Source organism: Streptomyces chromofuscus, assembly GCF_015160875.1.
In the GTDB taxonomy this organism is placed as follows: domain Bacteria; phylum Actinomycetota; class Actinomycetes; order Streptomycetales; family Streptomycetaceae; genus Streptomyces; species Streptomyces chromofuscus.
In genome coordinates this window covers 4,245,386-4,303,056 of sequence record NZ_CP063374.1, presented here as the reverse complement: position 1 = coordinate 4,303,056, position 57,671 = coordinate 4,245,386, and the positions used below count along the sequence as shown (strand labels likewise).

The window sequence follows — 57,671 nt, the reverse complement described above, 5'->3', positions numbered from 1 at the left end:
CCCGTCGGCGATCGCGTGGGCGTCCACGGCGTCCAGCAGGATGACGTCGACCTGCTCGTCGATCATCTGCTGCAGCTGGGCGGCCTGCTTGGCGGCGTCCGCGTCGGCGTTGGCGTACTGGACCTTGCCCTGGTTCTTGGTGAGCGAGGCCACCCGCTCCTTGATGATCGGGTAGTCGAACTTGTCGTACCGCGTGTTCGCCGTCTCCGGGAGCAGCAGACCGACGGTGATGTCGTTGCCCTTGGTGGGGCTCGCGTCACTGCTGTCGCCCGTCGCTCCCAGCACGCCACAGCCTGCCAGTGACAGGGTCAACGACGAAGCGACCACGGATATGGCGATACGACGACGCATGGAGGAGCCCACTTCTGCTGCTTTCCGGAGGTGGCCGCGACGCTGCGGCCCGCATGACTGAAAAGCCAACGCGTCGACGCCCCTCAGCGTCAAGGGAAATCACTTAACGAGATGGCAACATCACGTTCCGCTTAGTCCGTGAACACGCCGCGAAACCCTTCCCGAGACCCTTTACGCCCCCTCCACACAACGGAGTTGGGGTACACGCACGGAACCGCGCAACCATTCCCTTTCGCCACGAGTCGTATGACGAGCGCCCACCGCGGCGCGCTCCGCGCTCCCGCGCTCCCGACAGAGGACCGAATGAACCCAGCCACCTCCCCTGAAGCGGCAGTTCTACGCGAACACCACCTTCTCGGGGAGAGGCGGTCACCACGCCGGCCGTCCGACGGTGCGAAGCGAGGCGCCGGGAGGCGGCGCGCCGCCCGGCACGGCAAAGGGCCCGGAGATCCAGGCGGATCTCCGGGCCCCTCGTGCCATGTGGTGCCGTCAGTCCGAGGACTGCTGCCGCTTCGGCCGCCACACCACCAGCGCGCTGGTCTGGTGGGCCTCCTGATACGGCACCAGGTCACGCCGGTAGGACGCGTGCACGGCGGCCTCGCGCTGCTGCATCGCCGCCGCGGCGCCGTCCAGCGCGCTCTGCAGCTCCGCGACGCGGGACTGGAGCGCCGCGACCTGGTTCTCCAGTTCGATGATGCGCTTGATGCCGGCCAGGTTGATGCCCTCGTCCTGCGACAGCTGCTGCACCTGGCGGAGCAGTTCGATGTCGCGGGCCGAGTAGCGGCGGCCGCGGCCGGCCGTGCGGTCCGGAGACACCAGCCCCAGGCGGTCGTACTGGCGCAGCGTCTGCGGGTGCAGGCCGGACAGCTGGGCCGCCACCGAGATGACGTAGACCGGAGTCTCCTCGGTCAGCTCATACGGGTTGCGTCGACGGCCGTTGGTGTCCATGGCTTGACTCATGCTCCCTTCGCGGCCTGGAACAGCTCCGCCCGCGGGTCCTCGTCCGCGGTCGCCTCGCGATACGCCTCGAGTGCGTCACGAGCCTTCCCCGTCAGGTCCTTCGGGACACTCACCTCGACGGTGACCAGCAGATCGCCGTGGGTGCCGTCCTTGCGGACCGCGCCCTTGCCCCGCGCTCGCATCGTGCGGCCGTTCGGTGTGCCCGGCGGCAGCTTGAGCGTGACCGAGGGGCCGCCCAGGGTCGGGACCCTGACCTCGCCGCCGAGGGCCGCCTCGGCGAACGTCACCGGGACGGTGACGGTGAGGTTGTCGCCCTTGCGCCCGAAGACGGGGTGCTCCTTGACGTGGACGACCACGTAGAGATCGCCCGCCGGACCGCCCCGCTCACCCGGCGCGCCCTTGCCGCGCAGGCGGATGCGCTGCCCGTCCGACACCCCGGCCGGGATGCGCACCTGCATGGTGCGGGAGGACTTGGCGCGTCCGCTGCCCTTGCAGACCTCGCAGGGGTTCTCCGCGATCAGACCGCGGCCCTTGCAGTCCGGGCACGGGTCGGTGAGGGAGAAGCCGCCGCCGGAGCCGCGCGCCACCTGGCCGGTGCCGACGCACGTCGGGCACACGCGCGGTGTGCCGTTGGCGTCGCCGGTGCCGGAGCAGGCCTTGCACGGCGCCTGCGAGGACATCCGCAGCGGGACCGTCGCGCCCTCGATCGCCTCGGTGAAGCTGAGGGTGACCTCGGACTCGATGTCCTGGCCGCGCCGCGGCTGGGTCCGGGTGCCGGTCGCCCCGCCCCGGTTGAACAGGCCCCCGAAGACGTCACCGAGTCCGCCGCCGAAGCCGCCGCCCGCTCCCCCGCCCTGGGCGCCCCCGAAGAGGTCGCCCAGGTCGAAGTTGAACGAGCCGCCGCCGGCGCCGGGGCCCGGGCGGAAGCCGCCGTTGCCGAACAGCGCGCGGGCCTCGTCGTACTCCTTGCGCTTCTTGGGGTCGCCGAGGACGTCGTTCGCCTCGGAGATCTCCTTGAAGCGTTCCTCGGCCTTGGCGTTGCCCTTGTTGGCGTCCGGGTGGTACTCGCGGGCGAGCTTGCGGTACGCCTTCTTGATCTCGGCCTCGGTGGCGTCCTTGGGGACGCCGAGGACCTTGTAGTAGTCCTTCTCGATGAAGTCCTTGGTGCTCATCCTCGACGTCCCTCCTTCCTCATCCGTTCAACGTCAGCCCTCGTCCGGGCCACCGTTCTCCTTGTCGTCGGCCTGCGTGTCGCTCTCCTCGGCGGGCTTCACGGTCTGCGCGCCCGGCTGGGGCTCGGCGACGGCCACCCGCGCGGGGCGGATGGTGCGCTCGCCGATGCGATACCCCGGCTGGAGGATCGCGACGCAGGTCGTCTCCGTGACGTCCGGCGCGTACGAGTGCATCAGGGCCTCGTGGATCGTCGGGTCGAAGGGCTCGCCCTCCTTGCCGAACTGCTGCAGGCCCATCTTGGCCGCCACGGTCTCCAGCGACTCGGCGACGGACTTGAAGCCGCCGACCAGCTCGCCGTGCTCCCGGGCCCGCCCGATGTCGTCGAGCACCGGCAGCAGCTCGGTCAGGAGGTTCGCGACCGCGATCTCCTTGACCGTGATCCTGTCCCGCTCCACTCGCCGGCGGTAGTTCTGGTACTCGGCCTGCAGGCGCTGGAGGTCCGCCGTGCGCTCACCGAGCGCCGTACGCACCTGGTCCAGCTGTGCCAGCAGACCGGCATCTGCGCTTGCGTCCCCGGCCGGGGCCGCTCCTTCTTCGCGAGCGGCCTTCGGCTCGGCGTCGTCAGGGGTGGCGCCGGAGGGGACGTCGGGCTTCTCCTCGAAGCCCGGGGTCTCCTCCGTCACGCGGCACCGTCCTTGCGCTCGTCGTCCACGATCTCGGCGTCGACCACGTCGTCGTCGGCCTTGGGCTGCTCGGAGGCGCCGCCCGCGGCCGCCTGGGACGCCTGGGCGTCGGCGTACATGGCCTGGCCCAGCTTCTGGGACACGGCCGCGACCTTCTCCGTGGCGGAGCGGATCTCGGCGGTGTCCTCGCCCTTGAGCTTCTCCTTCAGCTCGGCTACGGCGGCCTCGACCTCGGTCTTGATCTCGCCGGGCACCTTGTCCTCGTTGTCCTTGAGGAACTTCTCGGTCTGGTAGACCAGCTGCTCGCCCTGGTTGCGGGTCTCGGCGGCCTCGCGGCGGCGGTGGTCCTCCTCCGCGTACTGCTCGGCCTCCTGGCGCATCCGGTCGACCTCGTCCTTCGGCAGCGAGGAGCCGCCGGTGACGGTCATCTTCTGCTCCTTGCCCGTGCCCAGGTCCTTGGCGGTCACGTGCATGATGCCGTTGGCGTCGATGTCGAAGGACACCTCGATCTGCGGGACGCCGCGCGGCGCCGGGGGCAGACCGGTCAGCTCGAACATGCCGAGCTTCTTGTTGTACGCCGCGATCTCGCGCTCGCCCTGGTAGACCTGGATCTGCACCGACGGCTGGTTGTCCTCGGCCGTCGTGAAGATCTCGGAGCGCTTCGTCGGGATCGTGGTGTTGCGTTCGATCAGCTTGGTCATGATGCCGCCCTTGGTCTCGATGCCGAGGGACAGCGGGGTGACGTCGAGCAGCAGGACGTCCTTGACCTCACCCTTGAGGACACCGGCCTGGAGCGAGGCGCCGATGGCGACGACCTCGTCCGGGTTGACGCCCTTGTTGGCCTCCTTGCCGCCGGTCAGCTCCTTGACGAGCTCGGCGACGGCGGGCATGCGGGTGGAGCCGCCGACGAGGACGACGTGGTCGATCTCGTTGATGGAGACGCCGGCGTCCTTCATGACGTTGAAGAACGGGGTCTTGCAGCGCTCGAGCAGGTCGGCCGTCAGCTGCTGGAACTGCGCCCGGGTGAGCTTCTCGTCCAGGTGCAGCGGGCCCTCGGCGGAGGCGGTGATGTAGGGCAGGTTGATCGAGGTCTCCGTGGAGGAGGACAGCTCGATCTTCGCCTTCTCCGCGGCCTCGCGCAGGCGCTGCAGCGCCATCTTGTCCTTGCTCAGGTCCACGCCGTGGCCGGACTGGAACTGCTTGACCAGGTAGTCGACGACGCGCTGGTCCCAGTCGTCACCACCGAGGTGGTTGTCACCGTTGGTGGCCTTCACCTCGACCACGCCGTCGCCGATCTCCAGCAGCGAGACGTCGAAGGTACCGCCACCGAGGTCGAAGACGAGGATGGTCTGGTCGTCCTTGTCGAGGCCGTACGCCAGGGCGGCGGCGGTCGGCTCGTTGACGATGCGGAGCACGTTCAGACCGGCGATCTCGCCGGCCTCCTTGGTGGCCTGGCGCTCGGCGTCGTTGAAGTAGGCCGGGACGGTGATGACCGCGTCGGTCACCTTCTCGCCCAGGTAGGCCTCGGCGTCCCGCTTCAGCTTCTGCAGCACGAAGGCGCTGATCTGCTGCGGGTTGAAGGGCTTGCCGTCGAGCTCGATCTTCCAGTCGGTGCCCATGTGGCGCTTGACCGACCGGATCGTCCTGTCGACGTTGGTCACGGCCTGGCGCTTGGCCACCTCACCGACCAGCACCTCGCCGTTCTTGGCGAAGGCGACGACGGACGGCGTGGTCCTGGCGCCCTCGGCGTTGGTGATGACGGTGGGCTCGCCGCCCTCCAGAACGCTGACGACGGAGTTAGTCGTGCCCAGGTCGATGCCGACCGCACGTGCCATGGTTGATTCCTCCAGCTGACTTGAGTGGAACAGGCTCAAGTGTGCATGACGGCCAGGCCGGGGTCAACAGACCTGAGCCAACGAGACTCAAGTCTTATCCGTTCCTTACACGCAAGGGCCCTGTGACCTGCAAGGACGCGGCGGTATGCGGGGAAGTCGGCGTCAGCCGACCGCGCGTCTTCACCCGCAGCAGCCCGAGAACGAGGACCAGCGCGGCACCCGCCACCCCGAGCACGGCACCGTCGCCGGCCCACCCGGCGTGCACCAGGACCCCGACCAGCACGCCGCCGAAGGCGAGGGCGCCCAGCACGACGGTCACGCCCTGCGGGGTGAGGCCCAGCCGGCGCAGCCGGTGCGCGAGGTGGTCGGGCCCGGGCGGGCCGGTCAGCCGCCGCGCCAGCAGCACGATCACCACATCGGCGCTGGCCACCGCGGTGAACGCGAACAGCACGCCCGCGGAACTCCCGGGTGCGTACCCCGCACGGGTCAGCACAACCGCGGCGGCGAGCAGGAACCCGGTGAACAGCGACCCGCAGGCGCCGAGCGCGATCCGCGCGGGGTGCAGGTTGTGCATCAGGAACCCGGTCAGGGCGGCCGCCAGCACGCTCAGCAGCACCGCCAGCCCGTCCATCACCTCGACCGCCGCGCACACCCCCACCCCGAAGGCGGTCACCACCCCGACGGTCCCCGCCAGCGCGTCCGCGTGATCGAGCGCCCGGAAGGCCACGGCGACCGCGGCGATCCATCCGACGGCCACCACCCCGCCGACCACGCCCACCTCCTCGTACGGCACGACGCAGGCCGCCGCCACCGCCGTGCCGCACAGCAGCAGCCGCGCCCGCAGCCGGCACGCGTCCGCCACCAGCCCCAGGAGCGCGACGGCGGCGGCGGCGACCAGGAGCCCGCCGACGCCGGCGCCGAGCGGGGCGACGCCGGTCCACTCGCCCACGCCCGCGACGGCGAGGGTGGCGAGCACCACGGCCACTCCGCCGAGCAGCGGCACGCGGCGGTCGCGGCGGCGGCGGTCGACGAGGCCGAGGCGCAGGCCGGGAGCGCGGAGCAGGGCCGCGAGCGTCGAGGCGAGGAAGAGGGCCGCGACAGCGGCGGCGATGCCATAGAGCACCGTCTTAAATTAGGCGCCAATCTATCAATTTGGTACGAATAACACGTTCGGTTGGCGAGGTAACACGTTCAGTCCGTGAGGCCACCCTCAGCGATCCAGATCACCCCATGCCTGGCTACAGTGCGACGAGGGATGCGGGTAGTCTCAGACGGACTGGGTAAGTTACCGCTTAGTAATCTCCCTCGCAGGCCCGAGGAGCCCCAAATGCAACTCGCCGCGATCATCGTGTCGCTGGTCCTGACCGTGGTCGGTGTCGCGCTGCTCGCACGCGCCGTCGGCCAGTTCGTCAGGCACTTCAGGCTCGGCCAGCCCGTGCCCGCCGGCAGCCGGACCGACAACCCCTACCAGCGCAGTGTGACGCTGGTGCGGGAGTTCCTCGGTCACACGCGGATGAACCGCTGGGGCGTCGTCGGCGTGGCCCACTGGTTCGTGGCCATCGGCTTTCTGACCCTGCCGCCGACCCTGGCACAGGCGTTCGGCCAGCTGTTCCAGGCCGACTGGGTACTGCCCGTCGTCGGCACCTTCCTGCCGTTCGAGATGTACATCGAGTTCATCGGCGCGATGACGATCCTGGGCATCGCCGTGCTGATCGTGATCCGCCTGCTGAGCCTGCCCTCCCGGGCCGGCCGCAAGTCGCGGTTCGCGGGTTCCAAGGCGGGCCAGGCGTACTTCGTCGAGTACGTCATCCTCACCATCGGTCTGGCGATCTACGTGCTGCGCGGCCTGGAGGGTGCGCTGCACCACGTGGAGCACTACGAGGCCGCGTACTTCGCCTCGTACCCGCTGGTCCTGGCCTTCGAGGGCCTGAGCGTGGGCGTGCTGCAGAACCTGGTCTACCTGGTCGCGATGATCAAGATCGGGACGTCGTTCGTCTGGATGATCGTGGTCTCGCTGAACACGAACATGGGCGTGGCCTGGCACCGCTTCCTGGCCTTCCCCAACATCTGGTTCAAGCGCAACGCCGACGGCTCCACGGCCCTCGGCGCCCTCCAGCCGATGACCTCGGGCGGCAAGCCGATCAACTTCGAGGACCCGGGCGAGGACGACGTCTTCGGCGTCTCCCAGGTCGAGCACTTCTCCTGGAAGGGCCTGCTCGACTTCTCCACCTGCACCGAGTGCGGCCGCTGCCAGTCGCAGTGCCCCGCCTGGAACACCGGCAAGCCCCTCTCCCCCAAGCTCCTGATCATGTCCCTGAGGGACCACGCCCACGCCAAGGCCCCGTACCTGCTGGCCGGCGGCGGCAAGACGGCGGAGGGCGAGGAGAAGGCGTCCGAGGAGCAGCTGGCCGGTGTGCCCGCCGCCGCCCTGGCGGAGGCGGAGCGTCCGCTGGTCGGCACGCTGGAGGAGAACGGCGTCATCGACCCGGACGTGCTGTGGTCCTGCACCACCTGCGGCGCCTGCGTCGAGCAGTGCCCGGTGGACATCGAGCACGTCGACCACATCGTCGACATGCGCCGCTACCAGGTCATGATCGAGTCGGCCTTCCCCTCGGAGGCGGGCACGATGCTCAAGAACCTGGAGAAGAAGGGCAACCCCTGGGGCCTGGCCAAGAAGCAGCGCCTGGAGTGGCTCAAGGAGGTCGACTTCGAGGTCCCGGTCGTCGGCAAGGACATCGAGGACCTCACCGAGGTCGAGTACCTGTACTGGGTCGGCTGCGCGGGCGCCCTGGAGGACCGGGCGAAGAAGACCACCAAGGCCTTCGCCGAGCTGCTGCACATGGCGGGCGTGAAGTTCGCGATCATGGGCGGCGACGAGAAGTGCACCGGTGACTCCGCCCGCCGCCTGGGCAACGAGCCCCTGTTCCAGGAGCTCGGCATGGAGAACGTCATGTCCCTCAACGCCGCCTTCGGCGAGGAGATGGACGACGACGGCAAGGTCACCGAGGAGTCCCGCAAGCCGAAGTCGGCGAAGAAGATCGTCGCCACCTGCCCGCACTGCCTCAACACGCTCGGCAACGAGTACCCGCAGCTCGGCGGCGACTACGAGGTCATCCACCACACCCAGCTGCTGCAGCACCTGGTGGACGAGGGCAAGCTGATCCCGGTGACCCCGGTCGAGGGCATCATCACCTACCACGACCCCTGCTACCTGGGCCGTCACAACAAGATCTACACGCCCCCGCGCGAGATCATCGGCAAGGTGCCGGGCATCCGCAACGAGGAGATGCACCGCCACAAGGAGCGCGGCTTCTGCTGCGGCGCCGGCGGCGCGCGGATGTGGATGGAGGAGCGGATCGGCAAGCGCATCAACAACGAGCGCGTCGACGAGGCCCTCTCCCTCAACCCGGACATCGTCTCCACGGCCTGCCCGTTCTGCCTGGTCATGCTGACCGACTCAGTCAACGGGCGGAAGAACGAGGGGACGGCGAAGGAGTCCATCCAGGTCGTCGACGTCGCCCAGTTGCTGCTGGAGTCCGTCAAGACGCCGGTGACGCCGGAGGGTTCGGCGGACGCGGAGAGCGAGCCGGAGCCGGAGCCGGTGAAGTAACCGGCCCCAGCCGCGGCTTTCGGCGCCCCCGTCCCCCACGGACGGGGCGCCGGTGTTTCCGCCCGGTTCGCCGGGGTCGAGATCGTTTTGCGAGGGTGTCGAGCCGGCGGGACGCTGGTGGTGTCAGGGGCGATCTCGTCCGCCTTCCTCCGGGAGGTTCGCATGGAGACTCCGACCTTGGAAGCCATGAGGACCGCTTTGCGCGGGCCGGTCACCGGGCCCCGGGACCCCGGCTACGACGAGGCCCGCAAGATCTACAACGCGATGATCGACAAGCGTCCCGCCGCTCTCGCCCACTGCGTCGACGCCGGAGACGTCATCGCCGCCATCCGGTTCGTCCGCGAGCAGGGGCTGGAACTGGCCGTCCGCGGCGGCGGGCACAGCGGCCCCGGTCTGTGCCTGGTGGACGGCGGCGTCACCCTCGACCTGTCCCCGATGCGCTGGGTGCGCGTCGATCCCGCCGCCAGGACCGCCCAGGTCGGCGGTGGCACCCTGCTCGGCGACCTCGACCACGCCACCCACGCCTTCGGGCTCGCGACGCCCACGGGCATCATCTCCATGACGGGCGTCGGAGGGCTGACGCTGGGCGGCGGCCACGGCTACCTGACGCGCAAGTACGGCCTGACGGTGGACAACCTGCTGGCGGCGGACGTCGTGCTGGCGGACGGCAGTTTCGTCACCGCCAGTGAGACGGAACACCCGGACCTGTTCTGGGCCCTGCGCGGTGGCGGCGGCAACTTCGGCGTCGTGACCTCGTTCACCTACCGCCTCCACGCCGTGGACACGGTCGGGTTCGGGGTCACCGTGTGGCCGGTCGAGCGCACCCGCGAGGTGCTGACGTGGTACCGCGACTTCCTGCCGCAGGCGCCGGAGGACGTCTACGGCTTCTTCACGCTGTTCACCGTCCCGCCGGGCCCGCCGTTCCCCGAGGAGATCCACGGCCGGAAGGTGTGCGGCGTGGTGTGGTGTCACACCGGTGAGCCCGGCCGTTTCGAGCAGGACCTCACGGCGGTGCGCGACCCGGGGCCGCCGGCCTTCCACTTCACGTCGCCGGTGCCGTATCCCGCGCTGCAGGGCGCCTTCGACGAACTGATCCCCACCGGGTACCAGTGGTACTGGCGCGGCGACTTCTTCGACAGCATCCCGGACGCCGCCATCGGCGTGCACCTCAAGTACGGCGAGAGGCTCCCGACCCCGCTGTCGCTGATGCACCTGTACCCGGTGAACGGCGCCGCCCACCGGGTGGCTCCCGAGGACACCGCCTGGGGCTACCGGGACGCCGTCTGGTCCGGCGTCTTCGCCGGTGTCGATCCCGATCCCGCCCAGGCCGGGACCATCCGGCGCTGGTGCGTGGACTACTGGGAGGAGATGCACCCGTACTCCATGGGCGGCTCCTACGTGAACTTCCTCGGCGAGGACGAGGCCCCGGGCCGGGTCCGGGCCACGTACCGCGACCACTACGACCGTCTCGCCCTCGTCAAGCGGACGTACGACCCGGACAACGTCTTCCACGCCAACCAGAACATCAGGCCGGCGTCGACGGCCGGGGCCGCCTGAGCCGACGGGTGGCGGCGCGGCGCCGGGTGCCCGGACGGGGATCGGCGTGCGCGTCACCGGCCCCGGGCCCGTGGGAAGGGCGTGGCGGACGCCGTCACCTTCCGACTGCCGCCCGGTTCACCGGAGTCGAGCCCGTGACGGCGGTCGGTGCGAGCGCGGGGCGGGGACCGGCCCCGGAGCCGGGACGCCTGCGGTCGCCGGTGCGCACGGCCCGTCGGCGGGGCGTGCCAGGAGCCGCGTCATGGTCTCGGCGGCGCGTACGGCGGCGTCCGCGCAGCAGTTGTTGAACAGGACGTGCAGCCGCTCCACCCGCTCGGCGAGGGTACGCAAGCGCGGCACCCACTCGGCGAGTTCGTCCTCGCCGTACGCGTACCGGAACCGGTCCTCCTTGCTCCCCGTCCCCCAGGCGGCACTGCGCCCGTGGAACCGTACGACGGACAGCCGCGGCGAGGTGACGGGCGTGACCGGCGGGATGGACGACGGCAGCGTCCGGTTCATGTCGACGGCGACGGCGGCCATGCCGTGCCGGGCGAGCAGTGCGCACGTGTCCTCGGCCCGCTCCGGACGCCACCACGCGGGGTGCCGGAACTCGACGGCGACGGACCATCCCTGCGTCCGCCGGGCGGACTCCGCCAGGAACGCCTCGGCCCGCGCCCCGGGCCGGAACCACGGCGGGAACTGGAACAGCACACTGCCCAGCCGCCCGGCCTGCCGCAACGGCGCGATCCCGGCCGAGAACCGCGCCCACACCTGGTCGAGGACCCCTGGGTCCCGGGCGTCGGCGGGCAGTCCGTCCGGCATCACCGCGCCGCGGGTGGGATGCCCGGTCAGCAGGGAGAAGGCCTTCACGTCGACCATGAATCCGTCCGGCGTCCGCTCCACCCACAGGCGGCTGTTCCGTTCGGCGGGCAGGGCGTAGTACGCGGCGTCGACCTCCACGACCGGGAACCGTTCGGCGTAGTGCCGTAACCGCCCCTCGGCGTCCCGCCGTCCCACCGGGTACCAGCCGCTGCCGACCAGTGCCCGGTCGGTCCACGAGCACGTGCCCACGAGGATCTCGCCCATGGGGTGCGGTTACCCACGTCCCCCGCGGGCAGACCGACGCGGAACCGCCCATGGGTCGAGGTCACTTCTCGGGGCCGTGGGCCGCGGAGGCTAGGATCCGGGCCATGGCGCTGACGGTGAACGACGTGGACCGGTTCGAGGCCTCCAGGCCGCGCCTGGAAGCCATCGCCTACCGCCTGCTCGGCTCCGCGAGCGAGGCCGAGGACGCCGTGCAGGAGACGTTCCTGCGCTGGCAGGCCGCCGACGTCGGCCGCGTCGACGTCCCCGAGGCCTGGCTGACGAAGGTCCTCACCAACCTGTGCCTGAACCAGCTCACCTCGGCGCGCGCCCGGCGCGAGACGTACGTGGGCCAGTGGCTTCCCGAGCCGCTGCTCGCCGGGGACCCGATGCTGGGCCCGGCCGACACCGCCGAGCAGCGCGAGTCGGTCTCGTACGCCGTCCTCGTGCTGCTGGAACGCCTCTCCCCGGGCGAGCGGGCGGTGTACGTGCTGCGGGAGGCCTTCGCCTACCCGCACCGGGAGATCGCCGAGATCCTCGACATCACCGAGACCGCCAGCCAGCAGATCTACCACCGCGCCAAGAAGCACGTCGCCGACGGCAGGGCCCGCACCGAGGTCGACGAGGCCGCCGCCCGGCGGATCGTGGAGGAGTTCCTGGCGGCCGCCACGAGCGGCCGGACGGAACCGCTGGTACGGCTGCTCACCCAGGACGCCGTCTCCATCGGCGACGGCGGCGGGAAGGTCCCGGCCCGCGCCAGGGCGTTCGAGGGCGCCCTCGCGGTCGCGAAGTTCCTGCGGGGCCTGTTCACCCCCGGCAAGGCCAAGCGCGACCTGGTCGGCGGCACGGCCGAGATGTACGCCACGACCGCCAACGGCGAGCCCGCCGTCGTCGCGGTCGTCGGCGGCCGGGTCGTCGGCGTCATGTGCCTGGAGGTCACCGCCGAGGGCATCGCCGCGTTCCGCAACCAGGTCAACCCCGACAAGCTCGAACGCGCGACGCGGCACTGGGCAGCCACCGACCACGGCGACCCGCTGTTCCACGCCTTCTGACGGTCCGGCCGACCGTCCGGCTCCTGTGTGAGCCGCTTCACACCGCATTCCTGTCAGCTATCGGCGGCCTGCCCGGTTCAAGGGGCGAACCCGCCGAAGACAGGAGTACGGACATGCAGCACCGCATCGTCGTCCTCGGAGCCGGATACACCGGAGCCTCCGCCGCCGGGCGTCTCGCCAAGCGGCTGCACCGCGAGGACGTCGCCATCACCCTCGTCAACGCCGAGGACGACTTCGTCGAACGCGTCCGGATGCACCAGCTCGCGGTGGGCCAGGACCTCAGGCCCCGGCCGTTCAGCGAGATGTTCGCGGGCACCGGCGTCACGCTGAGGCTCGCGAGGGTCACCGCCGTGGACGCCGACCGCAGGACCGTCACCGTCGCCGACGCGAGCGGCGCCGCCGAGGAACTGGCGTACGACACCCTGGTGTACGCCCTCGGCAGCGGCTGGAACGACCAGGGCGTCCCCGGCGCCACCGAGCACGCCCACGAGATCGCGAGCCGCGCGGGAGCGCTCCGCCTGCGCGAGCGCCTGGCCCGCCTGGACGCCGGACAGCCCGTGGTCGTGGTCGGCGGCGGCCTCACCGGCCTGGAGGCGGCCACCGAGATCGCCGAGGCCCGCCCGGACCTCGACGTCGCCCTCGCCGCCCGCGACGGCCTCGGGGACTGGCTCGCCCCCAAGGCCCGCCGGCACCTGCGGCAGGTGTTCGCCGGGCTCGGCATCACGGTGCACGAGCACATGGCGGTCACGGCCGTCGGACCGAAGGACGTCACCACCGCCGAGGGCACGTCCGTCCCCGCCGCGGTGACCGTCTGGACCACCGGCTTCGCCGTCCACCCGATCGCGAAGGCCACAACCCTGGAGGTCACGGACACCGGCCAGATCGTGGTCGACGGCACCATGCGTTCGGTCTCGCACCCGGAGGTGTACGCCGTCGGCGACGCGGCGCGGGTGATGGGCCCCGGTGACAAGCCGCTGCGCATGTCCTGCGCCTCGGGCGTCCCCACCGCATGGCAGGCCGCCGACGCCATCGCGGCCCGCCTGACCGGCGGCAAGCTCCCCGACGTGCCGCTGCGCTACTTCAACCAGTGCATCTCGCTGGGCCGCAGGGACGGGCTGATCCAGTACGTCACCGCCGACGACCGGGCGATCGGCGCGGCCCTGACGGGCCGACTGGCCGCCGTCTACAAGGAACTGGTCTGCAAGGGCGCGGCCTGGGGCGTCGCCAACCCGACACTGGGCCTGCCGACCCGCCGCCGCCGTGTCGTCGGGGAACCGCTCCGAGCGGGCACGACGGCGTCCTGACCCACCGAGCGAACCGGGCGCCCGCCGGGGGGCGCCCGCTTCGCTGTCCGGCGGCTGCGGAGGCCGGCCGCGGGATCGGCGGTGTGTCACCGTCCCACGATCGGCATCAACGCGCCGCGCCTACCGCTTCCGCGCTCGGTGACGGCGCATCAGCGCGGTGATGCACGCCGGGTCCGCCGGGCCGTTGAGCTCGGCCAGGAGATCGTCGGGGCACAACTCGTAGAAGTCGCCGCACCATCGGCGTGCGCGGTTGTCCCAGATCCGGTATCCGCCCGGCACGCCACGGGCCACGTGGCGCCTTCTGCTCACCGGGAGGTGTTCACCGGCGGCTCACACGGTTGCGGCCGCCCCGGGTCACGCCGTGCCCATGCCCGCGGCGGCTTCCTGGGCGTCCTCGAACGCGGAGGTCTCGTCCACCCCGAAGTCCGGGGCCTGGAAGGGGTTGGTCGCCGGAGGCGGCGATGCCGCGGCGGGGCTGCGGGGTGCCCCTTCCAGAGCGGAGAACAGCGAGGTCGGATCGATGAGAGGTCTTCCTTTCGTGCCAGGCCCCGCGAAGGGCCCGGGACGCCGTGCCCGGGCAACCGGGTGCGGCGGCTCACAGCTTTGGGTGCGGCGGTCTTACAGCTTGGTCATCTTGGCGTACGGGCTCAGGATCCGCCTCTGCGACGAGCCGAAATCCACGAGCGCCGCGATCCCGTCCTCGATGCTGATGACCCGGCCGAGGCCGTACATGTCGTGTGTGACCTGGTCGCCCACGGCGAAGTGCTTGGGTGCCGGCGCGACCGGGGCCTTGAAGGGGCTGGTGGGCAGATGACGCTTCGGAGCAGCAGGCTTTGTCATTGCCCCCAGTATGCGCCTGCGGGCATCCGGTTCCCAGCGGTCTGCCGCACACCGGCTGTTCGGCACGGACCCGGCCGGCACCGTCCGCTTCGGGCGAGGGCCGGGGCCTCGCACCGGTGACCTGCGGCTTCGGTGCCCGGTGCGAGCGGCGGGACACGACGGCAGGCCCCCTGGCCGACCGTGGCCGATCTTCGCGTTCGGAGCAGTGTGGCACGGGTCTCAGCCGACGACGGTGGGCCAGAGGACGTCCGGCAGGGGACGGGCCCGGACGAACCGTGTCGTCCGGGCCCGCGGTGCCGGCTGCGAGGGCGGGCTCAGAAGAGGCCCTTGTACCCGTGCCAGCCGGTGGCGATCTTCGTACGGCCGCCGAAGGACCCCTTGCCGTTGCCGTTGTTGCGCCACACGTTGCCGTACGTGTCCCGGGAGACGATGTCGGGTTGGTGAACAGCAGGTTCGGGGGCCGAACACTCAACGTCTGCGTCGCCGCGGTGTTCTCCGGGTGCGGTGCGGAGCCCGAGGCCCTGCGAGAGGAGGATCGACGGCAGGCACGCCCCGGCGGGCACCTGCCGGCTGGCCGGACTGCGAGTGCGGACACCGCATGGAGCACCTTCCGACCATCACCGGCGACATCCAGTGGGGCGACTGCGGTGGCGTCCACTTCTCCCATTGCCGCCAGTGCCCCGGCCTGCCGTGGGACTGGCGCCTCGACCGCCGCTGAGAGCCGGCGTCGGTAAAACGGTCTTCGGTGCCTTGAACCCCGTAGTGTGCGCTCGACGCGGGTTCGAGATCGGTTTCGCCTGTCCACGACCTCGTGGGCACATGTCGGAGTCGTACGTGCTCGCCCCGCCCGTGTCCGTGCCCCGTGGTCAGCTCGGACCGGGACGGGAACTGTCGGACGCCTCGTTCGCGGCGCGGCGGTACTCGGCGTTGATGCGCTGAGCTTCCTCCAGCTGGTCCTCGAGGATGACGATGCGGCACGCGGCCTCGATCGGGGTTCCCCTGTCCACGAGCTCGCGGGCGCGCGCGGCGATCCGCAGTTGGTAGCGGGAGTACCGGCGATGTCCGCCCTCCGAGCGCAGCGGAGTGATCAGACGAGCCTCTCCGATGGCTCGGAGGAAGCCCGGGGTGGTGCCGAGCATTTCGGCCGCCCGGCCCATCGTGTACGCGGGGTAGTCGTCGTCGTCCAGACGATCGCTGAGTGGAGTGTCTGCTGCCATGTCACCTCGTTGTGCAACGCGTCGAGGGGCCCTGGTGCCGTACGGCACCAGGGCCCCGAAGGAAATTCAACACCATCCGTCGGCCCTCATGCTGCGCCGACCTTCTGTTTCCGCTACCCGGCCCGGCGACGGGAGGGGTGCGGGGATCGCGGCTGCGTGACCGGGGACCACCATCCATTCCGGGGTCTTGCGGTACCCGGACCGAGAGCTCTCGGGCCGGGCGATCCTGATGGCGTCTGCTCCTCCGTCCTTCCTCTGAACCAACCATGTGGTGAGCGGGTATTGCGGTACTGCTCGGGTACTGCTCGGTGATGCTGTGGCAGCCCCTCGACCTGCGGGCCGCCCAGTGCGACTCTCAGCACCGTCACCCGTCCTGCGAACACCTTGGCTTCGGAACTCCAGAGCCGCACTGACCAGCGAACTTCGCATACTGCTACCCGCCAGTTCGTGTCTGCCGGGCCTCACTGACCGTGTCAACGAGAAAGAGATTAACCCTGCCAGCGACCAATGTCTACTCTGGCAAAGATAGATTTTGGCGCCCACTACCCAAAGGTTTCCTGTGCCCTGCGACAACGGAGGGAGCGGCTTGTGGATGCGGGTGAGGAGCCTTCGCGCGGACGGCGAGGCGGCGATGCGACGGGTGAGGGTCCTGCCGACGCGCGTCGGCAGGACCCTCAGGGTGCTTCGTGGCCGGTGAAGCCGTGGCTGGTCATGGACTGGGCAACTTCGTCGCTGGTGACGTTTCGCGTCAGTCCTGTCGGGTGATGACCTGGCCCACTCGCTCGACCGGGTGGCGGCGGCCGACGGCCACGGACTCGCCCGTGACGAGCTCGGGCCTGACGCCCTTCGCCGAGGCCGGCGCCCTTCTCCTGGTCGGCTCGAACGGCCGAGCGCCGGGCGAGGTGAACGGTCCGTCGAGGCCGTCCCGTGGACGCAACCGGTCCGTGTACGTGGGGCTGTCGCGGAGAACGGCGAGCCGGGCCAGGCTGATCAGGACCGTGCTCAGGTCGTCCCCGTCGCACAGGACGAGGTGATCGACACGGGCACCGGCCATGAGGGACAGAGCCACCTCGACCGTCACGTCGTCACAGACCCGCGGTCCGGACGCATCCCCGCCGTCGACCACGGCCTTGGGGGAGGGAACCACCGCCTGGTGCTGGATCTGATCCGGCGTCATAGGTGTCCCTGCGCGAGAGGGGTGGGTTCGCGATCAGCGGGGCTCCAGGCGGCCGAGCCGAAGCCGGCCCGCCGCTCTGTCCTGCGGCGCGTCACAGGGGGCGGTCGTACGGGGTGGGGCGGGGAGGCCCAACCCCGGCGATCAGGGGGTGCCGCACACCGGGCACACTGTGCCGGACCGGCAGCCGGGCGTCGGCTGCCGGTCCGTCCACGCGCCTACTCGGTGAGGTGCTCCTCCAGGTCGACGAGGACCTCTTCGGCGGCCGTCACGCCGAGGCCGAGGTACCAGGTCTCGTCCGGAACGTCGTACGCGCGCCCGGCCTTGACTGCGTCGAGGTTCTTCCACAGCGGGTTGCCCTGCGCCGTCGACTGGTCCGTGGCCTTCGGGTCGCCGTAGACACCGGTGAAGATGTAGTCGGCGTCGGCCTGGTCGATGTTCTCGGCGCTGATCTCGGTGGCGAGGTCCTCGATGTCCTGGTTCTTCGGACGGGGGACCTCGAGGTCCTTGAGGATCGTGCCGATGAACGAGGCGTTCGCGTAGAGGCGGATCACACCGTCCGGCAGGTAACGCACCATCGAGACGGTCGGCTTGTCGGCGCCGAGCTTCGCCTTCAGCGCCGCCACCTTCTCGTCGTACTCCGCGAGCTGCGCCTTTGCCTCGGCGGTCTTGTCCAGGGCGGCCGCGTTGAGGAGGTAGTTCTCCTTCCACGTGAAGCCCGGGCGCAGGGAGAAGACGGTCGGTGCGATCTGCGACAGCTCGTCGTACTTGTCGGCGGCGCGCAGCTGGCTGCCGAGGATCAGGTCGGGCTTGAGTGCGGCGATGGCCTCGAGGTTGAGGTTGTTGATGGTGCCGACGTTCTTCGGGCTGCCCGCGTCCTTCTTCAGGTACGAAGGCAGCTCGGGAGAGCCCTCGGTGGGGGCGAGACCCACCGGCTTGATGCCGAGCGACACCACGTTGTCGAGCTCGCCGACGTCCAGGACGACGACGCGCTTCGGCTGGGCCTTGATCTCGGTCTCGCCCATGGCGTGCTCGACGGTCCGCGGCCACTCACCCGCCTTGGCGTCGGTGCCCATCGCCGCGGTCTGCTCCGCCGCCTTCGAGAAGTCCTCGCCACCCTGGGCGACCGCCTTCTTGTCTTTGGCTCCGGCGGAGCCACCCGCGGACTTCTCCTCCCCGCTTCCGGAGGAACCGCCACAGGCCGTCAGCGAGAGCGCGGCGGCGAGGGCGAGGGCTGCGGCGGCGGTACCGCGGCGACTGGCAGACATGGGAAGACTCCCGTCGTACGAATAACTTAGGTGAGGCTAACTTTATGAGATGCCTGTGCGTCCGGAGCATCCGGAACATGTGGCTCCGATCACGTCGCCGGAGTGGTCCCAGCGGTCTGCCCGGGTACGGCCCTCTCGGCCGGGGCCGCCCCGCGCGGCGGCCCCGGCACCACGAGCGGATCGCCCGTCACCGGATCCGGTACGACGACCGACGCCAGCCCGAAGACCTCCTCCACCAGCTCCGCGGTGACGACGTCGGCCGGCGCGCCCTGCGCCACGATCCGTCCCGCCTTCATGGCGACGATGTGGTCGGCGTAGCGAGCCGCCTGGTTGAGGTCGTGCAGCACGGCGACCACGGTCCGGCCCCGCTCCCGGTTCAACTGCCGAACCAGGTCCAGGACTTCCACCTGGTGGGCGATGTCGAGATAGGTCGTCGGTTCATCGAGCAGCAGGACGTCGGTTTCCTGGGCGAGGGCCATCGCGATCCATACGCGCTGGCGCTGGCCGCCCGAGAGCTCGTCGACCGGCCGATCGGCGAGTTCGGCGGTCCCGGTGCGCTCCATCGCCCGGGCGACGGCCGTCTCGTCCGCATCCGACCACTGCTGCCACCACTTCTGGTGCGGCTGCCGGCCGCGCGAGACCAGCTCGGCGACCGTGATGCCCTCCGGTGGCACGGGCGTCTGCGGCAGCAGGCCGACGGCCTGGGCGATCCGCCGGGTGGGGATGCGGGACAGCTCGGTGCCGTCGAGCAGCACCGCGCCGCGCTGTGGCTTGAGCAGTCGGCCCAGGGCACGCAACAGGGTTGATTTCCCACAGGCGTTGGGCCCGACGATGACGGTGACGTTCCCGTCCGGGACCTTGAGGTCCAGGCCGTCGACGACCGTGCGGTCCTCGTAGGCGAGGGTGAGCCCCTGGGCGGTGAGGCGGTTGCCGGTCACGCGGTTCCTCCGGAACGGCTGCTACGGGAGCTGACGATCAGCCACATCAGATACGGGGCGCCCACCAGCGCGGTGAACACGCCGACCGGCAGCTCGGTCGGCGAGAAGAGCCGACGGGCCAGCAGGTCGGCGACGGTCACGATCAGCGCGCCCATGAGCGCCGAGCACAGCAGTGGGATGTGCGGGGTGCGGGTGAGCCGACGGGCGATCTGCGGGGCGAGCAGCGCCACGAAGTCCACCGGTCCGGCGGCCGCGGTGGCCATGGACGCCGACACCACGCCGAGCGCACCGAGCCCCAGCCGGTCCCGGTCGAGCCGGGTGCCGAGGGCGGTGGCGGTGTCGTTGTCGAAGGCCACGCCGCGTTGGGCGCGGGCCGCCCACAGCAGGAACGGCACGAGCAGCAGGAGCACGGTCGCGAGCGGTGCGGCCTGGTCGTAGCCCCGGCCGTTGAGGGAGCCGGTGAGCCAGACCTTGGCCTGCTGGGCGACCAGGTAGTCGCCCTTGGTCACGAACAGCCGCGTCAGGGAGCCGAGGGCCACCGAGATGCCGATGCCGACGAGCACGAACCGGGCGGCGTGCAGGCCGCGCCGCCAGGCGAGCAGATAGACGAGCAGCGCCGCCGCGAGCCCGCCGCCGACGGAGACGTAAGGGAGTACGGCGTACGAGGTGATGCCGAACGTCATCGCCGCGACCGTCGCCGCGCCCGCTCCGTGCGTCACGCCGATGACGTCGGGGCTGGCCAGCGGATTGCGGGCGACGGTCTGGATCAGCGCGCCGGAGACCCCGAACGCGGCACCCACCAGCAGCCCGGTCACCAGACGCGGCAACCTGAGCGTGCCGACGACCAGTTCGTCGGGACTGGGCAGACCCAGCAGCACGCGGACGACCTCACCCGGCGCGACGAACGACTCCCCGATGCACAGGGACGCCACGACGGTGGCAGCGAGCAGGGCGGTGAGGACGACGGCGACGAGCAGGCTCCTGCGGTGGAGCAGGAAGCTGCTTCTCCTGGCGCGCAGGACGGTATGCCCCGGCGGACGGAGCATGGTCCGGGTCATGCCGCCACCACCTTCCTCCGCCGCACCAGCACCACCAGGAACGGCACCCCGGCCAACGCGGTCATCACGGCCACGGGCACCTCCGCCGGCCGTACGACGACCCGCCCGAGGACGTCCGCGAGGAGCAGCATCACCGGTCCCAGCACGGCGGCCATGGGCAGCAGCCAGCGGTGCCCGGGGCCGACGAGGGCCCGGGCGATGTGCGGGACGGCGAGGCCGGTGAAGGCGATCGGACCCGCGGCGGCAACCGCGACGCCGGTGAGCACGGTCGCGCCGAGGGCGCCGGTCGCGCGCAGCAGCGCCACGTTGCGGCCCAGCCCCCGCGCGATGTCCTCGCCGAGCGCGAGCGCGTCCAGCCCTCGGGCCATGGCCAGCACCAGCAGCAGCCCCGCGACCAGGAAGGGCCAGGTCTGCCCGACGATCGAGGCGTCCCGGCCGGCGATCGAGCCGACGTCCCAGAACCGGAACTCGTCCAGGGCGCGGGCGTCGGTGGTGAGGATGCCGGCGACGACGGAGGCGAGGAAGGCGTTCATGGCGGCGCCGGCGAGCGCGAGCTTGACCGGCGAGGCGCCCCCGCGTCCGCTGCCGGCGACGACGTAGATGCACACCGCCGCGACGGCCGCGCCCCCGAAGGCGTACCAGACGTATCCGTTCAGCGTGTGCACCCCGAAGAAGGCGATGGCGCAGACGACGCCGAGTGAGGCACCTTGGCTGATGCCGAGGATGCCGGGCTCGGCGATGGGGTTGCGGGTGATGCCCTGAAGAACCGTTCCGGCAACGCCGAGGGCGACCCCGACCAGCACACCGACGACCGTCCGCGGCACCCGCAGCGCCCGTACGACCTGGGCGTCGTCGCTCGTGCCGCCGTGCAGCAGTGCGTCCCAGACCGCCGAGGGGGCCATCGTGCGGCTGCCGACCGCGAGGCTCAGCACCACGGCCAGCAACAAGAGAAGAAGGGTGACGGCCATCCATCCGACCCGTCGGCTCGCGACTCTGGACATTCGCCCTTCCCGTTTCCATTAGCTAAGGCTTCCCTAAGCGTACGTGGTGAGGGGAGCGCGTCCTCGGCCGACTCCGCGGCCGACCGCGTGCGGCGACCGTGTCGCGATCCGGATCAGGTTGTCGCAGGTCTCGGCGAAGACGGCGGTGGTGACGGGGCCCATCGAGTGCGCCGTACACCACGGACGTCACCCCGAGCATCCTGGTCGTCGGGCTGCCGGAGACGGCCTCGCAGACCACCTACAAGGCACAACTCGTCTGTACGTCCTCGCTGTGCGGGACCGAGCAGGTCAGCGTGGGCACGGTCACCCCGACCAGCGGCGTCAGCGGCACCACGGCCACGGTGACCGTGACGGGCACCGCTCTGCACGAGGACGACAAGGTACGGATCAGCCTGTCCGGCAGGACGCTCGAGTCCACCACCACCTCGGTGGCCGCCGACCGGAAGTCCCTGACGGCCGTTCTGGACCTGACGGGACTCGCCCCGGGCGAGTGGTATCTCAGCGTCATCACCCACAACGGCTGGCAACACCTGCGTGGCACCTTCACCGTCACCCCGGCCCCACTGAAGAACACCGCCGCCCCGACCGTCACCGGCACCGCCCTGGTCGGCTCCCGGCTCACCGCCAAGCCCGGATCCTGGACGCCGACCCCGGACTCGTACACCTACCAGTGGAAAGCCGACGGCCAGGTGATCTCGGGGGCCACCGCCTCCACGTACCTGGTGCCCGCCGCGCTGCGCGGCAAGAAGCTGACCGTGGCCGTGACCGCCCGCAAGAGCGGCTGGCAGAGCACGACGGCCGAGTCCTCCGCACGCGTCATCGCGGCGGCGCCCAGAGACCACGCAGGCGCCGGTTCGGTGCCGGACGGCGTCGGGGATCTGCTGACGCTGAACTCCACCGGCACGCTCTCCTTCCAGCACGGTTCCGGTACGGGGGTCTTCTCGGGCAGGACCAGCGGCTCGGGCTGGTCGACGTCCATCAAGGCGGTGCCGTTCGGGGACGTGAACGGCGACCGGTGCAACGACGTGCTGGTGCGGATGGCCGACGGCTCCCTGCGGGCGTACCGGCCGGGCTGCGGGAAGGCGGTCACGCCGTCGACGCCGTACGTGTCTCTGGGCACCGGCTGGAACCAGTACAACGTGCTGACCTCGCCGGGGGACATCACCGGTGACGGACGGGCGGACCTGATCACCCGTAACTCCTCCACCGGCGCGGTGTACCTGCACAAGGGCACCAGCGACGGGAAGCTGGCGGCGCGCGTGAAGCTGTACGACAACTGGAAGGGCTACAAGAAGATCGTCGGGGTCGGCGATCTGAACGGCGACGGCCACGGGGATCTGCTCGCGCAGGACGCCTCGAACGAGCTGTGGCGCTACAACGGCACGGCGACGGGGAAGTTCGTGGCCCGGGTGAAGGTGTACGACAACTGGGGTACGGCGTACAACGTCGTCGTCGGCGTCGGGGACATCACCCGTGACGGGAAGGCGGACCTCGTCTCCCGGGACACCTCCGGCAACCTGTGGCGCAGCAGCGGCAACGGCAGGGGCTCGTTCTCCGCCCGGGTGAAGATCGCCACCGGATGGCAGGGCTACAAGGCGCTCTTCTGATCCGGCGTCGTGAGAGTACGAGGCAGGCCCCGACCGCGAAAGGTTCGGGGCCTGCCTCGTACTCGGAGCTTGCTCTTCGTCGGCGAGAAGGGCGCACCGGACACACGCTCTCAACCCGCTCGGGCGCCGCCCCTCCCCTGCCGATGCCCGCAGCCGGGTCAGCGCCAGGGCCCGCGGCCGGTTCTCCGGCACCTCGCGCAGGGCAGTGTTCACGGTCTGCTGTGAACGCGCCTGCACCCGGGAGCAATTGAGCCACGATCCCGCGTGGTGGCCGAACTGCGGGCCACTCCGCGATCTCCTTCCCCGACGCCCAAATGGGCCTGGGCCTGCTGCTACTCTCGTGCCGCTGTGCGGGGGCAGTTGGGGAGCCGGTCATTTTCGCGGCACCGTCGACGCGTGCCTGATAGGCCGTCGGCCGTCCCGTCGCGCACCGTTCTGCTGAGAAGCCCAGGAGGCGACGATGGCCCGTCGTACCACCGCCCGCGGCGTCGTCGCCGCGCTGGCATTCCTCACCGTGACCGCCGGTCCCGGCCCGCTCGCCGTCACAGCCGACGCGGACAACGGTGTCGCGAGCACCGCCCTCACGGCGGAGAAGGTCTTCCAGGCGGACCGCTACATACCGCGCGGGGACCGGATCCACAGTGCCGGCCCCCGTGGCTACCTGCATGCCCAGGAGGGGCGTTCCGGCTACCTGTGGACGTCGTACGACACCGGTACGACGACCGAACTGGGCGACCTGGCCCGACTCGAGGTCCCCGCCTACCTGGGATCGTCGTCCGATGTCGTGGCCGATGTCATCTCCCCCACCCAGAAGGTCGTCCTCAGAGACCTGTCCGCCGGCACCACCACGGACGTCGCCATCACCCACGGCGCGTACGCGGCCACCTTCGGCACCCATGTGCTGACCCAGGCCCGGGACGCCGACGGCAACCGCGTGCTGTGGCTGTACGGCGACGGCGCGCGCGCCGACGGCACCCTCGTCGACGGCTGGCCGAGCGGAATCACGGCCGACTTCAGGGTTCTGGGCGGCGACAGCGGCACCGCCGTGATCGGCTACGCGCTGGGAAACGGCGAGCGACACCTGGCGCTGGTCGACCTGGCCACCGCGAGGGTCACCGGCGATGTGGCCGTACCTGTCGCCCCGACGGGCGTCGCGCTGAGCACCGACCGGCTGGTCTGGTGGTCCGACCTCAAGACGGCGCACGTCCTGGACCGCGCCGACCTCTCCGCCGCCGGGACGACGGTGACGCTGCCCGGCACGGAGGGCACCCCGTCCGTGGGCATCGCCGGGCGCTGGCTGGTGGTGGCCCGTTCCGTGCCGTCGGACCCGTACAACCTGGCCGACATGTCCGGCCAGCGGCTCATGGCCGTCCCCCTCACGGGCGGTGGCCCGCTCACCCTGCTCCGGCACGCGAACAGTTCCCTCGTCTCGGCACCGGACGGCAGTCTGCTGGCCGTCGGCGGCACCGACGCCGGGCACTGGGCGGTACGCAGGGTCACCGACACCGGGGCGGACACTCCGACGCTGACGGAGCTGACCGCTGTACCGCCGGTGGCAGCGAAGATCGACCGACTGTCGCTGCAGAACGGCACCCTGGCCACCCAAGAGGCCGACAGCAGCTTCATGGCCGCCTACTACACCCGGCGGATCGCCGCCGACGGAACGCCGAGCGCGCCGACCCAGCGGAGGTGGTACTGGGACGGCTTGCGGGTGGGCCCGTACGCCACCGGGGACGGCCGTGCGGTGACGTTCACCGCCACACCCGACCCCGTCGGCTCGTACGTCCAGTCCCTCGACGAGAACGACGAGGCCGGTTTCTTCTACCTGCCCTCGGCCTCCGGAACCGTCCTCGACGTCACCGGCCGCTACGCGATCGTCAACGGTTCCTCCCCTGCCAAGCAGTACGTCGGCGACCTCGGCGTCCACAGAGACCTGCGGCCCGTCGTCACCCGCTCCGTCACGGCCGCCTCCGTCTGGGGGACCAGCCTGTGGACACCGGGTTCCGGCACCGGTGTCGTCACCGCGAAGGACCTGAAGACCGGCAACGTCACCGACACCGTCAGCACCGGCGCCCCGTGCGTCCCCAAGGAGCTTCAGGTGGTGGGTCGCTGGATCTACTGGTCCTGCGGCCCGACCGCGACGGCCGGCGTCTGGGACCGTACGGCCAAGACGAACATCCCCGTTCCGTCCGGCCAGGCGCTGCTCGGTGACGGCTACCTCGTCCGGCACGACACCTCGGCCGGAGCGCTCCTCCTCACCGCCTTCTCCGACGGCACCGCGACCACCCGCACGATCGGCGACCTCGCGGCAGGCAGCTCCAGCCTGCGCGGGGTGACCTGGACCGTGGACAAGTTCGGCGGTCCCGCGGCCTATGTGGACGCGGACGAGCGGATCCACCTCGTCCCGAGCGGGGTCGCCGCCCAGCGGCTCTCCGTCGTCGAGTCCGAGGCGACCGACAACGCGTGGGAGAGCAGCGCGGCCGGCAACCCGTGGTGGCAGTGGCGCGGACTGCTCTCCAAGCCCGCCGCCTCCTGGACGGCCACTCTCACCAGCAAGGCCACCGGCGCCGTCGTCCGTACGTACTCCGGCGGCGAGGTGGACGGCACCCTGACCGCACGGTGGGACACGCGCGACAGCAAGGGCGCACTCGTACCCAACGGCACGTACGCCTTCAAACTGACGGCTCGGCCCGCCGACGGTTCAGGACCGGCGCTGACGGTGTCGCAGACGGTGAGGGTGTCCACCGGAGCCGCCGTACGCCATGACTTCATCAACAGCGCCACCTGGGCGCCCGACGGGATCGGCGACGCGCTGACCCTCACCTCGTCCGGCGTCATCAGCTACCGGCCGGGCAACGGGACGGGCGCTTTCGGCAAGAGCATCTCGGCCTCGGGCTGGCCCTCCTCCGTGACACTCGTCCCGTTCGGCGACGTCAACGGCGACCGCCGCAGCGACATCCTCGTCCGGTTCAGCAGCGGCGAACTGCGGGCGTACCGGACCATGCGCGGGCAGGCCTTCCTCACGAGCACTCCGCGCACCTCGCTGGGCACCGGCTGGAACCAGTACAACGTGCTGACCTCACCCGGGGACATCACGGGTGACGGGCGTCCCGATCTGATCGCACGCAAGGCGTCGACGGGAGAGTTGTTCCTCTACAAGGGCACGAGCACGGGGAAGCTGTCTGCACGGGTCCGGATCGCGGCGAACTGGTCGGGCTACAAGAAGATCGTGGGTGTCGGGGACTTCAACGGTGACGGCCGCGGTGACCTCCTGGCCCAGGACCGCTCCAACGCTCTCTGGCGCTACGACGGCAACGGCTCCGGCAGCTTCAAGTCCCGCGTGAAGCTGGCCTCCGGCTGGGGCTCGTCGTACAACGTCGTCGTGGGCGTCGGCGACATCACCGGCGACGGCAAGGCGGACATCGTCTCCCGCGACACCTCCGGCAACCTGTGGCGCAACAACGGGAACGGCTCGGGGTCGTTCGGACCCCGCACGAAGATCGGCTCGGGGTGGCAGGCGTACAAGGGCGTGTTCTGACGTCCCCGCCCGCGACGGCGGCGGAGCGCCCGCGGGCCCGGCGGGTCTTCGATCCGGCGCGGCCGGGCTGCTGAGGCGCCAGGGACGTCGTCGACCCGGACGATCACACCCTGTCCGCCCGCTCAGGCATCCTCTTGCCGCTCGTCGTCGGAGTGATGGTGAGGAACGTTGCCTGACGCGGCACTAGACTAGGTCGCCGCGAGCCTCGACGCCATGGTCAGGAAGGCTCGCGGCCGACGCCACGAAGCCGAAGCCCGAGGAGCGTTCTGGCACGAATCTGGCACGCGGCGACCGATCACCACGGACAACACCAGGGCCCAGGTCTCTGACCTGGGCCTTCTCCATCGAGCGGGTGACGAGAACCGAACCCGCGCTCTCAGCTCGGGAAGCGCCGCGCTTGCGCGACCACACGGCTATTGACCTGCGTAGATTCGCTGTGCTTCGCTCGGCGTGAGGCCTGGTGGCACCGCTGTCGACTGTGGTTGTCCGCCCTGAAGGGCACACCGAGGGCACGGGTGGCGTGCGGGGGCGGATCAAGGGGGCATGAGGTGTCTCGGGACGTTGGGAGACTGATCGCATGCGCGGGCGAAGCGACCGCATCGCACCTGCGCACACCTCGACCGGTCCTGCCCCGGCAGTGGGCGCCACGAGGCCGATGCTCCTTAGGGGACGGCCTTGTACTCCCTGCCGCTGCCGGCCCATAGCGGTCTTCGTACGTCCGCCGAACGAATCCCTTGACGTCACCGCTGTGGCGGGGCGGATTTCCACGGACGTGGCCCGGAACGACGCCCGATGAATTGACTGACGGCTGCCTCAGTGACCTGTGGGCGACCAACAGGGCGAAGATCAGCATCAGTCGGGCTGTCACCGGCGGAGCGGGCTGTGCGGATACGCCGACGGAACCCGGGCCGTGACCTTTCCGTCTAGCGGTGACGAGCGAACCAGCCCTGCCACGTCCAACATCGAGCAAAGCAGTCAAAAATTGAGATACATACCACCGCAGGACTTTCCACCGATGGACCCGAGAACCGCGTTCTCCGTGTGGCGCCAACCACGGGCGAGATTCTGGGCCGTAGCGGGTGTCGTGGCCCTCGGATTCCTCATTGCGCTGGAATTCGCCGCGCGTCGCTACGGCCTGCCAGGGCCGATCACCAACCAGGCACGGGAGGTGATATTCGCCCCCAAGTCGGGCGGTCTGTTGTACGCCGCTATGGCGTTGATGATGGTGGTACTCACCTGGCGGCAACGATTCATCGCGGCGGCTGCGGCGATCGGCGTCGATGTCGCGTTCCTGGCGGTCCGGTGGGCGATCGACTACAAGGTGACCGACGGCCACCCCTTCGGCAATGGCGCGTTGTGGGTGATGCTCGGCTGTGCGGTCGTCGCTGTCACTCGCCGCACCGGCCGGGAACGTGTCCTGCTGCTGAAGGGCGTCGGGCTGGGCCTGCTGCTGGTGGCCGGCCGCAAGACAGGCGACACCTGGCTGCTCATCACCTCGAAGACCCGCCCAGCGGTGCTCGACCAGTACGTGGCAACCGCCGATCATGCGCTGGGCGACCCGTCGTGGCTGGTGGGCCGGATCGTCACGGCCACCGGCCCCATCGGCTTCAATTTTCTCGACACCGTCTACGGCCAGCTCGCGGTGGCCGCGGTCATAGCCGCGCTCTACCAACTGCGCAACGTGGCGGTCGAGCGCCGCTTCCCGCGCCACCACCTGGTGCGCACCTTTCTGGTGATAGGCCTCCTCGGGCCGGCCTTCTACATGATCTACCCGGTGGTCGGACCGGTCTTCGCCTACGGCACCGGCACCGATCACTGGGCGGCGGTCAGCCTTTGGGCGGAGGACATTCCTTCCAGCGCGCGCTGGGCGGTGGCCGACCTGTGGCCGCATACGCCGCCGCCGATCACTGCGCCGCAGCACATGCCGTTCGACGAGATCACCCCAAGGAACTGCATGCCCAGTCTGCACACGGCGTGGGCAACCGCGATCTTCATCCATTCCCGCAAGGGCCCACGGATTCTGCGCTACGCAGGCACGTTCTGGCTGATCGCCACGCTCACCGCAACGCTGGGGTTCGGCTACCACTACGGCGCGGATCTCATAGCCGGCGTGGTCTTCACGCTCACGATCGAGGCAGCTCTGCGTGCACACGACCGCGGCTGGGACCGTTCCGGCATCCGACTGGTCGCTTACGGCGCGACGGTCTTCGCTGCGCTCTTGGTGTCCTACCGCCATCTACCGCTGGAGATGGCCCAGCATCCCTGGGTGTCCGGACCGCTTCTCGTGCTGGCGATGGCCTCAGTGATCTACGGCTACGTACGGACCACCGCCCTGTGGGAACCGAGCCCCGCCCCAGCCCGGCAACCGGAACCCCAACCGGAACCGATCTGAATCGCTACGGCATCAGGTTGTCGGCCGGGCACTGCCCGAGCGAGACCGGGGCGAGGGGGCGTTGGACTGCTCTGCGTCGGTGAGAAGGGTGCGGCCACGGCCGCGCATCTCCTTCGGCCGGAAGCGGTCGCGCGCGAAACACCCCATGGACGCCCCCACGCACCAGCGCGCCCGGAACCCGCCGGCAGAGACAAGACCCCCGGGCTGTTGGCGGGTTCCGGAGGTCCCGCGTACTTGGCGAGTGCGGTCTGGCCGAAGCCGCCCTGCGGAGCCCGGGTCAATGGCGTGCGCCAGGACCGGGCAGCGTTGGTTTGGCGCCACGCTGGTCCTGCGGCGTTCCATCGTCCCGCCTGGCCCCCGAACTCCCGCGTCGGGCGACGCGGGAATCAGAGGGGGCCGATGCAACCGGCCGTCAGGCCGGGTCCAGGAGCACCGAGGTACGGGGGTCGGGGAGCGGCTGGGGAGGATTCGGAGAGGTCGGGACGAAGACCGGGGCGTCCTGCTGGTAGAAGATGTCGATGTCGGCTTCCTCGCCACCGACGATCAGCGTGTCCCATGCGCCGCTCTCCTGGAGCGTCCGCAGGGTCGCGGGCGCCAATGTGGAGAGGTGGGCTCGGAGTACGTTGTCGTCGGGCAGACCCGGCATTCGGGATGCCAGTCGTTCGCGAATGCTCCGCATGCGGTCCAGAAGGATCTCCAGGTCGGCGCCCGCCGAGGTCGAGACCGAAGCTGGTGCCGCAGCCGGACCGGAAGGCTTCTGCTGTGCGGCACCGCCTGCCTCCGGCTTCGCCGTGACGTCCATGCTGGCGTCGATGATGTCCTTGATCGCCCGAGTCACGCCCCGTTCATCCGTCGTGACCATGGCATTCCAGGCACGGCTCTTGTGCCGGTACTGGAGCATCGACATGGCCGCCTCGTGTCGGATGAAGTCGGCGTCGCGCAGCGGTCGTCCGCGCCAGACCCGGCTGAGGGAGCGGGCGAGGGAGACGGCTGAGGCGAGGCCGCTGTTGAGGCCGCGTCCGGGCCAGAAGTGGATGGCGTTGGCCGCATCCCCCAGGAGGAAACCGTACGTTCCCGGGTGGTCCGCGGTCGGGCGGGTGAGCTGGGCCGTGAACCGCGGTCGCTGCACCATGTCCAGGCGGAACGAGGTGATCGCGCTGAGGTCTTCTTCGGGGACGTCGAACAGCCGCAGCCCTTCCAGGATCCGCTTCCACAGCGGTGAGCTGCGCAGTAGCGCCGGGAGGAACAGCGTGCCGTGGGTCGGGCAGGCGAATTCGTTGTCCTCGTGGCGGCTCATCAGGCACGGCCGGGCCGCGATGCACTCCTCGAAGACCTGCCGTACCGGGTCAATGCCGATGACGTTGCGGGCCTCCTCGCGGGTGAGGCGCATGTTCAAAAAGCCCTCACCGCGCAGCGAGTTGAGCAGGAACCGATTTTGTGCCACGGTCAGCAGCACGCTCATCGGGTCCGACAGGCGGGACTTGACCTTGAGGCCGAGTACGACGTCCTGGAGATGCTCGCCGTCAAGTGAGTAGATGGAGGCGTCGGCCATGCCGAAACGGTCGGCGAAGTGTTCGCGGGTGCGGGAGCGGCCGCCTTCGCTGATGACCAGGACGTGGTCGCGGGCGATGAGTTGTCCCTGCTCCGTGGGGTCGAAGCGCTTGGGTACCAGCCGGATGGCCGGTTTGCGGTTGGCCAGTTCGAGGAGCTGGTCCTCGATGTAAGCGATGCGTATGTTGCGGGGCGGTCGTCCGTCCACGGAGTCGGGTCCCAGCGGCCACATCTCGGCGAAGTGACTGCTGTCGCCGAACATCGCCGTCTGCATCTCTTGTGTCAGTGCCAGGTACTGCCGACTCTGGACGGTGACGACCTGCTGGCGGCGGACGTTGCCCTGGGCGGCGTCCTTCCAGATCACCGAGGTGCCGTCGCGGACCCACCGGCCGTCGTACACGGTGATCGCGACTCGTCCGGTCAGTGCTTCCTCCAGCAGCAGCGCGAAGGCGAGGCCGACGGGGCCACCGCCGGTCACCGTGACACGGAGCACTCCCGGGTCCACGACCGCATTGGCGCGCGGCAGGTCCATCTGGGAGAGGTCCATGACCGTCTCGACGGCTTCCTGAGTTTCGAACAGGAACGTCTCGTCGCCGATGCGTATGGTGTCGCCGGGGGTCAACTCATGTCGCTCGACGCGCTGTTCGTTGACGAAGGTGCCGTTTCTGCTACCGCGGTCGTGCAGCACGTACATGCCGTTCTCGGCGACGATCTCTGCGTGGAAGCGGGAGGCGCTGACGCTGACGATAATGACGTCGTTGTCGCTCTTGCGGCCGAACGTCAGCGGAGCCTCTCCGAGGACCACGCTCTGACCGGTGAATGGACCGGTGCGTCCCACGATGACCGACAGCACGGAAACTCCTTAGGGAGACAGATTGGTCCAATTATGACCGACATGGCGCTGTGTCACTCACCATTTGGTCGGCAAGTGATACTGAACGGCACAGAGTTGGACTTCGTGCCGAACGGCGACTTGATCTCCACGGCCATCGCGCTCTTCAAGGTTCCCTCCTGCGCCCACGTCGACAGCCGCACCGTCTCCGTCTTGCTTGTCGGATCACCCTCACGGAACGACAGAGTCCGCCACTCCCGGTCGACCACCGCACCGTTGTCGGACACCCACCGGTACGAGAACTGCACCGGCGCCCGGTCTGTCGTGAACGTCGCGGTGAACCAGGGCGCCTGACCGTCTCCGCCCGGGCAACTGCCGTCGAACGTGGTGGCCTTTCCGGTGACGGCAACCGACACCGGCTGGGACGCGCTGCCGGCGCTGGTCGTGTCGGCATCCTTGGCGGCCTTGTCGTCATCCCGACTCATGAACGTGTAGCCGAGGCCTGTGCCGGACACGACCAGGACGATCGCCGCCGCCCACACCAGATAAGCCCTACGACGCCTGCGCGAGGCAGAGGCGGACGCGGAATCGGTGTCATGGGCGATGCCGGCCGCGGCGGCCGGTGCGGCCACGCTGGGTCCGAAGGCCGCCCTGTTCGGAGGAGGCCCGAACGTGCCCAGCGGCGCGGGCGCGGCCTCGGGCACCTCTGTCGCGGCGGTCGCCGCCACGGTCTCGTCGGTCGAGGTCTCCGCCGCGGCCGTGACGGCCGCGGTGACCGCGGCCGTGATGCCGCCTGTCGCCGAAGCCGCAGTCACCGCCGAGGCGGCGGCCTGCGCCTCGGGCGCCGCGGCCAACGCCTGCGCAGCTCGGGAGAGTTCCACCATGGCCCCCTCAGGCCCCATCCGCTCCTCGGGATCCTTGCGCATGAGACCCTCGATGACCGCCGTCAGCGGCCCGGCCCGGTGCGGCGGCGGAAGCTCGTCGTCCACGACAGCGCGCAGCGTCGACAGGGCGCTCGTCCGACGGAACGGCGAACGGCCCTGTACGGCCGTGTAGAGGAGCGCCCCGAGCGACCAGAGATCGGAAGCGGTGCCCGGCGTTTGGCCCAACGCCCTCTCGGGGGCGAGGTATTCGGGTGATCCGACGACCTCACCCGTCATCGTGAGCGCGGTGCTGCCCTCCACGCTGGCTATGCCGAAGTCGGTGAGCACGACGCGGCCTTCATCGGCCAGCAGCACGTTGGCCGGCTTCACGTCGCGGTGCAGTACGCCGGCGCTGTGGGCCGCGCGCAGAGCCGCGAGCACCTCGACGCCGATGCGCGCGACCTCCCTGGGCGCCAGGGCGCCCTCGGCGGTGATGGCGTCGGCGAGGGAGCGACCGCGGACGAGTTCCATGACGATCCACGGCCGGTCGTCGAAGTTCACCACGTCGTAGACGGTCACGACTCCACGGGCGTTGACCCGTGCTGCCGCCCACGCCTCCCGCTCCAGCCGGACATGCATCTGCTTGCTGCGTTCGGCGGGCAGCTCGATGGAGGCGCGTACCTCCTTGACCGCGACGTCGCGGTGGAGCACTTGGTCGCGGGCCCGCCACACGGTGCCCATACCGCCCTCGCCGAGCACGGAGAGCAGTCGGTATCTGCCGGCGACCAGCCGTGCGTCGCCGACCTCCGATGAGGCCTCGTCCTGGTTGTGCATCAGGGTCAACTCCCTTACTCCGCCACCTGCCGGGCTCAGTATCCTGAATAGGACGGTGATCACTAAATGTGCAGCGTAAGAGCCGGACAAAAACAAACCGGACAGCACTGTGACATTCGTGAACCGATGACGACCGAGCCGCCCGCACCCGTCGCATCCCGCGCCGGGGCGATCCATGGCCCAGTGGCTACAGCGCGGCCGTGACCGGACTGGCCCCGGGCGCTTCGGGCGTGCCCCTCGGCATGGCCCTGCACGGCAGGGTCGTCCCCGCGATGGGCGACAGCGTGGGGCTCCGCCTCCCCGGTTCCGTCATCGCCGTCTACAACGGGGCCGAACTGCTCAGCTCGCACTCGGCGGCCCGCTGATCGTCACCCCGGGTCCCTCCGACCCCCACCGCAAGGAGCGGCGGGAGTCGGTTGGCGACGCGTCCGCGCTGCGTGCACGCAGGGGCAGTCGGTGGTGATACCGCAAGGGGAGGAGAGAAAAGCCGACGACGCCGAGTCGTCGCTGTGAGAGCAGCGGGTGACTCGGCGTCGCGTTCCCGTGGAAGGGGCACCAGCGGGCTTACGCCACCTCGTGGGCCCGGTCCGGTGTCGTGGCAGCGGTGCTTCCGGGTGTGTCTCGTGCGGTGCGGGGCAGCACGCGGAAGAGGCTCCCCGGCCACCAGAACCAGCGGCCCAGGTCCAGGGCGAGGGCGGGCACCAGGACCGTACGGACGAGGAAGGTGTCCAGGAGGACGCCGATGCCGACGAGGACGCCCATCTGGGCCATTGTCACCAGGGGCAGCCCCGCGAAGATCGCGAAGGTCGCGGCCAGGACGATGCCGGCTGAGGTGATGACGCCCCCGGTGCTGGTCAGACCCTCCAGGACACCGCGCTCGTGACCCAGCCTTCCGGTCTCTTCCCGCACGCGGTGCATGAGGAAGATGTTGTAGTCGATGCCGAGGGCGACCAGGAAGACGAAGCCCATCAGCGGGATCGACCAGTCGACGCCCGCGAAGTCCAGGACGTGCTCGAAGATCAGGTTCGAGGCGCCGAGGGCTGCGAAGTACGACAGCACGACCGTGGCCAGGAGCAGGAACGGGGCGACCAGGGCTCGTAGCAGGAGGATCAGGACGGCCAGGACGACGAGGAGCACGATCGGGACGACCGTCGTCAGGTCGCGGTCGGCGGCCCGCTGGGTGTCGAGGGTTTCGGCGGTGGTGCCGCCGACAAGGGCGTCCATCGGGTGCACGGCCTCGCGGAGGTCGTCGATCGTGTCCTTGGCCGCCTGGCTGTCGGGTGCGTCCTCCAACACCACGGTGAGAGCGGTCAGTTCGCCGTTCGGCGTGCGGTCGGTGTCGTCCTCGACACGGGCCACCCCGTCCACCGCTGACGCGGCTGCCCTCACCACGACGGTCCGGTCGGCAGGGGTGATGATGTCCGCCGGGTCGGCGGCGCCCGACGGGTAGTGCGCCGAGATCCTCTCCTGGGCCACGACCGACTCGGGCTTGTCCTGGAACATCTCCGCCTGCGTCAGGCCCATGTTGATGCCGACCGCACTGAGCGCGAGCACGCCGGTGACGGCGACCGACATCAGCCACGACCAGCGGGGGCGCCGGGCGACGGTGGCCCCGACACGGGACCAGATCGTGCGCGGCTTGCGGGCAGGCGTGCCGTCGTGCGGGACGAACGGCCAGAACACCCAGCGGCCCACGACGACCAGCAGCGCGGGAAGCACCGTGACCATCGCAAGGAAGCCGCAGACCACGCCCACCGCGCCCACCAGGCCCAGCGAGCGGGAGGAGTTGATGTCGGCGAACGCCAGGCAGGACAGGCCGACGGCGATGGTGGCGGCGGAGGCCAGGATCGCCGGGCCGGAGCGGTGCAGCGCGATCCGCATCGCCTCGTGGCGGTCCTCGTGGCGGTGCAGTTCCTCGCGGTAGCGGGCGATGAGGAGCAGGGCGTAGTCGGTTCCGACGCCGAAGACGAGGACCATGAGGACGCCTGCGCTCTGCGGGTCGACGGGCAGTCCGGCGTGCTTGGCCAGCAGGTAGGTGGTGGCTTGGGTGAGGACGGCCGCGAAGCCCACCGAGATCAACGGCAGCAGCCACAGGACCGGGCTGCGGTAGGTGAGCAGCAGCAGGATCGCCACCACCACGCCCGTGGCCAGCAGCAGCGTCGTGTCGAGGCCGTCGAATACCGCCACCGAGTCGGTGAGGGACCCGGCCGGGCCGCCGACCTCGACGTCCACGCCGGGCGGCGCGTTGGCGCCGGCCACGTCACGCAGTTCGTCGACCTTGTCGGTGAGCTCGTCCTCGATGTCCAGCGGGACGATCGTCATCAGGGCCTTGCCGTCCTCGGACGGGATCGGCTGTGAGACCTCCTGGCCTGCGGGGACGTACCGCGTGAAGGCGGCACGGTCGGCGGTGGCCTTCGACTGAGCCTTCGCGCCGTCGCCGGTGTAGACGACGACGGCCGGCATCACCGTGTCCGTACGGAACTCCTCCAGCTCCGTGTTGACCCGCGCGGACTCGGCGCCGCGTGGAAGGAAGGCGTTGGGGCCGCTTTCCTCGACGTCGCCGAGTTTGCCGGCCAACGGGCCGAGGGCGACGGCCAGGATCAGCCAGACGGCCAGGACCAGCCACTTGCCGCGTCGCCCGCCGGGCGCGCGGGCGACGCGCTGGAGCAGCGCACGCATGAGTAGTCTCCTTTACGTAGGGAGCGCGCCGCCGATCCGTATATCGGCCGGCATCAGGGCGCACGGGGCCCGCACCACGGCGCTTGCAGGTGTGACGACCTGCCGTGATGTACGGGTGGGTGTGTCCGGGGTGTGTTCTTCCTCGGTACGGCCGGGAGTTGCCGCTCCCGGCCGTACGCACGCCGCCGGCGTCTATTCGATCTCGCGCATCATCTTCTCCATCGAGGACACCGAGAGCCGGGTCTGCGTCAGCTCGTCGAGGGTCTGGCGCTGTTCGTCGGCCATCCGGCGCTGCAACTCCACGGTGTCCTCCAGGAGCTGGGCGTACTTCGCCGCGAGGTCCTTGTACTGCTGCTCGCGCGCGGCCAGCATCCGGGCCCGCCAGGTGGCAGCCACCTGCCAGACGATCACGATCAGCAGGGTGAAGAGCCCGGCCGCGCCCACGGCCCCGACCAGAGCGCCCACCACGTCGCCGCTGTCGGCGAGCGTCACCTGTTCCTCATTCACTTCGCTTCCTCTTTCTCGGCCTCGGTCTTCTCGGCCTCGGTGAGCGTGGCGGCCGCACGGGCGATGACGCCGGGTGTCAACTCGTAGAAGAACGGCGTGACATCGAAGTACTTCATCGCCTTGCCGTCCTCCGCGAGTTCGAGCGTGCCGACGACCAGACCCGCCGCCTCCAGTCGCTGGAGGTGCATGTGCAGCAGCGGGCGGCTCATGCCGATCTCGCGAGCCAGCGCGCTGACGTAGTTCCGGCACTCCAGCAGCGCCGCGACGATCCGCATGCGGTGCGGATTGCCGAGTGCGGAGAGCACCTTCAGCAACTCGTCGCCCGTCGGTGCCGGAGGCGGGACCTCGGGCATCGCGGCCCCTTTCCGTCGTCCCTGTCAGAAAAGGCTGACAGGACCCGCGGACACCTGTCAAAGATTCCTGACACATATCCGGGGTGGATGGGGGACAGATGGGGGAGGCATGGGGGATGTCTCAGGGTCGGCTCAGGGGTGCGTGCGGATGAACCTCGTCCCGGGGCCGGAAGCCAGCCGAGGGCTCATGGTGCGGTTGTGGTGCGCCAGCCGCCCCGTGGTCTAGACAACAAAGAACCCCCGGGTCTGTGACCTGGGGGTTTCGCATGGAGCGGGTGACGAGAATCGAACTCGCGCTCTCAGCTTGGGAAGCTGATGTTCTACCATTAAACTACACCCGCGTAAGACGCCGACCGAGATCGGTGTCCGAACGCTCGCTTACTGTACCTCATCACAGGCCCCCGGTGTTTCCACCGCGGGGCCCGCTGTCGTTCGGGGCGTGGATGCGGCTGCGGGGGAAGGGAGTTGGGGCGTACGGTGGAGGCTCGGGACAGGGGCTGGGCGGGGTCGGAGTGCCGCCTGGAGGGGCGTCCCATTGATCCCGTAATGTGGCCTTCCTCGTCAGGGCATCAGCCAGACGCGGCTCTTTGGGGAAGGGACTTCAGGACTTGATGGAGCGCACCGTCGTCCGATGTGCCGATGGGCACGTGTTCAGCACCGCTTCGTTCCCGATGCAGCAGGCCGAGCGCCTCGGCCCCGGTCGGCTTCTGCGCTGCCCGCGATGCGCGCGCTTGCGCAGCGTCGTGCCGGTGAGTCTGCAGAAGCGGTAGAGAAACAGAAACAAGCGGGTTCGCCGTGGGCGCGTGGAGTCGTCGCGATTGTGGTGGCTCGGCGCGCCTTGCGTATCCTCGGGGCGTGCTTCTCTCAGACAAGGACATCCGGGCCGAGATCGACGCCGGACGGGTACGGATCGATCCCTATGACGAATCCATGGTGCAGCCGTCGAGCATCGACGTGCGGCTGGACCGGTACTTCCGGGTGTTCGAGAACCACCGGTACCCGCACATCGACCCCTCCATCGAGCAGGCCGACCTGACGCGCCTGGTCGAGCCCGAGGGCGACGAACCGTTCATCCTGCACCCCGGTGAGTTCGTGCTCGCCTCGACGTACGAGGTCATCACCCTGCCCGACGACCTCGCCTCCCGTCTGGAGGGCAAGAGCTCGCTCGGACGGCTCGGGCTCGTCACCCACTCGACCGCCGGGTTCATCGACCCCGGGTTCTCCGGGCACGTGACCCTGGAGCTGTCGAACCTGGCGACGCTCCCCATCAAGCTCTGGCCCGGCATGAAGATCGGCCAGCTGTGCATGTTCCGGCTGAGCTCGCCCGCCGAGTTCCCGTACGGGAGCGAGCGGTACGGGTCGCGGTACCAGGGACAGCGCGGGCCCACCGCCTCCCGGTCCTTCCTCAATTTCCACCGGACGCAGGTCTGAGGTCTGGCCCGTTCCGAGCCGCGCGACTGGCGTGTGACAAGTGACGTGAGTGACAGAAATATGAGTTCCGTACGAGAGAACCTCAGCTACGAGCAGTTCGGCGTCGCCGTCCGTGAGCTCGCGCAGGCCGTGGCCGACGACGGGTACGAGCCCGATGTCGTGCTCAGCATCGCCCGCGGCGGCGTCTTCGTCGCCGGCGGGCTCGCCTACGCGCTCGACTGCAAGAACATCCACCTGGTGAACGTGGAGTTCTACACGGGTGTGGGCACGACCCTCGAGATGCCGGTCATGCTCGCTCCCGTCCCCAACGTCGTCGACTTCTCCGACAAGAAGGTCCTGATCGCCGACGACGTCGCCGACACCGGCAAGACGCTCAAGCTCGTGCGCGACTTCTGCCTCGACGCCGTCGCCGAGGTGCGCTCCGCCGTCATCTATGAGAAGTCCCACTCCCTCGTGCGGTGCGAGTACGTCTGGAAGCGCACCGACGAGTGGATCAACTTCCCGTGGTCCGTGGAGCCGCCCGTCGTGAGGCGGGCCGGGCAGGTGCTCGACGCGTGAGTCGCCGCCCCGCGGTGACGTAAGGCCCCCGGCGGTGACACCGGGGGCCCTTTTCGTGCGTCGGCCGGATGGCCGTGCGGCTTTCGTGCGGTCGGCGGCCCGGCCGTGCAGGCGCCCGGCGAAGTGCTACACCGTGCCCAGCTTCACGATCGACAGCAGCGCGATCAGCTGGATCGCCGACGCGCCCAGCGCCTTCGGCCACGGCAGGTCGTGCGACTTCGACACCATCAGCGTCAGCAGCGCGCCGCCCGCGACCCAGGTCGCCCAGCCGAGGATCTGGACGAAGGGGGCGTCGCCGCCCAGGAACGTCGCGACGAGCAGCCGGGGCGCGTCCGTGATGGACATGATCAGCATGGAGAGGCCGACGGTGGGCTGCCACGCGCCGTTGCCGCCGAGCTGACGGGCCAGGGTATGGGTGACCACGCCCAGGACGAACGCGCTGAGCACCATCGCGACGGCCGTCGTCAGGACGATCGGGATGGCGTTGGAGAGGGTGGCGTTGATCGCGTCCTCGCGGGCGCCGTCGAAGCCGAAGACCGCGATCAGGCCGTAGAGGAAGGTCACGATGAGGGCCGGGCCCCACATCGTGTAGTCGCGCATCTGCAGGAACGTCTGCTGGGGCTCGAGCACGATGCCGCGCAGCAGGGCCTTCCCGTGCAGCCGCGGGCCGACCGGGGCGGCCGGGGCCGCACCGGCATGGTAGGTGCCGCCCTGGCTGTACGGGTCCTCGCCGACCGAGAAGGCCTGGGTGTGCCCCGGGTTGTTCGCGGCGTACGGGTCCGGCCCGCCCTGGTGGTACGCGCCGTCGTCGCCGAAGTACTCCGGCTCGCCGCCGCCGGGACCGCCGTAACCGCCGTTCGTCTGCGGCCAGGGCGCGTTCCCGTAGCTCCGCTGCCCGGGGTACGGGTGCGGCTGCGGGGCCTGCGGGTAGCCGTACGACGGCCCCTGCGGCGCCTGCTGTCCGTGCGGGGGGTGTTGCGGTCGCGTGTGCGGGGCGCGGTCGTTCCGGCCGCCGCGTCCGATCCTGAATCCAGCCACGTCATCGAACGTACCTGGTCTCGGAGAGCGGTGGGCCGGGCCCCGGGTTCCGGGCCCGGCTTTGCGGCCGAGCTGTGACATCCCTTACGGACCGGACCCGTTGATCCCCTAGGGAACCGCCCACGAATCCCTTGCGGGCTCTCCCGTCGTTCCCTGCGGTTGGCCCGGGGCACACCCGCGGCGTTCCGCGCGTACGACGTGGCGCCCGACCTCCTGGGGGTCGTGGACGTCCTCTCGCCGGGGCACCGGGCAGGATGGAGGCATGAGCGTAGTCAAGATCAATGTGCTGACCGTGCCCGCCGAGCAGCGGGAGGTTCTGGAGAAGCGGTTCGCCTCGCGCGCCCACGCCGTGGAGAGCTCCGACGGTTTCGAGTGGTTCGAGCTCCTGCGCCCCGTCGACGGCACCGACAACTACCTGGTCTACACCCGGTGGCGGGACGAGGAGTCCTTCCAGGCCTGGATGGAAGGGCCCATGAAGGCGGCCCACCAGGGCGCCGGGGGCGAGGAGGGCGGGGACCGTCCCAGGCCCGCGGCCTCCGGCTCGACCCTGTGGTCCTTCGAGGTGGTCCAGCAGGCGGCGCCCAAGGGCGCCTAGGTCCGTGCGGCGGCCGGGGACGGCGACCGCTCGCCGCTCGCCACCCCCGCGTCAGCGGCCGCCGGCGGGTGTGCCTCCGGCGGTCCCCCTGGGGCGGCCGGCCCGTTTCCCGTAGGTGATCAGGGCGGTGACGGCGGCGGTGACGGCGAGGCTGCCCACCAGGACCATCGTCACGCCGACCATGAACAGGCCGCTGGCGTCGTCCGACCAGTCGAGGAAGGCGCAGGCGGTCAGGCCGAGCGGGACGCCCAGCACGGCGGCGAGGGCGTGGCGCCGGGACGCCGCCCAGTACACCGGCGGCAGCAGGGTCAGCACGAGCCCGATCACCTGCCACGCCTCGTACGGTCCGGTCGTCGTGCCGTCGCCGCGCACGTCACGATGCTGGTCCCAGCCCAGCCAGGCAGCCCATGCCGCGGCCGTCAGCCCGGCCAGGGCGAGTCCCGTCAGCAGGTCGGAAGCAGTTCGTGGCAGTCGTCGTTCCATACGTCGAGCGTCCCGGATCGCGCCGTGGCCGAACAGGGCGCCGGTACTCAGCTTGGCCCGAGTACGGATACGGCTGCCCGAGTCGGGCCGTTCGTGGTCAGCTGGGGGTGTGGAGTCCATCGTCGCGAGTGCCATAGCCGTCCTGGGCACCCTGCTCGGCTCGGGGCTGACCCTGGCGTTCCAGCAGCGCACCACCGACCGGAGCCACCGGTTCACCCGCCGCGAGAAGCTGCGTCAGGAACGGCTCGACGCGTACTCCGCCTACGCCGGCGCGCTGGTCGAGTACCGGCGCTGCCTGGTGCACCTCTGGTTCTGCGCGCACGAGCAGCCGCCGCCGGAGGACCCCGACGGGGTGCGAGTCCGCGCCTATGATCTGCGCTCCAAGGCCCAGGAAGCCCTGTTCCGCGTGCAGATGCTGACCGACGACGAGGCGCTGACCCAGGCCGCGGAGGCCGTTCCGGCCGACGTCACGGCGCTGTCCAGGACCGCGAGCAGGGAAGATCTCGACGAGCGCAGAGTGCGTACGCGTGAGGAGATCGGCGCGCTCGTCAGGGCCGCCAAGCGTCATCTCTGACCCACCGGGGCGGTCGTCCTCGACGGGCGTGAGCGGTGGGTTCCCGAAAGGTCGCCGCGCCGTCCCGGGTCCCGTCCCCGTGGGACGTTCGGCTGTCGGGGTGGTTGCCGGGGAGCGGCGGTGGCGCGGTCGGCGGGGTGGGGACGCCGCGTCAGGACGATGGGGGCGTTGAGCCGCCGTGAGGGCACGGTGGCACGTACCCCCGGAGAGCCCGTGACCGACCAGGCACCGACCACCGACGCCCCGCCCGCGCGCTACGACGACCTGCGTGCCCTCGTCTTCAACTGCACGCTGAAGCGGTCACCGGAGCGCAGCAACACCCAGGGGCTCATCGACCGCAGCGCGCGCATCATGGAGTCCCAGGGCGTCCGGGTCGACGTCGTGCGCGCCGTCGACCACGACATCGCCACCGGAGTGTGGCCCGACATGACCGAGCACGGCTGGCGCAGCGACGCCTGGCCGGCGCTGTACGAGAAGGTCATGGCGGCGGACATCCTGGTGCTGGCCGGGCCGATCTGGCTCGGCGACAACAGCTCCGTCACCAAGCAGGTGATCGAACGCCTCTACGCCTGCTCCAGCCTCCTCAACGACGCGGGACAGTACGCCTACTACGGGCGCGTCGGCGGCTGCCTGATCACCGGGAACGAGGACGGCGTCAAGCACTGCGCCATGAACGTGCTCTACAGCCTCCAGCACCTCGGGTACACCGTCCCGCCGCAGGCCGACGCCGGCTGGATCGGCGAGGCCGGCCCCGGGCCCTCCTACCTGGACCCCGGTTCGGGCGGCCCGGAGAACGACTTCACCAACCGCAACACCACCTTCATGACCTGGAACCTGCTGCACCTGGCCCGCCTGCTGAAGGACGCCGGCGGCATCCCGGCCTACGGCAACCAGCGCACGGCCTGGGACGCCGGCTGTCGCCGCGACTACGAAAACCCGGAGCACCGCTGACAGGCCCCGGACCGCGCGGCGACGCCGAGCGACGACCGGCGGCCGACCACCCCGTCGGTGCGCGACTCGGCGTCACCCGGGCCGGGCGGAGTGCCGACCGGGGCCGTCGCGGTCAGACTGGGAGGGACGACCGTACAGGGCCGGCGGGAGAAACGGTCGATGATCATGAATGATGGGGCAGACAGCGGCCGCGGGGCGGCGGGAGCCGGGCGCGGCGAGGCGGACAGGGCGTCCTTCGTCGTCGACGGCGAAGGCATCGTGGTGGCGTGGAACGCCGCCGCCGAGGACCTGCTGGGCCATTCCGCGCAGGAGGTCCTCGGCCGGTCGGCCAAGGACCTGGTGGTCACGGACGCCACGGTGGACCGGCGGACCGCGGACGTCGTGCTGCGGCACCGGGACGGCCACCACATCGGCTGCCGGGTGCGCGTGAACGCCGAACCCGCGGCGGAGACGGTGCTGCGCTGGAGGATCGGGCTGGTCCCCGCCGAGGAGGAGCTGGCCGCCGCCGTCGACCGGGCGCTGGTGCAGGCGTTGTTCACGCGCTCCCCGGTCGGCCTGTTCGTCCTGGACCCGCACCTGCGCCTGCGGCGGTACAACGCCGCGGCGGAGGGCATGCAGGGCATCCTGGCGTCCGACGGCATCGGGCTGCGGCCCACCGAGGCGTGGCCCGACTTCAGCGCCGAGATGGCCGAGCGGGTGATGAGGCAGGTGCTGAAGACCGGCCGGCCGGTCCTCTCCTTCGAGAAGCGCGGCCGTCCGCCCGGTGACCCCGGCCGCGAGCACGTCTACTCGGCGTCCGCGTTCCGGCTGGAGGACGACGACGGGCGCGTGCTCGGCGTGGCCGACGTGGTGGTCGACGTCACCGAACGCCACCGCGCCCAGCAGCGGCTGGCGATGGCCGCCGAGGCGGGTGCCCGCATCGGCACCACCCTGGACGTGCTGCACACCGCGGGCGAGCTGGCCGACGTGGTGGTGCCGCGGCTGGCCGACTGCGTGACCGTGGACCTGCTGGAGCCGGTGCTGGCCGGCGACGAGGTGCCGGAGGGGCCGGGCCGGGCCGGCTGGGAGCTGCGGCGCGCCGCCGCCCGGTCGCTGTCCGCCGACCCCGGCGCGGGCGCGTACGGGATCGGTGAGGTCGGCAGCTACCCCGCCACCGCGCCGGCCGCCGCGGTCCTCACCGACCGCAGGCCGCGCCTGGTGCCCGTGGTCGACGCGGACAGCCCGTGGATGAGCGGTGACGTGGCCTGTGGCGGGCGGTCGCGGCAGAAGTGGATCCACTCGCTGATGGTGGTGCCGCTGCTGGTGCGCGACGGTGCGCTGGGCCTCGTGTCCCTGTACCGGTGGACCGACCGCGGGGCGTTCCAGGACGACGACCTCACCCTGGCCAAGGACCTCGCCGCCCGCGCCGCCGTGGCCCTGGACAACGCGCGCCGCTATGTGCGCGAACGCAACGCGGTGCTGTCGCTGCAGCGGGGTCTGCTGCCCCACAGCCTGCCCGCCGCCGACGCCGTGCAGGCGGCACACCACTGGGTGCACTCGGGGGCGGGCGGCGACTGGACCGACGTCATCGCGCTGCCCGGGGCGCGCGTGGCGCTCGTCGCGGGCAGTGCCCCGGGGCGCGGTGTGCGGACCGCCGCCACGATGGGGCGGCTGCGGACGGCCGTGACCACCCTGGCCGCCCTCGATCTGGCGCCCGACGAGGTCATGGCCCGCCTGGAGGATCTGGTGCGTCAGATGGACGCCGAGACCGCCGGCCCGACGACCCACAGCCCCGTCGGCACCAGCTGTCTCTATCTCGTCTACGACCCCGTCACTTGCCGGTGCACGGCGGCCGCGGCGGGCGCCCCGGGGCTGGCGGTGGTGGACGCGGCCGGCACCGTGTCCTTCCCGGACGTCCCGGCCGGTCCGGCTCTCGGCCGGCCAGGACCGGCGTTCGCGAAGACCACCCTGCGGGTGCGTGAGGGGACTCAGCTGGTCCTCTTCACCCCGGGGCTGTTGCAGGGCCTCGACGACGAGGCCCGCCACCGCGAGCTGGCGCGAGCGCTGTCCGAGTCCTGCGACTCCCCGCAAGACCTGTGCCTCAGGCTCACGGAGGCGCTGGTTCCCCCGGATCCGCCGCACGACGCGGCGGTCCTGGTGGCCCGCACCCGGCCGATCGATCCCGCGCGCGTCGCCACCTGGGTGCTGCCCGCCGACCCGGCGGCCGTGGCCACCGCCCGCTCGCTGACCGCCCGTCAGCTCAGCACGTGGGCCATGGACGACGAACTCTTCGCCACCGAGCTGATCGTCAGCGAGCTCGTCACCAACGCCATCCGGTACGCCGAGCCCCCGGTGCAGCTGCGTCTGATCCGCGACCGGACGCTGAGCGTCGAGGTCTCCGACGGCAGCAGCGCCGCGCCGTACCTGCGGCACGCCCGCACGACCGACGAGGGCGGTCGCGGACTGTTGCTGGTCTCCCAGTTCGCGCACCGCTGGGGGACGCGGTCGGAGGACCGCGGCAAGACCATCTGGGCCGAGGAGCCGGTCACGTCGGCGGCCTGACGACGGGCCGTCGCACCGGAGGACGCAAGGACCAGGTCACGATGACGTGGAACCGGTCCGGCGGCGCGGGCGCGTGCCGAAGACCCACGCCCGGAAGAGCAGGAAGCGCAGCAGCGTCGCCGTCAGGTTCGCGGCGATCAGCACGGCGAGTTCGACGCGCGGCCCGGCCGACGGCGCCGTGACGTGCAGTACGGCGAGCGAGCCGCTGGTGAGCGTCAGGCCGAGCAGGAACACCGCCAGCCCTCTGGCCTGGTGGCGCAGCACCCCGCCGGGGCCGCGGATGCCGAAGGTGAGGCGGCGGTTGGCGGCCGTGTTGCCGATGGCGCAGATCAGCAGCGCGAGCGCGTTGGCGGCCTGCGCTCCCACCACCGGACGCAGCAACGTGTACAGCAGCAGGTGGGCGAGGGTGCTCACCGCTCCCACGGCGGCGAAGCGCACCAGTTGCATGACCAGCCCGCCCGACGGCTCGTCGCCCTCGCTGCGCCGCAGTTCGGCCGGGGGGAGGGTGCCGCGCGCCAGCGCCGCGCCGATCCGGGCGATGCCGCGCAGGTCGGCCAGTGCCGTGGCGACGATGTCGACGCGGCTGTCGGGGTCGTCCACCCAGTCGACCGGCACCTCGTGGATGCGCAGGCCCGCCCGCTCGGCGATGACCAGCAGTTCGGTGTCGAAGAACCAGCCCGAGTCCTTCACCAGGGGCAGCAGCCGCTCGGCCACGTCCCGCCGCACCGCCTTGAAACCGCACTGCGCGTCGGAGAAGCGCACGGCGAGCGTGGAGCGCAGGAGCGCGTTGTAGCAGCGGGAGGTGATCTCCCGTTTGGGGCCGCGGACGACGCGGGCGCCGCGGGCCAGGCGGGTGCCGATGGCTATGTCGGAGTGCCCGGATATCAGCGGGGCGACGAGCGGGAACAGCGCGGCCAGTTCCGTGGACAGGTCGACGTCGACGTACGCGAGCACCGGGGCCTGCGAGCGGGACCAGGCGGTGCGCAGGGCCCGGCCGCGTCCCTTCTCGTCGAGCCGCAGCGCCTCGACCTCGGGCAGTTCACCGGCGAGCCGGGCGGCGATCTCCGGGGTGCCGTCCGTGCTGGCGTTGTCGGCGATGGTGATCCGGAACGCGTAGGGAAAGGTGTCGCTGAGGTGCGCGTGCAGCCGCCGCACGCCGGGCTCCAGGTCCGTCTCCTCGTTGAAGACGGGGACGACGACGTCCAGGACGGGATCCGGGTGGTCGGTCGGGACCGGGGTGCGTTGCGGCAGAGGGTGTGCGTCCTTCAAGGCGGCGGTCCCTTGTTCTCTCACTGGTTCGTCCTTGTCCGTGCTCCGGCGCAGCGTATGCCGACGGTACGCGGCGGACGGCGCCCGCGGGCCGCCTGCCGCCATACACCCGTTGCCCGTGATCCGGATCACACCGACATCGGCGTCGAGAGGGATGTCCGATCTTCATCCGTGTCGCGGAATGTAAGGCGAGTCATCAGTTAATTGCACACGAGACGGCCCTTTCATTGCCCCGGCCGTTCACCCGATTGCTACGCATCCGGCGGAATGGGGTGCCGTTAGTTTGGATATGACCAAGGCAACCAGGGACGGTTTTTTCGGCCTGTTGGCGAGTCAGCAGCGAGGGGGCGGGGCTGCGGGACATGCGGTGACGCTGGGTCCCTACACGTACATTCCGGCCCCGGCGCACTGCTCGGCGAGTGTCGGCGGGACACTCACCAAGGACGGCCCTCCGGTCACCCTCCGGGCCACCGAGCCGATTCTCCGCCATTTCCTGGACGTCATGGCCGAACTGGAAGAAGATCTCGCCCGGCGGTGGATCGGATCGCACAGCGCATCCGGTTTCACGCCGACGAAATAGCGAGAATTCGCCATGTATGCGCAGGGTCATGGAACGGGCCGGCATCGAGGTCCGGCCGAAGCGTTCTCGAAACCCCTGGTTCCGCCGGACTCCGCCTGGGATCCCGCCGAGGAGCTGGCGTTCATGCTCCAGGACGCGATGGCGGAGGAAGCCGCCGGCGTTCCCCCGGTCGACGCCTCGGTCACCGATCCCGCCCCCGGCACACCGCTGGGCAACCTGCAGGAGATCACGGCGGAACTGCCGCCGCTGAGGGATTCCCCGAAGGGCCACCGCAAACCTCGCCGGCGCACCGGCCGGAACGCGCTGCGGGCGGTCAGCCGGTTCCTCGCCACGCTCGCGGCGGTCATCGCCTGCGGCGTCAGCTTCTTCGGCGGACTGGCCGTCTACGAGCCGCTGCGGCTTTCCGTCTCCGGTACGGGCCACGGGATCGTCTCCCTGTGGCCACTGCTGATCTACGGCCCGTGGCTGGTCGCCTCGCTGTCCGTCCTGCGCGCCGCGCTCCATCAGCGCCGGGCCGTGCACTCCTGGTGCGTGATCCTCTTCTTCTCGTCCGCGGCGATGCTCTTATGTGTCGCGCAGGCGCCGAGGACGGTCGTCGACACCGTGACGGCGGCCTTGCCGGGTCTGGCGGCGCTGGCCTGCTTTCAGCAGCTCGTACGGCAGATCACCCTGACCCGGCCGCCCCGGCGGACGCTGCCCCGCCACCGCTCCCGGCCGTCCTCCCCCTCCACGGGCGACGAGCGGGGCGTCTCCGGGACCCAGGGGGGCCGCCGGGAAGGCCCGGGCCGCACGTCCGGTCCGGAGCCGCGTGACCGGAGTTCCTCGCCGCGGTTCATCCCGAGGCAGGGCGCCACCTCCCGGTAGGCGCCCCGCCGTCGGCCGGATGTCAGACCAGGCGCTTGCGCGCCCACAGGAAGAGGAACGCCGTGACGGCGGCGGTCAGCGCCAGCAGGATCGCCGCGCCCAGCCACTGCATGCCGGCCATCTGGGAGATCGGCAGGTAGTCCACCGACCAGCCGATCACGTCGGCCTGCCGCAGGCACAGCTCGCGCGCCTGCTCCGTCTCCTCGTCGACGCAGGTGCTCCAGCCGAGCAGCTCCCCGCTGCCGGTGAGGTACCACTGGTCGAGCTGGTGCGCGGCGTCCGGCAGCGTGGGGAACGAGCCCTCCGCGAGGACGCCCTTGTCCGTGGTGACCGTGACCACGTCGCCGAGCTCGAGGCGCAGCCAGTTCCAGGCCAGTTGGACGGCGACGGCGAATCCGAAGGCGACCACCATGGCCGCCAGCGTGCGCCGCAGCACCACGCCGATCGCCACACCGCCCACGACGGTGAACAGAGTGAGCGCGGCGGCCACCGGGCCCGTGGTGTCGAAGGCGGCGCCGGACGTCCAGTCCAGGACCGTCGCCTCCTGCTTGAGCGGCTCCCACCACCAGCCGAACGCGATGGACGGCGCCACCGTGCTCACGGTGATCACCAGCGCGGTCAGGCCCAGCTTGGTGGCAAGCCAGCGGGTGCGGCTCACGGTCTGGGCGGCGACGAGCTTGGCGGTGCCGTGCTCCAGGTCGCCCGCGAGCAGCGGGGCGCCGACGAACACGCCCAGCACCACGGGGATCAGCCCCAGCGCGGTGCTGACCGGCTGGAAGGCGGCGGCGTACGGCTCGAACTTCGGGCCCAGGGTCTCGACGCCGTTGGCGGGCCAGCCGTAGCCGGTGAGGAAGTCGAGCATGCGGTCGCGCTGGAAGACGGTCCACGCCACCAGGAGCACACCCGCGCCGAGGACGGTCAGGTACGCGGCCCGGTGCTGGCGCCAGACGAGCCAGGTCACGCCGGTGAGCAGGGGGCGGCGCGAGGCGGGTGCGCCGGTGTCGCCGGTGACGGGCGTGCCGGTGAGGGTGCTCATGCGGCCACCGCCCGGGAGACCCGCGCCTGGGCGGTGGGGGTGATCAGTGCGGGCGCCTCGGCCGAGCGCAGGTGGGCGAGCAGGAGTTCCTCCATGGTCACGGGGGCGGTCTCCCAGGGGCCGGTGACCGGGCCCTCGGGACGTACGAGGGCGGTGAACTGCCGTCCGGTGACGCGGGATTCGACGACGGTGTGCCGCTCGAGACCGGCGGGCGGCCCCCCGTCCTCCTGGACCCCGGTGACCAGGGTGTGCACGGCGAGCAGTTCGTCCACGTCACCGGCGAGCCGCACCGCGCCCGAGGACACGACGACGAGGTAGTCGCACACGCTCTCCAGCTCGGCGAGGACGTGGGTCGACATCAGCACGGTGGTGCCGCGCTCGGCGGCCTCGGCCATCAGGGTGCCCATGAGTTCGTGCCGCACGACCGGGTCGAGGTCGGACATCGGCTCGTCGAGCAGCAGCAGGTCGGGCCGCTTGCCGAAGGCGAGCGCGAAGGCGACGCGGGTGCGCTGGCCGCCGGAGAGGGTGCCGACCCTGGCGTCGAGCGGCACGTTGCCGGCTCGCACGATGTCCTCGGCGGCCCGCTGGTCCCAGCCGGGGTTCAACTCGCGCCCCAGCCGCAGCGTCTCGGCCACCGTGAAGCGCCGGTACAGCGGCTTCTCCTGGGCGAGGAACGCCGTACGCCGGCCGGCCTCCGCCGAGCCCGGGGCCGCGCCGAACACCCTGAGCGCGCCCTCCGTCGGCCCCAGCATGTTCGCGGCGACGCCCAACAGCGTCGTCTTGCCTGCGCCGTTGGGGCCGACCAGCCCGCAGATCCGCCCGGCCGGCAGCCGGAACGAGCAGTCCCGCAGCGCCCAGCCCCGCCGGTAGCGCACACCCACCCCGTGCGCTTCCAACGCCGTGTCACCGGCGTACTGTCCGTCACCCACGCCATCCACCACCATTTAACTACTTGATTAGTGGAATGATGATGGAAGCCGGCGCCGCTTCTGTCAACGCCCATCCGCGGGCCGGGGGTTGCGCCGGGCGTCGCCTTGGGCCGTCCGGGGGTGGTCATGGAACTTCGGGGAGCGGGCAGGCGTTGCCCGGGAGACGGGTGCGCACGCACGCCGGCGAGCGGAACGACACGGCTGAAGCCGAGGTGGCACGGATGGCTATGTGGGATCGGATCAAGGACCAGGCCAAGAACCTGCAGCAGCAGGCCCAGGGCGCGCGTGGCTCCGGCGCACAGGGCGGACACGGCGGCCACGGCCCCTACGGCGGTCCGGGCGGTCACGGCAGGCCGGGTCCCGGGTCCTCCGGCGGCTCGCGCGCCCAGCTGGTGAGCACGCTCAAGTCGCAGCTCACGTCCCTGAAGACCGAGCTCAAGAGCGGTGCCTTCCGGGACGCCAGCATGGCCATGTGCGCCCTGGTCGCGGCGGCCGACGGGCATGTGGACCCGACCGAGCGGCAGCAGATGGAGTCGCTGATCCTGAGCAACGACGTCCTGCAGAACTTCCCGCCGGAGCAGCTGCGGCAGCGGTTCAGCATGCACGTCGACCAGCTGGCCTTCGACTTCCCCCAGGGCAAGACGCAGGTCCTCCAGGAGATCGCCAAGGCGGCGAAGAAGCCGGCCGAGGCCCGCGCGGTCGTCCAGACCGGCTTCGTCATCGCCGGCGCAGACGGCTACATCGCGCCGGCCGAGGAGCAGGTGCTGCGCGAGGCGTGCTCGGTGCTCGGTCTGTCCCCCCAGGAGTTCGGCCTCTGACCTCGCGTCTGGCGGCGCGATGCCGCACGGGGGCGATATCTGCCGTGACCGGAGCAGATATCGCCCCTCTTTCCGGCTAGGGTTTTTGCGTGCCCGCCGATCGTTCCCCCGCTGTCGACAACCTCGATGACGACGACTACCCCGCCTACACCATGGGGCGGGCCGCAGCCGTCCTCGAGACGACACCCGCCTTCCTGCGCGCCCTCGGCGAGGCCAGGCTGATCACTCCGCTGCGCTCGGAGGGCGGCCACCGCCGCTACTCCCGCTACCAGCTGCGCATCGCCGCCCGCGCCCGGGAACTGGTCGACCAGGGCACGCCCATCGACGCCGCCTGCCGCATCATCATCCTCGAGGACCAGCTGGAGGAGGCCCAGCGGGTGAACGAGGAAATGCGTCGGCAGAACGCCGAGTCCCGGGCGGACCAGCAGCGCTGAAGCCCGTTCCGGGCGCCGAATATCTGTCGCGGCCGATGCAGGATTTATGCCCCTGATGCGGGAATTCGCGCGCCCCGGAAACGACAAGCCGAACGCCGGGAGCTGTGCTAGCGTGATAGAGGTTGCAGTTTTTGCTTCCAGAGACTTTGGAGAATGAATATGGCATCTGGCACCGTGAAGTGGTTCAACGCGGAAAAGGGCTTCGGCTTCATTGAGCAGGACGGTGGCGGCGCCGACGTGTTCGCTCACTACTCGAACATCGCCACCTCCGGCTTCCGCGAGCTTCAGGAAGGCCAGAAGGTGACCTTCGACGTCACGCAGGGCCAGAAGGGCCCGCAGGCCGAGAACATCGTTCCCGCCTGACGCTGACGCGTCCTGCGAGATCGGGGCCCGCACTCCTCGGAGCGCGGGCCCCGCATCGTTTCCCGGCACCTTTTACCCGGCGCATTCCCGTTGCCCCGGGTGCGTACGGATTTCCCGCGCCGGGAGTATTTCCCCGGTGCGTGCCGCGGCGAGGAACGTCCGGCGGGTCACTGCCCTCGGGCGCCCCTTGGCATAGACTCCGCACCCATGTCGCACCCCGATGACTTGCTCGTCGGCATCGCCGAGACGGTGGAGTCGGAGCAGAACAGTCAGATGTCCCTGACCGTCGTGGTCCCCGGAGCCGTCATCACGGGACGGCTGGCGCCGGAAGCCCTGTGGCGGGAACGCGTGGCGGAGGTGCTGCGCGACTCCGAGCGACTCGGCTCCTTCTCGGCCGCCTTCGTCCCGGCGCACCGTCCCGGCGAACCGCGCGAGCCCCGCCCCCGCCCCACCCACCTGCACTTCCACGTCGCCCGCATCCTCCAGGGCAGCTTCGGCATCCCCGACACCGGCGGCATGTACCGGGTCGCCATCGCGGACGTGAACGCCTGGACCGTGGGGGACATCGGCTACTCGGACCAGTGACGGTCGGACGAGGCCGGCCACTGCCTGGCGCGTCGCCCCGGCGGTCAAAGCCTCGCCGGGCAGCCTCCTCGTACCCCCGTCGGCCCGCCGTCACGGCGAGGGCGAGCGGTCCTGTGCGCGTCGGCCGGACGATCGCCATGTCGTCGACCCGGCCGTGGTCGCCGTTGCCCGCTCCTTCGGCCACCGTCCACCCGCCGGGACGCCCGCCCGGGCGCGGGCGTCCCGGTGGCGTCGCGAGCCGGTCCGCGAAGCGGGGCGCGCCGGTCCCGGGTCGGGGCGTCGCCCAGGACGATGGCGCGGGCAGGTGGCCGGGGCCGGCGCCCGGCCCAGGGCGTGGCCGCCCGCTGCTCCTCGGCCGTGTTCACCCGCGTCCGGCTGGAAGCAGTACGTGCCCGCACCGCCGCCGCTAGGATCCACGCATGGTGGAACTGGCCGAGATGATCCGGGAGTTGAGGCACGAGCTGCACGCCGCGCTGGCCGGTGGCGGCGACGGGCCGGTGCGGTTCGAGCTGGGGCCGGTCGAGATCGAGGCGACCGTCGCCGTGGGGCGGACGGGCGGGGCCGGCGGGAAGGTGCGGTTCTGGGTGGTGGAGGCGGGCGGTGAGGCGCAGGTCGAGTCGTCGCGGACCCACCGGATCTGCCTGACCCTCCAGCCGAAACTCGTCGCGCCGGACGGCACCCGCCACGACGTGCTGATCACCGGCGACGAGGCGGAGGGCGAACGCTGAGCCCGGGACGCTGTTCGACCCCCTGACGTGGGGGGACGACTGGCCGTACGCTGGTCGGCACTGTCAGTGGTAACTCAGGCGGGACTGGTGGCGGTCGGGAGGTCACGGGGGTGGATGGGCGCAGCCCTGCGCGGGTTCGCAACGAGCTGGTGGCCGAAGTCGTCGACGTGCTGCAGGAGTCGGCCACCCTGCGGCACACGACCAGCGCGGACCTGCTGGTGACCATGCTGGGCCAGGAACTCGGCTCGCCGGTGGAGCCGTTGCGCGGCGAGGCCTTACGCCCCTGGCTTCTGCACCTGGTGGAGAAGTGCGCGGGCGTCCCGGACGGGCTGCCGTCGCTGGTGCGCTGCCTGGGGTACGTCGAGCAGCAGTCGACGGCCGTGACGGCGCTGCGCCGGCTGGTGGACGAGTGGGAGGCCGTCGACTTCTTCGACGGTGCCGACCTGCATCCGCTGCGGCCGCTGCTCCAGGAGATCCGCTCCGCGTCCACGCTGGCGGCGATGGCCCGCCGGGCGAGCCGTTCGCGCACCCAGGAGCTGCCGCCCTGGTGCGACACGGGCTGGACGGTGTTCCTGCGCCTGGCCGGTGACAACTCGGCGGCCAAGGAACTGCCGGTGAGCATGGCGTTCGTGTCCCTGGCCGCCGACCAGCTGGTCGAGGACGGTCAGGCGGACACGGCCGAGCGACTGCGCCGCTGGAACCGCCGGCAGGCCCGTGCCTGGGGCCTGGAGGACAAGATGGCGGAGTGGCAGCGCGGCGGCGGCGTCGCCGAACCGGTGACGTCCTCGCTGATGCCGGCGTATCTGATGATCCAGTTCGAGCCGGACGGCGTGGACCGCGACCGCTACTACCTCTCCCACTGGCGGCAGTCGGACGCCGAGGGCTGGCACCCGGTACCCGGGGAGACCCTGCACCTGCACCGCGACGAACTCCCCTCCGAGGTCGAACAGCTCATCGAGCAGACGGAGGAACGCTGGTCGGATCTGCGTCAGCCGGTGGTGCTGGAGTTCATCCTTCCGTGGGAACTGCTCGGGGAACCCGTCGAGTGGTGGCACAAGGAGTCGGCCTCGCCCTCCCCAACCCCGCTGGTGATGGACTACGCGGTCCTGGTGCGCAGCTTCGAACGGCTGCGCAGAGCGGCCTGGCACCGCCCCTGGCACAACAAGTGGCGGCACTTCAAGGAACGCCCGGCCGACACCCACTCGTACTGGAACCGGCCCGGCCACTCGCACTTCCATCTGGAGCGCGAGCTGAAGGAGGACGAGCACGCCGTCTGCCTGGTGCTCAGCGAACCGCCGGGCACCGACTCGCTCACCGGCCGTCAGGAGTACCTCGCGGGCCTGCGGGCGGGCGTTCCGGCCATGATCTGGCACCGCGGGGACTGCTCCGACCCGGCCTTCAAGGAGGCCGTCGCCGACATCGTGCAGGACCGCGGGCTGGCCGGTCTGCTGGAGCGGACCGGAAGATGGCGCAAGGAGGCGCTGGCCATGGGGCCCGAGGGGTGGGACAACCACGTGGGACGCCATCTGGCGATCCTGCTCGACGACCCGGAACGCCGGCCCGTGCCCCCGGGACCCGACCTCGCGCGGGGTGACCGGGCGACCGGGTCAGAGGTGCACCAGAACGCCCGCCCGCGAGCCGAAGGGTGACACGAATTGAACGAGCGTGCGCGTTTCCGCCCGCCTGTGTCTCAGGTCGGCCCCACTGCTTCCGGCATGCTTTCGCGTACACCCTGCGCGAGCCCCCGTGCGCACTTGCTTCACGAGCGGAACCGCTGCAAGGCTTTACCCGTGGCTGTCACGCATGGCGGGGGTGTGCGGGACTCCGCGACCCGCTCATCGTCACTACGACGCCTCGAGGGCACGCATGCATGATGACGATGGCCAGCGACCGGGAGAGTCCGCACGGGCACGCCGTGAGGCCGCTCACGTCCTGAGCCGGCTCGGTCGGCGGCCGGGCGGGCCCGAACGCGCGGAAGCGGTTCTGGTCATCGACACCCACCCCACCATGCGGGTGTGGTACGAGACGGTCCGCGAGGACCTGGTCGAGGAACTCGAACGGACGGGCGCCTTCACCCGGGTGCGGGTGTTACGGCTGCTCGGCACCGACGAGACCGACCCCGCCCGGGTCAGCCCCGAGGAACCCCTCGGCCCGGCACCGCAGGACGCCCGCCGCGTGGTGCTGGTGCTGACCGACGCTCTCGCGGCCGGCTGGCGGCTCGGCGCCGTCCAGCCGCTGCTGCGCGGCTGGGGGCGCACCTCCCCGGTCGCCGTGGTACATCTGCTGCCGCAGCAGCTGTGGTTCCGCACCGGGCTCGACGTGCACCGGGTGCGCATCCGCGCCCCGCACGGCTGGGCCGCCAACAGCGCCTGGGACTGGGAGGAACGCGAACCCCCGACCGGGCTGCGCGACACCGACGAGACCGGCGAGGAGCGGGACGGCGCCGCCGTCGTCGTCCCCGTGCTGGAGCTGACCCGGCGGTGGGCGGCGGCGCTCACCCGGCTGGTGTCCGGGCCGGAGCCCGAATGGCTGGATCTGTCCGCCATCCAGGCCCGCGAATGGAAGAGCAGGCCCGACGCGGCCCGCGCGCTGCCCTGGGCGCAGGAGCTGCCCGACCCGCTCAGCACCCTGCCCGCCGCCGAGCGGGTCTCCGACTTCCGCGCCGTGGCCAGCCCCACCGGGTTCGCCCTGGCGACCCGGCTGGCCGCCGCGCCGCTGAGCCTGCCCGTCCTCCGCAGGATCGTCGCCATCACCCCGGACGCCGGGCCGGTCCACGTCTCCGAGCTGCTGATCAGCGGCCTGGTACGGCCCACCTGGGACCACGGCGAGGGGCCGGCGGACGTGGTGTTCACGTTCGCCCCGGACATCCGCGAGGAGCTGCTGGCGCTCGGGCGGCGCAGCGCCACCGCGCGGGTCCTGCGCGAGGTGCGCGCCCTGTTCGCCGCGGACGACACCGCCCGCCTCCTGCTCCCGGCCCCCACCGAGCCGCTGGACACCCTGGCGATGCCGCACGTCGGCAGCCGCAACATCGCCTTCCACCGGGTGGAGCTGACCGCCCTGCGCGCCCTGTCGGGCCGCTACGACCAGCGTGCCGCCATGCTCGCGCAGGTGCTGAGCTGGCACGATCGGCGTTACGCGGTCAGCCTGGAGAAACCACGACGCGCAGTGACGGGGCCGGTACCGTCCGATGCGGCCTCCGCGGCGGCCGAAGCCGCCACCGGCCCCGACCCCCGGACCGCCTCCGAAGGAGCCTCGCAGATGCCGACATCACCCCAGCGGACCGTGGAGACGGGCGACCGCACGACACAGCCGCGGGTCTGGGGGAACCTGCCGCCGCGCAACCCGAACTTCACCGGTCGCACCGAGCTGCTGGAACTGCTCGACCAGCGGCTGCGCGAGGGCACCACCACCGTGCTGCCGGAGGCGATCCACGGCATGGGCGGCGTCGGCAAGACCCAGCTCGCCATCGAGTACGCCTACCGCCACCAGTCGGAGTACGACATCGTGTGGTGGATCCCCGCGGAGCGGCCCGGCCAGATCGGTCAGGCCCTGGTGGAGCTGGCCCAGCGGCTCGGCCTGGTGACCACCACCGAGGCCAACATCGCCGGACCCGCGGTCCGTGAGGCGCTGCGCGAGGGACGGCCGTACTCGCGCTGGCTGCTCATCTTCGACAACGCCGACAACCCCGAGCAGGTCCGCCACTACTTCCCGCAGGGCGGCAACGGCACCATCCTCGTCACCTCCCGCAACCGGCGCTGGGGCCAGGTCGGCGGCTCGCTGGAGGTGGACGTGTTCACCCGCGAGGAGAGCAAGGAGCTGCTGCGCCGCTCCGGCCCGCCGCTGCGGGAGGACGAGGCCGACTCGCTGGCCGAGGCGCTCGGCGACCTGCCGCTGGCCCTGGAACAGGCCGCGGCCTGGCGGGCGGAGACCGGCATGCCCGCCTCGGAGTATCTGCGGCTGTTCGAGAACAAGCGGATGGAACTGCTCGAAGTGGCCCCGCCGCCGGACTACCAACTGCCGGTCGCCGCCGCCTGGAACGTCTCCCTCGACCACCTGGAGACCCGCAGCCCGGCGGCGCTGCGGCTGCTGCAGCTGTGCTCCTACTTCGCGCCCGACCCGATCTCCCGGTCGATCTTCTCCGGTCTCGGCAACAGCAGCATCTTCCCCGAGCTGGACGCGGCCCTGAACGACCCGATGCGGCTCGCCCGGGCGATAAGGGAGGTGAACCGCTACTCGCTCGCCCGCATCGACCACCGTACGAACTCCATCGAGATGCACCGCCTGGTGCAGCTCGTCCTGAACAACCGCATGACCCCGGAGGAGCAGTCCCGCATGCGCAACGGCGCCCACACCCTGCTGGCCGCCGCCGACCCCAAGACGCCGCAGAACCCGGCGAGCTGGCCCCGGTACGCGGAGCTCTACAGCCACGTCATCGCCTCCGACGCGATCAAGTCCGACCAGCCGTGGGTGCGTCAGCTGGTCCGCAACATCGCCGAGTACCTGTACTTCTGGGGCGACCACGACGTGTCGGTCGACTTCTCGGAGCAGGCCTGGGAGTCCTGGCTGGCGATCTTCGGCGAGGAGGACCAGCAGACGCTGCTGATGGGGCAGTGGCTCTGCTACATGTACTGGGTCGTGGGCCGGTTCGACGACGCGGCCCGGCTGGTGGCGCACCTGCGGGAGGTGTACGAGCGCACCGCGCCCGCCGACCAGGAGGACACCCGCGAGGACGCGCTCGACGCGCTCCAGTACGAGGCCGCGGTACGCCGGGTCGAGGGCCGCTTCGCCACCGGCGCCGACCTCGACCGGACGGCCTACGAGCGCGCCCACCGGGCCTTCGGCGAGGAGGACCCGACCACTCTCAACATCGCCCACAACTTCGGCGTGAGCCTGCGTCACGCGGGTGACTTCCGGCAGGCGCTCGCACTCGACCAGCGCACGCTGGCCCTGAAGCTGCGGCTGTTCGGCCGGGAGGACCGGCGGACCCTGATCACCGAGAACAGCGTCGCCATCGACGTGCGGGAGACCGGGGACTACGTCGGCGCGCGCGCCCTGCAGGAACCCGTCCTCGTCACCTGCCAGGACCTGTTCGGCCACGGCAACCCCGCCACCATCGAGACGATGCGCCAGCTGAGCGAGGCCTGCCGCAAGGCGGGCGACCACCTGCGCGCGCTGGAACTGGCCACCGAGGCCCACGCCCAGTTCACCCGCCGCTACGGCGACACCCACCCCCAGTCACTGGCCGCCGCCCTCACCCTGTCCGTGGCACTGCGGCAGAACGGCGACCTCCAGGCGGCCCGGACCCGGGGCCTGAAGGCCTGCGAGGGCTACCGGCAGATCTACGACCAGCACCACCCGCACGTGCTGTCCGCCGACGTCGACCTCGCCGTCACGCTGCGGCTGCTCGGGCAGCCGGAGGAAGCCCGCCGTCTGGACGAGACGGCGCTCGCCTCCCTCGCCGACCGGCTGGGAGCGGGCCACCCGCTCGCCCTCATCTGCGCCATCAACCTGGCCAGCGACCTCGCCGCCCTCGGCCTGCACGAGGAGGCCCGCCGCCGTGGCGAGGACACCCTGGCCCTGTGCCGGTCCACCTTCGGCGAGGACCACCCCACCACCCTGATGTGCGCGGCCAACCTGTCGATGGACCTGGCGTCG

General features: G+C 70.9%; 48 protein-coding genes, 1 tRNA gene and 1 pseudogene (2 of these 50 running past the window's edge). 23 read left to right on the top strand and 27 right to left on the bottom strand.

Annotated features, from left to right (window positions below; translation table 11 throughout):
* From IPT68_RS19435 to IPT68_RS19410, 6 genes are all read right to left on the bottom strand, one after another.
* Positions 1-351, bottom strand: the beginning of a protein-coding gene (locus IPT68_RS19435; RefSeq protein ID WP_189695818.1) for a sugar ABC transporter substrate-binding protein. The gene continues 759 nt to the left of window position 1, outside the view; 351 of the gene's 1,110 nt are visible here — the first part of the coding sequence; its start codon is at positions 349-351; its stop codon lies off the left edge, out of view.
* 489 nt (positions 352-840) lie between these two features.
* A complete protein-coding gene (locus tag IPT68_RS19430; protein ID WP_189696176.1) occupies positions 841-1,299 on the bottom strand; it encodes a heat shock protein transcriptional repressor HspR in 459 nt (152 codons plus the stop codon).
* 8 nt (positions 1,300-1,307) lie between these two features.
* Positions 1,308-2,483: a molecular chaperone DnaJ gene (gene dnaJ, locus IPT68_RS19425; RefSeq protein WP_189695819.1), complete on the bottom strand. Its 1,176-nt coding sequence runs from the start codon at positions 2,481-2,483 to the stop codon at positions 1,308-1,310.
* 33 nt (positions 2,484-2,516) lie between these two features.
* Complete coding sequence (gene grpE / locus IPT68_RS19420) at positions 2,517-3,167, bottom strand: nucleotide exchange factor GrpE (RefSeq protein WP_189695820.1); 651 nt, start codon at positions 3,165-3,167, stop codon at positions 2,517-2,519.
* Entirely contained in the window at positions 3,164-5,002 is a 1,839-nt protein-coding gene (gene dnaK, locus IPT68_RS19415; RefSeq protein WP_189695821.1) for a molecular chaperone DnaK, read from the bottom strand. The genes grpE and dnaK overlap by 4 nt, the downstream gene beginning before the upstream one ends.
* Positions 5,003-5,096: 94 nt before the next feature.
* A complete protein-coding gene (locus IPT68_RS19410) occupies positions 5,097-6,125 on the bottom strand; it encodes an MraY family glycosyltransferase (RefSeq protein WP_189695822.1) in 1,029 nt (342 codons plus the stop codon).
* A gap of 204 nt (positions 6,126-6,329) precedes the next feature.
* Between IPT68_RS19410 and IPT68_RS19405 the strand changes: the two genes are divergently transcribed.
* Both IPT68_RS19405 and IPT68_RS19400 read left to right on the top strand, forming a co-directional pair.
* On the top strand, positions 6,330-8,612 hold the full coding sequence (locus tag IPT68_RS19405) for a (Fe-S)-binding protein (protein WP_189695823.1): 2,283 nt from the start codon (positions 6,330-6,332) through the stop codon (positions 8,610-8,612).
* A 162-nt stretch (positions 8,613-8,774) separates the two neighbouring features.
* The gene (locus IPT68_RS19400) at positions 8,775-10,169 is read left to right on the top strand and encodes an FAD-binding oxidoreductase (protein WP_189695824.1); all 1,395 of its coding nucleotides are present in this window, start codon (positions 8,775-8,777) and stop codon (positions 10,167-10,169) included.
* A gap of 117 nt (positions 10,170-10,286) precedes the next feature.
* Here IPT68_RS19400 and IPT68_RS19395 read toward each other — a convergent pair whose 3' ends face one another.
* Positions 10,287-11,234, bottom strand: coding sequence for a DUF72 domain-containing protein (locus tag IPT68_RS19395; RefSeq protein ID WP_189695825.1), 948 nt, complete (start codon positions 11,232-11,234; stop codon positions 10,287-10,289).
* A 104-nt stretch (positions 11,235-11,338) separates the two neighbouring features.
* Between IPT68_RS19395 and IPT68_RS19390 the strand changes: the two genes are divergently transcribed.
* On the top strand, positions 11,339-12,283 hold the full coding sequence (locus IPT68_RS19390; protein WP_189695826.1) for an RNA polymerase sigma-70 factor: 945 nt from the start codon (positions 11,339-11,341) through the stop codon (positions 12,281-12,283).
* 113 nt (positions 12,284-12,396) lie between these two features.
* Positions 12,397-13,587 (top strand): NAD(P)/FAD-dependent oxidoreductase, encoded by a 1,191-nt coding sequence (locus IPT68_RS19385; protein WP_189695827.1) that lies wholly within the window; start codon positions 12,397-12,399, stop codon positions 13,585-13,587.
* Between the two features lie 120 nt (positions 13,588-13,707).
* Here the strand turns inward: IPT68_RS19385 and IPT68_RS19380 are convergent, their stop codons facing one another.
* From IPT68_RS19380 to IPT68_RS19345, 8 genes are all read right to left on the bottom strand, one after another.
* Complete coding sequence (locus IPT68_RS19380; protein WP_189695828.1) at positions 13,708-13,896, bottom strand: hypothetical protein; 189 nt, start codon at positions 13,894-13,896, stop codon at positions 13,708-13,710.
* A 309-nt stretch (positions 13,897-14,205) separates the two neighbouring features.
* On the bottom strand, positions 14,206-14,427 hold the full coding sequence (locus tag IPT68_RS19375; RefSeq protein WP_189695829.1) for a hypothetical protein: 222 nt from the start codon (positions 14,425-14,427) through the stop codon (positions 14,206-14,208).
* Between the two features lie 866 nt (positions 14,428-15,293).
* On the bottom strand, positions 15,294-15,644 hold the full coding sequence (locus IPT68_RS19370) for a MerR family transcriptional regulator (protein WP_189695830.1): 351 nt from the start codon (positions 15,642-15,644) through the stop codon (positions 15,294-15,296).
* A gap of 748 nt (positions 15,645-16,392) precedes the next feature.
* The gene (locus IPT68_RS34170) at positions 16,393-16,821 is read right to left on the bottom strand and encodes a hypothetical protein (protein ID WP_228039767.1); all 429 of its coding nucleotides are present in this window, start codon (positions 16,819-16,821) and stop codon (positions 16,393-16,395) included.
* A 215-nt stretch (positions 16,822-17,036) separates the two neighbouring features.
* Positions 17,037-18,086, bottom strand: coding sequence for an ABC transporter substrate-binding protein (locus IPT68_RS19360; RefSeq protein WP_189695831.1), 1,050 nt, complete (start codon positions 18,084-18,086; stop codon positions 17,037-17,039).
* Between the two features lie 89 nt (positions 18,087-18,175).
* A complete protein-coding gene (locus IPT68_RS19355) occupies positions 18,176-19,024 on the bottom strand; it encodes an ABC transporter ATP-binding protein (protein ID WP_189695832.1) in 849 nt (282 codons plus the stop codon).
* Positions 19,021-20,082: a FecCD family ABC transporter permease gene (locus tag IPT68_RS19350; RefSeq protein WP_189695833.1), complete on the bottom strand. Its 1,062-nt coding sequence runs from the start codon at positions 20,080-20,082 to the stop codon at positions 19,021-19,023. Before IPT68_RS19350 ends, IPT68_RS19355 begins: the two co-directional genes overlap by 4 nt.
* Positions 20,079-21,050, bottom strand: coding sequence for a FecCD family ABC transporter permease (locus IPT68_RS19345; protein ID WP_373300474.1), 972 nt, complete (start codon positions 21,048-21,050; stop codon positions 20,079-20,081). Before IPT68_RS19345 ends, IPT68_RS19350 begins: the two co-directional genes overlap by 4 nt.
* 326 nt (positions 21,051-21,376) lie before the next feature.
* Between IPT68_RS19345 and IPT68_RS19340 the strand changes: the two genes are divergently transcribed.
* Entirely contained in the window at positions 21,377-22,690 is a 1,314-nt protein-coding gene (locus IPT68_RS19340) for an FG-GAP-like repeat-containing protein (protein WP_228039766.1), read from the top strand.
* A 129-nt stretch (positions 22,691-22,819) separates the two neighbouring features.
* Here the strand turns inward: IPT68_RS19340 and IPT68_RS34840 are convergent.
* Positions 22,820-22,912 (bottom strand): annotated as a pseudogene (locus IPT68_RS34840) (type II toxin-antitoxin system VapB family antitoxin); the annotation flags it as partial.
* A gap of 238 nt (positions 22,913-23,150) precedes the next feature.
* Here IPT68_RS34840 and IPT68_RS19335 point away from each other — a divergent pair.
* Both IPT68_RS19335 and IPT68_RS19330 read left to right on the top strand, forming a co-directional pair.
* The gene (locus IPT68_RS19335; protein WP_189695835.1) at positions 23,151-26,228 is read left to right on the top strand and encodes an FG-GAP-like repeat-containing protein; all 3,078 of its coding nucleotides are present in this window, start codon (positions 23,151-23,153) and stop codon (positions 26,226-26,228) included.
* A 1,015-nt stretch (positions 26,229-27,243) separates the two neighbouring features.
* Positions 27,244-28,620 carry a phosphatase PAP2 family protein gene (locus tag IPT68_RS19330; RefSeq protein WP_189695836.1) on the top strand — a complete coding sequence of 459 codons (1,377 nt, stop codon included), beginning with the start codon at positions 27,244-27,246 and terminating at the stop codon, positions 28,618-28,620.
* A 412-nt stretch (positions 28,621-29,032) separates the two neighbouring features.
* Here the strand turns inward: IPT68_RS19330 and IPT68_RS19325 are convergent, their stop codons facing one another.
* Together IPT68_RS19325 and IPT68_RS19320 are read right to left on the bottom strand one after the other, a co-directional pair.
* On the bottom strand, positions 29,033-31,024 hold the full coding sequence (locus IPT68_RS19325; RefSeq protein ID WP_189695837.1) for an FHA domain-containing protein: 1,992 nt from the start codon (positions 31,022-31,024) through the stop codon (positions 29,033-29,035).
* Between the two features lie 53 nt (positions 31,025-31,077).
* A complete protein-coding gene (locus IPT68_RS19320) occupies positions 31,078-32,700 on the bottom strand; it encodes a serine/threonine-protein kinase (RefSeq protein ID WP_189696178.1) in 1,623 nt (540 codons plus the stop codon).
* A gap of 200 nt (positions 32,701-32,900) precedes the next feature.
* Here IPT68_RS19320 and IPT68_RS19315 point away from each other — a divergent pair, with 200 nt between their 5' ends.
* Positions 32,901-33,065 carry a hypothetical protein gene (locus IPT68_RS19315; RefSeq protein WP_228039765.1) on the top strand — a complete coding sequence of 55 codons (165 nt, stop codon included), beginning with the start codon at positions 32,901-32,903 and terminating at the stop codon, positions 33,063-33,065.
* Between the two features lie 199 nt (positions 33,066-33,264).
* Here the strand turns inward: IPT68_RS19315 and IPT68_RS19310 are convergent, their stop codons facing one another.
* From IPT68_RS19310 to IPT68_RS19295, 4 genes are all read right to left on the bottom strand, one after another.
* Complete coding sequence (locus tag IPT68_RS19310; RefSeq protein ID WP_189695838.1) at positions 33,265-35,379, bottom strand: MMPL family transporter; 2,115 nt, start codon at positions 35,377-35,379, stop codon at positions 33,265-33,267.
* Between the two features lie 192 nt (positions 35,380-35,571).
* On the bottom strand, positions 35,572-35,886 hold the full coding sequence (locus IPT68_RS19305) for a hypothetical protein (protein WP_189695839.1): 315 nt from the start codon (positions 35,884-35,886) through the stop codon (positions 35,572-35,574).
* Complete coding sequence (locus IPT68_RS19300; protein WP_189695840.1) at positions 35,883-36,239, bottom strand: ArsR/SmtB family transcription factor; 357 nt, start codon at positions 36,237-36,239, stop codon at positions 35,883-35,885. Before IPT68_RS19300 ends, IPT68_RS19305 begins: the two co-directional genes overlap by 4 nt.
* Positions 36,240-36,506: 267 nt before the next feature.
* Positions 36,507-36,580 (bottom strand) — tRNA-Gly (locus IPT68_RS19295).
* A 514-nt stretch (positions 36,581-37,094) separates the two neighbouring features.
* Here IPT68_RS19295 and dcd point away from each other — a divergent pair.
* Both dcd and IPT68_RS19285 read left to right on the top strand, forming a co-directional pair.
* Positions 37,095-37,670, top strand: a complete 576-nt coding sequence (gene dcd / locus IPT68_RS19290; protein ID WP_079305965.1) for a dCTP deaminase — start codon at positions 37,095-37,097, stop codon at positions 37,668-37,670.
* 60 nt (positions 37,671-37,730) lie between these two features.
* Complete coding sequence (locus IPT68_RS19285) at positions 37,731-38,228, top strand: phosphoribosyltransferase (RefSeq protein WP_189695841.1); 498 nt, start codon at positions 37,731-37,733, stop codon at positions 38,226-38,228.
* A gap of 126 nt (positions 38,229-38,354) precedes the next feature.
* Here IPT68_RS19285 and IPT68_RS19280 read toward each other — a convergent pair whose 3' ends face one another.
* Complete coding sequence (locus IPT68_RS19280) at positions 38,355-39,347, bottom strand: Yip1 family protein (RefSeq protein WP_189695842.1); 993 nt, start codon at positions 39,345-39,347, stop codon at positions 38,355-38,357.
* 181 nt (positions 39,348-39,528) lie between these two features.
* Between IPT68_RS19280 and IPT68_RS19275 the strand changes: the two genes are divergently transcribed.
* Complete coding sequence (locus tag IPT68_RS19275; protein ID WP_189695843.1) at positions 39,529-39,861, top strand: antibiotic biosynthesis monooxygenase family protein; 333 nt, start codon at positions 39,529-39,531, stop codon at positions 39,859-39,861.
* A gap of 51 nt (positions 39,862-39,912) precedes the next feature.
* Here the strand turns inward: IPT68_RS19275 and IPT68_RS19270 are convergent, their stop codons facing one another.
* Positions 39,913-40,344: a hypothetical protein gene (locus IPT68_RS19270; RefSeq protein WP_189695844.1), complete on the bottom strand. Its 432-nt coding sequence runs from the start codon at positions 40,342-40,344 to the stop codon at positions 39,913-39,915.
* A 109-nt stretch (positions 40,345-40,453) separates the two neighbouring features.
* Between IPT68_RS19270 and IPT68_RS19265 the strand changes: the two genes are divergently transcribed.
* The 3 genes from IPT68_RS19265 (at position 40,454) to IPT68_RS19255 (ending at position 44,410) form a co-directional block, all read left to right on the top strand.
* Complete coding sequence (locus tag IPT68_RS19265; protein ID WP_189695845.1) at positions 40,454-40,918, top strand: hypothetical protein; 465 nt, start codon at positions 40,454-40,456, stop codon at positions 40,916-40,918.
* Between the two features lie 213 nt (positions 40,919-41,131).
* Complete coding sequence (locus IPT68_RS19260; RefSeq protein ID WP_228039764.1) at positions 41,132-41,869, top strand: flavodoxin family protein; 738 nt, start codon at positions 41,132-41,134, stop codon at positions 41,867-41,869.
* Positions 41,870-42,034: 165 nt separating this feature from the next.
* On the top strand, positions 42,035-44,410 hold the full coding sequence (locus IPT68_RS19255) for a SpoIIE family protein phosphatase (protein WP_189695847.1): 2,376 nt from the start codon (positions 42,035-42,037) through the stop codon (positions 44,408-44,410).
* Positions 44,411-44,446: 36 nt separating this feature from the next.
* Here the strand turns inward: IPT68_RS19255 and IPT68_RS19250 are convergent, their stop codons facing one another.
* Complete coding sequence (locus IPT68_RS19250) at positions 44,447-45,679, bottom strand: glycosyltransferase (RefSeq protein WP_228039763.1); 1,233 nt, start codon at positions 45,677-45,679, stop codon at positions 44,447-44,449.
* A 289-nt stretch (positions 45,680-45,968) separates the two neighbouring features.
* Between IPT68_RS19250 and IPT68_RS19245 the strand changes: the two genes are divergently transcribed.
* Together IPT68_RS19245 and IPT68_RS19240 are read left to right on the top strand one after the other, a co-directional pair.
* Positions 45,969-46,259 carry a hypothetical protein gene (locus IPT68_RS19245; protein ID WP_228039762.1) on the top strand — a complete coding sequence of 97 codons (291 nt, stop codon included), beginning with the start codon at positions 45,969-45,971 and terminating at the stop codon, positions 46,257-46,259.
* Positions 46,260-46,382: 123 nt separating this feature from the next.
* Complete coding sequence (locus IPT68_RS19240) at positions 46,383-47,123, top strand: hypothetical protein (RefSeq protein ID WP_189695849.1); 741 nt, start codon at positions 46,383-46,385, stop codon at positions 47,121-47,123.
* Positions 47,124-47,145: 22 nt separating this feature from the next.
* Here the strand turns inward: IPT68_RS19240 and IPT68_RS19235 are convergent, their stop codons facing one another.
* On the bottom strand, positions 47,146-48,159 hold the full coding sequence (locus IPT68_RS19235; protein WP_189695850.1) for an ABC transporter permease subunit: 1,014 nt from the start codon (positions 48,157-48,159) through the stop codon (positions 47,146-47,148).
* Complete coding sequence (locus IPT68_RS19230; RefSeq protein WP_189695851.1) at positions 48,156-49,103, bottom strand: ABC transporter ATP-binding protein; 948 nt, start codon at positions 49,101-49,103, stop codon at positions 48,156-48,158. Before IPT68_RS19230 ends, IPT68_RS19235 begins: the two co-directional genes overlap by 4 nt.
* Positions 49,104-49,309: 206 nt before the next feature.
* Between IPT68_RS19230 and IPT68_RS19225 the strand changes: the two genes are divergently transcribed.
* The 7 genes from IPT68_RS19225 to fxsT all read left to right on the top strand — a co-directional run.
* Entirely contained in the window at positions 49,310-49,906 is a 597-nt protein-coding gene (locus IPT68_RS19225; protein ID WP_189695852.1) for a tellurite resistance TerB family protein, read from the top strand.
* Positions 49,907-49,995: 89 nt separating this feature from the next.
* Entirely contained in the window at positions 49,996-50,340 is a 345-nt protein-coding gene (locus tag IPT68_RS19220; RefSeq protein ID WP_189695853.1) for a MerR family transcriptional regulator, read from the top strand.
* A 159-nt stretch (positions 50,341-50,499) separates the two neighbouring features.
* Positions 50,500-50,703, top strand: a complete 204-nt coding sequence (locus tag IPT68_RS19215) for a cold-shock protein (RefSeq protein WP_007383480.1) — start codon at positions 50,500-50,502, stop codon at positions 50,701-50,703.
* A gap of 207 nt (positions 50,704-50,910) precedes the next feature.
* A complete protein-coding gene (locus IPT68_RS19210) occupies positions 50,911-51,288 on the top strand; it encodes a hypothetical protein (RefSeq protein ID WP_189695854.1) in 378 nt (125 codons plus the stop codon).
* Positions 51,289-51,707: 419 nt separating this feature from the next.
* Positions 51,708-52,016 carry a trypco2 family protein gene (locus IPT68_RS19205; RefSeq protein ID WP_189695855.1) on the top strand — a complete coding sequence of 103 codons (309 nt, stop codon included), beginning with the start codon at positions 51,708-51,710 and terminating at the stop codon, positions 52,014-52,016.
* A 149-nt stretch (positions 52,017-52,165) separates the two neighbouring features.
* Entirely contained in the window at positions 52,166-53,665 is a 1,500-nt protein-coding gene (locus IPT68_RS19200) for a VMAP-C domain-containing protein (RefSeq protein ID WP_189695856.1), read from the top strand.
* Positions 53,666-53,882: 217 nt separating this feature from the next.
* Positions 53,883-57,671, top strand: the 5' portion of a protein-coding gene (fxsT, locus tag IPT68_RS19195; protein WP_189695857.1) for an FxSxx-COOH system tetratricopeptide repeat protein. Its footprint extends 171 nt past the window's final position; 3,789 of the gene's 3,960 nt are visible here — the first part of the coding sequence; the start codon lies at positions 53,883-53,885; its stop codon lies off the right edge, out of view.

Bases quoted from the DNA above. Each gene is read 5' to 3' on its own strand.
- IPT68_RS19255 (WP_189695847.1), top strand. From the start codon at position 42,035: ATGAATGATGGGGCAGACAGCGGCCGCGGGGCGGCGGGAGCCGGGCGC.
- IPT68_RS19285 (WP_189695841.1), top strand. From the start codon at position 37,731: ATGAGTTCCGTACGAGAGAACCTCAGCTACGAGCAGTTCGGCGTCGCC.
- dnaJ (WP_189695819.1), bottom strand. From the start codon at position 2,483: ATGAGCACCAAGGACTTCATCGAGAAGGACTACTACAAGGTCCTCGGC.
- IPT68_RS19300 (WP_189695840.1), bottom strand. From the start codon at position 36,239: ATGCCCGAGGTCCCGCCTCCGGCACCGACGGGCGACGAGTTGCTGAAG.
- IPT68_RS19350 (WP_189695833.1), bottom strand. From the start codon at position 20,082: ATGACCCGGACCATGCTCCGTCCGCCGGGGCATACCGTCCTGCGCGCC.
- IPT68_RS19370 (WP_189695830.1), bottom strand. From the start codon at position 15,644: ATGGCAGCAGACACTCCACTCAGCGATCGTCTGGACGACGACGACTAC.
- IPT68_RS19230 (WP_189695851.1), bottom strand. From the start codon at position 49,103: ATGGTGGTGGATGGCGTGGGTGACGGACAGTACGCCGGTGACACGGCG.
- IPT68_RS19395 (WP_189695825.1), bottom strand. From the start codon at position 11,234: ATGGGCGAGATCCTCGTGGGCACGTGCTCGTGGACCGACCGGGCACTG.
- IPT68_RS19330 (WP_189695836.1), top strand. From the start codon at position 27,244: ATGGACCCGAGAACCGCGTTCTCCGTGTGGCGCCAACCACGGGCGAGA.
- IPT68_RS19225 (WP_189695852.1), top strand. From the start codon at position 49,310: ATGGCTATGTGGGATCGGATCAAGGACCAGGCCAAGAACCTGCAGCAG.
- IPT68_RS19205 (WP_189695855.1), top strand. From the start codon at position 51,708: ATGGTGGAACTGGCCGAGATGATCCGGGAGTTGAGGCACGAGCTGCAC.
- IPT68_RS19215 (WP_007383480.1), top strand. From the start codon at position 50,500: ATGGCATCTGGCACCGTGAAGTGGTTCAACGCGGAAAAGGGCTTCGGC.
- IPT68_RS19235 (WP_189695850.1), bottom strand. From the start codon at position 48,159: ATGAGCACCCTCACCGGCACGCCCGTCACCGGCGACACCGGCGCACCC.
- IPT68_RS19405 (WP_189695823.1), top strand. From the start codon at position 6,330: ATGCAACTCGCCGCGATCATCGTGTCGCTGGTCCTGACCGTGGTCGGT.
- IPT68_RS19210 (WP_189695854.1), top strand. From the start codon at position 50,911: ATGTCGCACCCCGATGACTTGCTCGTCGGCATCGCCGAGACGGTGGAG.
- IPT68_RS19430 (WP_189696176.1), bottom strand. From the start codon at position 1,299: ATGGACACCAACGGCCGTCGACGCAACCCGTATGAGCTGACCGAGGAG.
- IPT68_RS19275 (WP_189695843.1), top strand. From the start codon at position 39,529: ATGAGCGTAGTCAAGATCAATGTGCTGACCGTGCCCGCCGAGCAGCGG.
- IPT68_RS19360 (WP_189695831.1), bottom strand. From the start codon at position 18,086: ATGTCTGCCAGTCGCCGCGGTACCGCCGCCGCAGCCCTCGCCCTCGCC.
- IPT68_RS19335 (WP_189695835.1), top strand. From the start codon at position 23,151: ATGGCCCGTCGTACCACCGCCCGCGGCGTCGTCGCCGCGCTGGCATTC.
- IPT68_RS19270 (WP_189695844.1), bottom strand. From the start codon at position 40,344: ATGGAACGACGACTGCCACGAACTGCTTCCGACCTGCTGACGGGACTC.
- IPT68_RS19240 (WP_189695849.1), top strand. From the start codon at position 46,383: ATGCTCCAGGACGCGATGGCGGAGGAAGCCGCCGGCGTTCCCCCGGTC.
- IPT68_RS19385 (WP_189695827.1), top strand. From the start codon at position 12,397: ATGCAGCACCGCATCGTCGTCCTCGGAGCCGGATACACCGGAGCCTCC.
- dnaK (WP_189695821.1), bottom strand. From the start codon at position 5,002: ATGGCACGTGCGGTCGGCATCGACCTGGGCACGACTAACTCCGTCGTC.
- IPT68_RS19320 (WP_189696178.1), bottom strand. From the start codon at position 32,700: ATGCACAACCAGGACGAGGCCTCATCGGAGGTCGGCGACGCACGGCTG.
- IPT68_RS19345 (WP_373300474.1), bottom strand. From the start codon at position 21,050: ATGGCCGTCACCCTTCTTCTCTTGTTGCTGGCCGTGGTGCTGAGCCTC.
- IPT68_RS19280 (WP_189695842.1), bottom strand. From the start codon at position 39,347: ATGTCACAGCTCGGCCGCAAAGCCGGGCCCGGAACCCGGGGCCCGGCC.
- IPT68_RS19400 (WP_189695824.1), top strand. From the start codon at position 8,775: ATGGAGACTCCGACCTTGGAAGCCATGAGGACCGCTTTGCGCGGGCCG.
- IPT68_RS19390 (WP_189695826.1), top strand. From the start codon at position 11,339: ATGGCGCTGACGGTGAACGACGTGGACCGGTTCGAGGCCTCCAGGCCG.
- IPT68_RS19310 (WP_189695838.1), bottom strand. From the start codon at position 35,379: ATGCGTGCGCTGCTCCAGCGCGTCGCCCGCGCGCCCGGCGGGCGACGC.
- IPT68_RS19245 (WP_228039762.1), top strand. From the start codon at position 45,969: ATGACCAAGGCAACCAGGGACGGTTTTTTCGGCCTGTTGGCGAGTCAG.
- IPT68_RS34170 (WP_228039767.1), bottom strand. From the start codon at position 16,821: ATGACGCCGGATCAGATCCAGCACCAGGCGGTGGTTCCCTCCCCCAAG.
- IPT68_RS19375 (WP_189695829.1), bottom strand. From the start codon at position 14,427: ATGACAAAGCCTGCTGCTCCGAAGCGTCATCTGCCCACCAGCCCCTTC.